Consider the following 57671-nt stretch of genomic DNA (forward strand, 5'->3'; position numbering starts at 1 on the left):
GCGCCTCGCACTCCGCCACCTCCGCCCAGGTCACGGGCGCGGACACCCAGGGCCGTGCACGGGCTCGCAGGGTGTAGGGGGCGGCCGTGGTCTTGCGGGCGGCGTTCTGGGACCAGTCCACGAAGACCTTCCCCGGCCGCAGGCTGCGCGTCATCCGGTGCAGGGCGAGCCGCGGCATGGCCTTCTCCGCCTCCACGGCGAGCTGCCGGGCGTAGTCCGACACCTGCTCGGACGACGAGCCGCGCACCCCCGCCAGCAGGTGCAGCCCTTTCGACCCGGACGTCTTCGCGTACGCCTCGATGCCGTCAGCCGCCAGCCGCTCCCGCAGCCACAGCGCGACCTCGCAGCACTCGACGACGGTCGCGGGCGCGCCGGGATCCAGATCGAGGACGAGCCGGTCGGCGACCCCTTGGGCCTGAACCACCCACTGGTGCGTGTGGAACTCGGTGACCAGGTTCGCCGCCCACATCAGGCTCGGCAGATCCTGCACGCACACCATCCGCCCCACCCCGGCCACCCGCGCCACCTCGGCGGTGGTGACCCACTCGGGTGTACCGGGCGGCACGTTCTTGGTGAAGAACACCTGACCCTCCGGCCCGTCCGGATAGCGCAGGAAGGACACCGGCCGGTCCCGCAGATGGGGCAGCAGCACCTCGGCCGCCGTGGCGTAGTAGTGCAGCACTTCGCCCTTGGTGAAGCCGGTCGCCGGGTACAGCACCTTCTCCAGGTTGCTGAGCGCGATCCGGCGCCCCTCCACCTCCGTGATCGGCGTCATACGATGAGAATCCCATGTGAATCACCTGAAACCAGAACAAAAAGATCGAAAGGGTGCTGCTCGTGCGATCCATATGGAACGGAGCCATATCGTTCGGCCTGGTCAGCATCCCGATCAAGCTGGTGAACGCGACGGAGAGCCACTCCGTCTCCTTCCGCCAGATCCACACCGAGGACGGCGGGCGCATCCGCTACCGCAAGGTCTGCGAGCTGGAGGACCGCGAGGTCACCCAGGGGGAGATCGGCAAGGGATTCGAGGACGCCGACGGCACGATCATCCCGATCACCGACGAGGACCTGTCCCGCCTGCCGATCCCCACCGCGAAGACGATCGAGATCGTCGCCTTCGTCCCGGCCGACCGGATCGACCCGCTCCAGATGGACGCCGCGTACTACCTCGCCGCGAGCGGCGCCCCCGCGGCAAAGCCGTACACCCTGCTGCGTGAGGCGCTCAAGCGCAGCAACAAGGTGGCGATCGCCAAGTTCGCGCTGCGCGGCCGGGAGCGTCTGGGCATGCTGCGTGTGGTCGGAGACGCGATCGCCATGCACGGGCTGCTGTGGCCGGACGAGGTGCGCTCCCCGGAGGGCGTCGCCCCGGACACGGGCGTCACCGTCCGTGACAAGGAGCTGGACCTCGCGGACGCGCTGATGGACACCCTCGGAGAGGTCGACCTGGAGGACCTGCACGACGAGTACCGCGAGGCGGTGGAGGAGGTCGTCGCGGCGAAGGTCTCGGGCGAGGCGCCTCCCGAGGCACCCGAGCCGGCCAGGGGTGGCAAGGTGCTGGACCTGATGGCCGCGCTGGAGAGCAGTGTCCGCGCGGCGCGGGAGTCCCGTGGGGAGGACGCCGACGTCAGATCCCTGCCGCAGGACCGGGAGGCCGCGCCCGAGGGGAAGGCCGGAAGGAAGGAGACCGCGGCCACGTCGAAGAGGTCCGCGTCGAAGAGGTCCGCGTCGAAGCGGTCCACGGCGGAGTCGGCCGGGTCCGGCGGGACGGCGAAGAAGGCGGCGCCGAAGAAGAGGGTGGCCAAGAGCACGCCCTCGAAGGGTGGGGAGGCCCGGGGTGCGGCGAAGAAGACGGCGACGGCCGGGACGGCGGCAGGGAAGAAGACTGCGAAGAAGGCCGCGAAGAAGGCCGCGAAGAAGACGGCCTCCCGCAGACGCACGGCGTGAGCGGGGCAGGTGGCGCGCCGTCCGGAGTGCTGCTCGGGGGCGGCGGTGGGTGTCTGGCGGGGCGCTGACCGGGACGCTGCCCGGGGTCCTCGGGCGTGGGCCCGGCGGGCGGCGGGGCGCCACGCGGCGTGGTCCGGGCCCGCGGCGGCCGGCCTCCGGCTGCGGCGCCGGTGGGCCGCTCGCCCGGCCCGCGGTGGCGCCGCCCGTACGTCGCCGTGCCCGGCGGCCCCGCTCCGGCAGGCACGTTCCCGGGCGGGCCCCGGCGGAGTGCGGCGGTCCGAACCCCGCGGGCACGCCCACCGGGACTCGGGCCGGTCAGGTGGTCCGGCGCAGGGCCGGCACCGCGTTGTGGCCGCCGGATCCGAACGAGTTGCTGAGTATCAGGTCCCCGCCGGCCGGCAGCTCCAGCGGTGCCCCGGTCACCACGTCCACGCCGAGCCCCTCTGTGTCGTCGTCGACCCGGGCGCACCCGACGGTCGGCGGCACGATCCCGTGCCGCAGGGTGAGCACGGCGGCCACGGCCTCCGCCCCGCCGGCGGCACCCTGCAGATGGCCCAGGTGCCCCTTCAGGGCGGTCACCGGGACGGACCGGTCCCCGAACACGCTGTGCAGGGCCGTGGCCTCGGCCAGGTCGCCCTCCAGGGGCGCGGTGGCGTGCGCGTTGAGTGGACGACGTCGACGAGGTGGCCTCCGGCGTCCTGCACGGCCCGTCGCAGCGCCAGCGCCACGCCGCTCCCGGTCGGATCCGGTGCCGCCATGTGGTGGGCGTCGGCGGACAGCCCCCATCCGGCGGCCTCGCAGTAGATCCGCGCCCCGCGGGCGAGGGCGTGCTCCTCGGCCTCCAGGACGAGCGCCCCCGCGCCTTCCCCGTTGACGAACCCGTCGCGGTCCCCGGCGAACGGCCGGGACGGCGACGTCCCGTCGTCCAGGCCGTGCTGCGAGAGCCCCCGCAGGGCTGCGAACGACGCCATGACGGCGGGCGTGACGACGGCCTCGGCACCCCCGGCGACGGCGACGTCGACCCGGCCGTACCGAATACGGTCGACGGCTTCCCCGATGGCCTCGGTGCCGCAGGCGCAGGCGCTGGTCACGGTCCGCGCCTCACCGGTGGTGTGCAGGTCGAGGGAGACCTGGGAGGCGGCCTGGGACGGCACGGTCATGGGCGTGGTGAGGGGCGACACACCTCGCGGCCCTTCGTCCCGCAGTCTGCGGTCCCCGCCGACGAGCACGGAGGCGTCCCCGAGGACGGCCCCGAGGCTCACGCCGACCTGCGCGGGGTCGAGGCCGCCGGACTCCGTTCCGCCCGCGCCGAACCCGGCGTCGCCCCAGGCCTCCCGGGCGGCCAGCACGGCGAACTGCGCGGCCCGGTTCATCCGCCGCGCGGCGGCGCGGTCCAGCAGTGACACCGGGTCCACGGGCACGGTCCCGGCCACCCGGACGGGCAGCTCCTCGAACCCGGGCCCGTCCAACTCCCTGATGCCGTGCCGCCCTTCGAGCAGGCCCTGCCACAACTCGCCGACGCCGACGCCCAGGGGCGTCACGGCGCCGAGCCCGGTGACGACGACGCGCCGGGGCCGCGGGACCGCGGGCTGCGTCCCGTCGGGCCGCGGCAGATGCCGCACGACGTTCCCGTCCTCCTCGGCGCTCGCGGACCAGGCCCGCACCTCGTCGTCGGAGAAGACGACGTCGCCGCAGCCGTCCAGCTCCCGGTGCCAGACGCCCCACCGGCGCGCGTAGGTCACTTCCTCGGCCGCGGGGTCGACGACGCGCAGGACGCGCACCCGGTCCCCGTCCCGGAGGTCGACGGCGGTCAACTCGTCGCTCCCCAGCAGCGGGACGCTCCTCGGATCGATCCGCCGGCTCCCGACGGTGACCCGCCGCTCCCTGCTCAGCATGCGCTCGCGGTCGCTTCCGCCGAGCACCGGCCGGAAGACCAGCCGGATCGACTCCGGCGACTCGGGAACGGTGTGCAGGACGACGTACCAGCGGGAGGCGGCGGCATCCTCGGGCGAGAGCGCGAGCAGGTCGCCGGGAACGACTTCGGCGACGCTGACGGTGTGGGGCTCGATCGGCACTTCCGAGGCACGGAACGACGAGGAACGGGACGAAGGCGCACGGAACGAAGAAGGCATACCCGTACAGGCTCCCTGTAGGCCGAATCGGTTGCAGAGCGGACTGAAATGAGTGAACCGGGCAAAGGGTGAGAACGCCACGACTGAAGGGCGAACCTGTCTGTTTTGCTACCTTATGTAAGGTCTCTCTCGATGTGATACTGCGTCAGTCCGTCACTCTGCGAGATGACTTGCCGGTGCTCGCGTCCCGCTGTGCGACCGGTCACGCTCGCGCCGTCCGCACTCCCGGTGGTGAGTTGTCCACACCGTCCGGTATGTGGCGGCCCTCACGGTCGCCACGGGGGCCGGGCGGAAACCCGCTGGGCCCGTCGCCCCGCTTTCCCTACCCTGACGCGGTGACGACTCAGATGATCATCCTCAACGGTGGCTCCAGCTCCGGAAAGTCCGACATCGCGCGCTGCCTCCAGGCCGTCCTGCCGCAGCCCTGGCTGACCCTCGGTACGGACACGCTGGTCGACGCCATGCCCGCCTCCCTGCAGGCGTCGGACGGGGGCATCGAGTTCGCCCCGGACGGTGAGGTGTCCGTCGGACCGGAGTTCCGCGCGCTGGAGGCGGCCTGGATCGACGGCGTCGCCGCGATGGCCCGCGCCGGTGCCCGGATCGTCGTCGACGAGGTCTTCCTCGGCGGGCCCCTCTCCCAGCAGCGGTGGCAGAGGGCGCTGGGCTCCCTGCCGGTGCTGTGGGTGGGCGTCAGGTGCGACGCCGAGGTGGCCGCGGGGCGCGAGATCGCCCGAGGCGACCGCATCCGCGGGATGGCCGCCGCGCAGGCGGACCTGGTGCATCGGGGCGTGGTGTACGACATGGAGGTCGACACCACGCGCACGGAGTCGCTGGACTGCGCCCGCGCCATCGCCGCACGGCTCGACGCACCGACGCCCGCCGCCGGGGCGCCGTCCGCGTGAGGCCGAACCCGGCGCGCACGAGGAGGTGCCCGCCGCCTGCGGCGGAGGGCGCGTCCTCGCCCGGACCGCGCGCGCCGAAGGCGGCACGCGCCCGGCCGACGGGCGCCGACCGGGCCCCGAGCGGGGCCGCGGGTGACGTGTGCCCGGGGCGGCGGGCGCGGGCCGGGGCGACCCGCGGCTGTCCGCGGGCGACCCGACCGGGTGTCGCCGGGCCGGGCCGTCACCGGACCGGGCGCCCGGCTCACATCGCCAGCACCATGGCGAGCATGCCCATGGCCAACGACAGGCGGCACGCCAGACCCACCGCCGGCTCCTGCCACGCACGTGGTGACGTGCCGTCCGTTCCACCCGGCCCTGGCCCGGGCCCCGGCCTCGGCACCGCGGTGGCGCAGGCGGCGGCCGGCGTGGGCACGAGCCGTGCGCCGACCCGCAGCACGTACAGGGTGTAGTAGGCCAGCAGCACCAGATCCACCAGGGGCGTGCCCATCGAGGCGTGCCCCCCGTGCTGCATGCCGTCCGTGCCCGTCATGCCCGCCATGCCCCCCGGGCCCGCGCCGCCGATCGGGGCCGCCATCAGGGCCGCCATGTAGGTCATGGTCGCCGCGTCCACGGTGTGGTGGAGGCGGTGTGCCTCGCCGCGGGCGAACAGCAGCGCCCGCACGGCCAGGCCGGTGAACAGCGCGCCCAGCGCCGACGGCCCCCATGCGCCCGTCGCGGGCGCGAGGCCGGGCGCCGCCATCAGGGCCATCCCGATCCCCATCGCCGCCTCCGCGCGCGCCGTGCGCCGGGCGGGCCGGTCGGCCGGCGCCCGCCGGCGCGACCTCACCGCACACAGCACCCCCGTGGCCGTACCGAGAGCTGTCAACAGCCATCCCACCAACGGTGGCTCACCCATGCGATCACCCCGCCCATCCACCTTCCTCCTCGCGGCGGGGCGTACCCGGGCGCGTGAGGGCAGACCCCGCGCACAGGAGGCGCGAAACCGTGCGGTGCGCCCCGCCGTGCCCACCCGCCCCGTCCCGCACTGCGACCGGCAGGCGCGCGGAGCAGGGGGCGCCGTGAGCGGGCGGGCGGGCGCGGATACCACATTCGATTGGGCGATATGGGCGATGTCGGGGCTCTCGGCCCGTCATATGGCGTTCTGGGGGCTTAGCGTGGTCGCGGAAGAGAAGCGCGCCGGGCCCAGTCCCGTGCCACCATCCCGGAATCGAGGTGTCGCCGCGTGCGCGGGTGCGGAATCCAGCGGGCTCCGGGCAAGAAGGTGCGTTCCGCGCAGCAGCGGTGGCTGAGGGCTCTTGCCGTACTGCCGCTGCTGGCGTCCCCGCTCGCCGCGTGCGGCGGCGGTGGGGGATCCGGCCCGGTCACCATCAACTGGTACAACTTCCCCGACGACTCCGGCGCCCTGCAGAAGGCGGCCGACCGGTGCGGTCAGCAGTCCGGCGGACGCTACCGGATCGTCTACCACAAGCTTCCGCGCGCCGCCGACGGCCAGCGCCAGCAGCTCGTCCGCCGGCTCGCCGCCGAGGACGACTCGATGGACGTCCTCGGTCTCGACGTCACCTGGCCCGCCGAGTTCGCCGAGGCGCGCTGGATCCGCGAGTGGACGGGCCGTGCCAAGCAGCTGGCCACCGAGGGCACCCTGCGCGTCCCCCTCCAGACGGCGACCTGGAAGGACAAGCTCTACGCCGTCCCGTACAACACCAACACCCAGCTGCTGTGGTACCGCAAGGACCTGGTGCCCACACCGCCCAGGACCTGGTCGGAGATGCTGGACATGGCGCGCCGCCTGGCCCAGCAGGGCAAGCCCCACTACGTGGAGATCCAGGGCGCCCAGTACGAGGGGCTCACCGTCTGGTTCAACACGATGGTCAGCAGCGCGGGCGGATCCATCCTCAACCCGAGCGCCACCGAGGCCTCCCTCGGCCCGCCCGCGGTGCGGGCCGCCGGCGTCATGCGCGACATGGCGAACTCCCCGGCCGCCGACCCCTCCCTGTCCAACCAGATGGAGGACCAGAACCGCCTGGCCATGGAGTCGGGCGTGGCGGCGTTCGAGCTCAACTACCCGTTCGTCTATCCGTCGATGAAGGCGAACAACCCGCAGCTGTTCAAGAACTTCGCCTGGGCCCCCTACCCCCGCGTCGACGCCGACCGGCCGTCACGGCCCACCATCGGCGGCATCGACCTGGCGGTGAGCGCCTACTCGCGCCACCCCGACCTGTCCTTCGAAGCGGCCCTGTGCCTGCGCGACCGGCAGAACCAGCTCACCGCGGCGCTGGAGGGCGGCCTGCCGCCGACCCTGCGAGCCCTGTACGACGACGCGTCGTTCGTCGAGCAGTACCCGTTCGCCGGAGAAGTGCTCGACGCCCTCCAGTCGGCGAGTGTCCGCCCGATCACCCCGGCCTACCAGAACGTGTCGATCGTGATCTCCCACGCGCTCTCCCCACCCTCCGCGATCAAACCGGAGAGCACGGTCGCCACCATCAGCAGCCAGATCGACGATGCCCTGCAATCCAAGGGTGTGATCCCGTGAACCGCCACCGCCCCCAACCCACCGCCGGCCGGCACCGTCGTGCGCGATACCCGCACCGGGGTGGTCCGAGATGAGCGCGCAAGCCCCGTCGGCCGCGGGCCCGCCGCCCGCCGAGCAGCAGCAGGGGCAGGACCGCAAGGCCCTGTCGGAGGGCGCCCGTCAGGAGCGGCGGCTCGGCTGGCTGCTCTGCGCCCCGGCCGTGATCGTCATGCTCGCGGTGACCGCCTACCCCATCGGATACGCCGTCTACCTCTCCCTCCAGCGCTACGACCTGCGCTTCCCGGGGCAGGCCAAGTTCATCGGGCTGAGCAACTACGGCGTCGTGCTGTCCTCCTCGTACTGGTGGGACGCCTTCTGGGTGACGGTGTTCATCACGGGTGTCTCCGTCGCCATCGAACTGGTCCTCGGCATGGGGCTCGCCCTGGTCATGCACCGGACGATCTTCTGGCGCGGCACCGTCCGCACCTCGGTGCTCATCCCGTACGGAATCGTCACGGTGGTCGCCGCCTACTCCTGGCAGTACGCCTGGACCCCCCAACTCGGCTACCTCGCCGGGCTGCTGCCCAGCGGCAGCGCCCCGCTGACCGAGCAGTGGCCCGCCCTGTGGCTGATCGTCCTCGCCGAGGTGTGGAAGACCACGCCGTTCATGGCCCTGCTGCTCCTCGCGGGCCTCGCCCTGGTGCCCGAGGAGACCCTGCGGGCGGCCATGGTGGACGGCGCCTCCCCCTGGCAGCGCTTCACCAAGGTGATGCTGCCCCTGATGAAACCGGCGATCCTGGTGGCACTGCTCTTCCGTACGCTCGACGCGTTCCGGATCTTCGACAACATCTACATCCTCACCTCGGGCGCGCACGGCACCGGGTCCGTGTCGATCCTCGGCTACGACAACCTGTTCACCGCCCTGAACCTGGGCATCGGATCGACGATCTCGGTGCTGATCTTCATCTGCGTCGCGATCATCGCGTTCGCGTTCGTCAAACTGTTCGGTGCGGCGGCACCCGGCGCGGAGGTGAAGCGCTGATGGCCGCCGTGGGAAGGTCGCACGCCGTCCGCTGGGGCGTCCTGAACGTGGCGGTGGTGCTGTACGCCCTGTTCCCGGTGTGGTGGATCATCGCCCTGTCCTTCAAGGACCCCAGCACCCTCACCGACGGCGACTACATCCCCAGGCAGTGGACCTGGGAGAACTACCGGGGCATCTTCCAGACCAGCGAGTTCACCCGCGCGCTGATCAACTCGATCGGCATCGCCCTGATCTCCACGACGATCGCCGTCGTGCTGGGCACCATGGCCGCCTACGCGGTGGCCAGGCTCAGGTTCCCCGGCAAGGGGCTCCTCATCGGCATGTCCCTGCTGATCGCGATGTTCCCGCCGATCTCCCTGGTCTCGCCGCTGTTCAACATCGAGCGCATCCTGGGGATCTTCGACACCTGGATCGGCCTGATCATCCCGTACATGACCTTCTCGCTGCCGCTGGCCATCTACACCCTGTCGGCGTTCTTCCGGGAGATCCCCTGGGACCTGGAGAAGGCCGCCAAGGTCGACGGGGCCACTCCGGCGCAGGCGTTCCGCCTGGTCATCGCCCCGCTGGCGGCGCCGGGCGTGTTCACCACGGCCATCTTGGTGTTCATCTTCTGCTGGAACGACTTCCTCTTCGCGATCTCGCTGACCTCCACCAACCGCGCGCGGACCGTGCCGGCCGCGATCGCGTTCTTCACCGGCAGCTCGCAGTTCGAGCAGCCCACGGGGTCGATCGCCGCCGCCGCCGTGGTGATCACCGTCCCGATCATCATCTTCGTCCTGTTCTTCCAGCGGCGGATCGTCGCCGGACTGACCTCCGGCGCGGTCAAGGGGTGACCGGCACCCGGGCGGCGGGCCCGCCGTGGACCCGCCGCCCCGATTGCGCACCCCTGACCCGGAAGCTGTGAAGACAAGGAGGCACCACCGATGGCCGAGATCGTCCTCTCGGGAGTCACCAAGCGTTTTCCCGACGGATCCCTCGCCGTGCAAGGCGTGGACCTCGACATCGCCGACGGCGAGTTCGTGATCCTGGTCGGTCCGTCCGGATGCGGCAAGTCCACCACCCTGAACATGATCGCCGGCCTGGAGGACATCACCGAGGGCACCCTGAGCATCGGCGACCGGGTCGTGAACGATCTTCCGCCCAAGGACCGCGACATCGCGATGGTGTTCCAGAGCTACGCCCTGTACCCGCATCTGAGCGTCCGCGAGAACATGGGCTTCCCGCTGCGCCTGGCCAAGGTGGACAAGGCGACCGTCAACCAGAAGGTCGAGGAGGCCGCGCGGGTCCTGGACCTGAGCGAGTTCCTCGACCGCCGGCCGGCCGCCCTGTCCGGCGGCCAGCGGCAGCGCGTGGCCATGGGGCGGGCGATCGTCCGCGACCCGAAGGCGTTCCTGATGGACGAGCCGCTGTCCAACCTGGACGCCAAGCTCCGCGTCCAGATGCGCACCCAGATCGCCCGACTGCAGCGGCGCCTGGGCACCACCACCGTGTACGTCACCCACGACCAGACCGAGGCGATGACCCTCGGCGACCGTGTCGTCGTCATGAGGCTCGGAGTCGTCCAGCAGGTCGGAACGCCCGCACAGCTCTACGACCTCCCACGCAACCTCTTCGTCGCCGGCTTCATCGGCTCCCCGGCGATGAACTTCCTCAACGCCACCGTCGAGGGAAGCATCCTGCACTCCGCCCTCGGGGACCTCCCCCTGGACGACCGGACGAGGCAGGCACTGGAGCGGCAGAACGCACCCCGCGAGGTCATCGTCGGCCTGCGGCCCGAGGCCTTCGAGGACGCGGCCCTGGCGCACGACGCCCACGGACCGGTCATCACCGCCACCATCGACGTGCTGGAGTCCCTGGGCTCCGACGTGTACGTCTACTTCACCCAGGAGGGCGGCCCCGCGCAGAGCGCCGAACTGGAGGAACTCGCCACCGACTCGGGCCTGAAGGACACCGGCGCCGGTGGCGTCCAGCAGGTTGTCGCCCGCCTGGACGCCGCCACGCGCGCCCGGGAGGGCCAGCCGCTGGACATGCGGGTCGACATGAGCAAGGCCCACGTGTTCGACCCGAGGACCGGCACCAACCTCTCCCACCCGGAGAACGCCGGCTGACGCACCGAACCGGGGCGGGCCGTTCCCGCCCGTCCTGCTTCCGTGATGGGCCGTGACCCGGCCCGTCCTGCTTCCGTGATGGGCCGTCACCCGGCCCGTCCTGCTTCCGGGGTGGCTCCGCGTCCGTTCGGCCGCGCAGCCACCCCGCTTCCGTGCCCGCCGCGTCCCCGGATCGGCCCCGGGGCGACCTCGCCCTCGGAGCGGTGGAACCGTGGGGCGGCGCCCGGAGCATGACGGCAGACGCAGCGGGCAGGGTTCGGGCGACAGGCGGGTGAACGCGGGGGACCGGCCGTCCGTAAGGGACAGGAAGCCCCACGGCCAGCGAGGAGTCGTCCCATGTCGTGCCGGACGCGTCACCGCGCCCGCCGAGCGAGCCGGGGAGGCCGGACACCCGGCGTCCCCGCGCACGCCGCAGGCGCCGTGCGCCCGGTACGGGCCGTGCTCTTCGCGGCCCTGTGCGTGGTGACGACCGCTCTCGGACACACCCTCATGTCGGGCGAGTTCCTGCCCTGGTGGGCGGTCGGCCTCGCGTTCGCGGCCGTCGTGCCGGGCGGGTGGTGGCTGACCGGCCGCGAGCGTGCGGCGCTCACGGTCGTCGGATCCACCGTCGCCGCGCAGGCGCTCCTGCACCTGCTGTTCGTCGCCGCGTCCCGGCCGGTTCCCGTCGGGGACGGCGCGGAGGCCACGAGCGGGGCCTGCTGCTCGGGCATGCCGGGGACGATGTCGCTGTCCCCCATGGGCATGACGATGCGTCACGGCATGCCGACGGGCGGCTCCGGACCGCTGCCGGGGCCCTCCGGCTCGGGCTTCGTGTCCGCGGTGACACACGGGGGATCCGTCGGGATGCTTCTGGCCCATGTGCTGGCCGCGGCCCTGTGCGGACTCTGGTTGTGGCGGGGGGAGGCGGCGGTCCACCGGACCGGCCGGACCCTGGCGGCCTTCCTCGTCGCCCCGTTGCGGCGGATCCTCCGGGCGTCCTCCGGCACACGCGGTCTCACCGGCACCCGGTCGTGCCGGGCCGTCCGCCACGGCGCGGAGCACTGGCGGCCCACCGAGTCCGTGCTGAGACACGTCGTCGTGCGCAGAGGACCACCACGGCGCCGGCCCCGAACCGGTTGCCCGTCCCCCCGTCTCCCGCGCCCCGCCCGGTCCTGAACCCGGACCCGACGGCGGCGGCCCGCGCGCGGGCGGGGACAGCGGCACGGCCGACGAGCGCACCCGCGCGTCGGCCCGTTCACCTCGCTCTCCAGGGCCCGCACCCTGCGTGACGTTCCGGCGCCTCGGTGACCACCGAGCAGCGCCCGACGGCCGTGTGCCGCGACACCGTCCGCAGGACCGGTCCCGCCATCGATCAGGAGTTCCCCTTCATGGACCAGTACACGGCCGGCCGCGCATCCGGGCAGGACGGCGTGCCCGCGACGCGGCAGACGACACAGCCGGTGGCGCCGTCGGCGATGCGGCCGGTGACGCGGCCGGCGACGTCCGAGCGGCACGAAGACCCGCGGGCCCGCCGCATGCGGACCCGCCTCGCCGTCTGCGCCACCGCCACGACGGCCACCGCGCTGCTGCTGTCCGGCTGCGGCGGCGATTCCTCCGCCGACACGTCGGACAAGGCCGCCGCAGCCTCGGCGGCCCCCTCCAAGGGCATGGACGGAATGTCCGACATGGCGATGGGTGACCCCCAGGCCACCCCTGCCGACAAGATCCCCGGCGCCGAGGTGGTGAAGGGCACCTTCGCGTTGCTCGACACCCGTCCGCCCGGCATGGACGACGTCAAGGGCACGGCCTGGCTGGCCCAGGGACCGAAGGGCACCACGGTGACGGTGTCCCTGACCGGTCTGGAGCCCGGCCACCACTACATGGCCCACCTGCACGCCCAGCACTGCGACGCCGACAACGGCGGCCCGCACTTCCGGTTCACCGAGGGCGGCCCGACAGCGCCGCCCAACGAGGTCCACCTGATGTTCGACGCGGACGCGTCGGGCAAGGCCATGACGACCGTCGACAACGGCAAGAAGACCGGCACCGGCGCGGTCGCCGTCGTCGTCCACCCCATGGAAGCAATGGACAACCGGATCGCATGCGCGGACTTCGACTTCTGAGGGCGCCGGCCGTCCTGACGGCCTGCCTGGGCGTGCTGCTGCTGACCGGCGCGACCCCGGCATCCGCCCACACCGCACTGAAGGACGCCACACCGGCACCCGGCTCCACGGTCGGCACCGGAACCGGCGTCGTCGCGCTGACCTTCGTCAAGCTCAAGCCCGGCACCACACCGGAGATCAGCCTCACCGGACCCGACGGCACCGCGGTGCCCGTCGGCCGACCCACGGTGACCGACGGCGCCGTCACCTGCGCCACGGTCAGCCCACTGAAGGCGGGCGTCACCACGCTGACCTACACGGTCACCGCCTCCGACGGCGACACCCAGACCAGCGCCTTCCAGTTCCAGGTCGCCGACGGCGCGCAGGCCGTGCGGACCCCGGACGCCTGCCGGGGGCTGAACCTCGCGGCACCGGGCGCGGACCGGGACACGGGGGGCACGCTCCTGGGCCTGGACCGCACCACCGCCCTGGTCGCCGTCGCGGCGGCCGTCGCGGCCGCCGGTGGGGCAGCCCTGGTGGTGCGCAGGACGCGCCGCCCGCGATCGAGGGGAAGGAGGAGAGCTGTGGCGTGACCGCGGCCCGGCGCCCGCGGGTCCGGCCGTGGTCCGCGCGCGCCCGCTCCCGCCGGGCCCGACGGCACCTCAGGTGCGGTCGGGCCCGGCCCGCACGGCGCAGGCACCGCACCACGACGAACCCGGCTGCGTCTCCCGCCTCGGGGCGCGGCGCCGCACGTCAGCCACGGGGGCGTGCGGCACGCACATCAGGTGTCGGAGGCCTGGGTGCGCCACAGCAGGACGAGTGCCGCGGCCTGGACGCACGCCACCACCGTGATCAGCGCGGGAACCGACACCTCGTACAGGACACCGGTCAGGGCCCCGCCCGCCAGCGCGGCGCCGCCCATGACCCCGGCGAAGACGCCGTACGCGGTGGCCCGGCGGCCGGGCGCCACCAGGTCGGCGACGGTGGCGCGCAGCGTGGACTCCTGCACGCCGACCGCCGCGCCCCACACCAGGGCACCCAGGACGACGACCGCCGTGCTGCCGGCGAACGCCAGCACGGGCACGACCGCGGACAGAAGCGGCAGCACGACGAGGACGCGGGGGCCGTGACGGTCGTAGAGCCAGCCGGTGGCGAGCGCGGAGACCGCGTCGGCGACCATCGCGGCGGCGTAGAGCACGGGGACCGCGGCGGTGGGCAGCAGATGCCGGGTGACCAGGTGGAAGGAGAGCACACCGAAGGTGGCGAAGCCCAGCAGGGTGACCGCGGTGAAGGCCGCGTACACCCAGAACGCGCGTGGCAGCCGCGGACGCTCCGCCGCCCCGCCCGGCGGATCCGGAGCCCGGGCGGCGGACCGGCGGGACGCCCTCTCGTACGCCGCGGGGTCGGTGACCCGGGCGCGCAGCCACACCAGCAGAGCGAGCGCGACCACCCCGGGAACGGCCAGCACACCGAACGCCGGCGCGTAGTCGCCGCCGGTCACGGCGAGGACACCGGCCACGGTGAGCGGGCCGATCAGCGCACCGACCTGGTCCATCGCCTCGTGCACCGCGAAGCCGCGGCCACGCCCGGTGGCGGCGGTGGCGTGGGACAGGAGGGTGTCCTTGGCGGGGGAGCGGACCGCCTTGCCGACCCGTTCGGCCACCACCAGCGCACACGCGGCCCACAGCACCCCGGTCAGTCCGAGCAGCGGGACACTGGCCGCGGTCAGGGCGTACCCGGCGATCGTCCACCCCCAGAAACGTCCGGTGCGGTCGGCCAGTGGGCCCGACACCAGCCGCAGTCCCAGCGCGGCGGCCTCCCCGGCGCCCGTGACCACGCCCACCACGGCCGCGGAGGCGCCCAGGTGGGCGAGGAACGGGCCGGTGACGGACCGGGCGCCCTCGTAGACGAAGTCCATCAGCAGGCTGACCGTGCCGAAGACCACCACGAAGCGCCACGCCGTCAGCCCCGGCGGCGACGGCGGCGGCGACGGCCATGGTGCGTCCGGGCCCGGATCCCGCTCCGGCGCGGGCTGTGTGCCGCCGGGTGTGCCGGGTGTGCCGGGCCCTCCGATGTCGTCGGGTTCGCCGGGGCCGCTGGGACTCATGTCCTCCCCCTCCTCACCGGCACGCCGCGCTGCCGGGTCCCGCACGGTCCGCCGTGTGCTCGGCGGTGCGCACGCCGCCTATGACACGCCCACCGTTTCCAGCAGGAGGTGCAGGTCGCGGGTGGCCTCCGCGGTGGCGAGGGTGGCCGCGACGAGGACGGCCGCGGTGGTGGTGGCCAGGATCCGGTGACGGTCCAGGGGCGGCGCGAGCAGGGCGGCGACGCGGCGGGGGACCGGGCCCGCCGAGGCCAGGGGCCCGCGGCGGCCGAGGAAGCCCAGGATGCCGAGGGCGGCGCCCGCCGGGCGGGGCGGGGCGGGCCGGCTGTGCTGCGCGAGGGCGGCCTTGCCCACGGTCCGGGCGACGCGGCCGCGGTCACCGGTCCGGGCGGCGGCGTCCTCGTCGGCCCAGCGCTCGATGGTGTACGTGACGGCGGCGGCCAGCGGACGCAGCAGCGGATTGGCGGAGGCGCCGAGCTGGGCGAGGGCGACGAAGGCGTAGTGGTGCCCGCTGAGATGGGCGCGCTCATGGGCGAGCAGGACGGCGCGCTCGCTCCGGTCGAGCCGGTCGAGCATGCCGGTGGAGACGACGACCCGGCCCGGCAGCCCCGGTACGGCGAACGCGTCGGGGACCTCGTCGTCGACGACGACCAGGCCGTCGCGCGTGGGCATGCAGGCCGCGTCGACGGCGGCGGAGGCCAGGGTGCGGGCCCGGCGCCAGAGCATGCGGGCGGCCGTGACGAGGGCGCCGCCGAGCAGGAGCCCGGCGATCAGGGCGACGGAGAGTTCCGCGGGGGCGTCGCGCTGGGCGGTGTGCGCCGACCAGTGGCCGAGCGCGGCGAGCTGCGGGACGCGCAGCAGGCCGGTGGCCGCCAGCAGACCCAGCGAGACGGTGCTCGCCGCGCCCAGGACGAGCGCGGAGGCGGTGAGCAGCCAGGTCGCCAGGCGGGGCTCGCACCGCTCCGCCAGCGGGCGGGCGCCGAGCGGGGCCGGCAGACAGAGCAGCAGCGGGACGTACACGGCGACATGCATGCGGGCGCCTCCCTCACCGGCCGGGCTTCTGCTCGGGGTCGAGGAGGTGACGTAGCAGGTCGGCGTCGGTGTCCGACAGGGTGTCGGCGAAGCGGGCCAGCACGGCCTCCCGGTCGGGCCGCTCCTCCAGCACGGTGCGCATGCGACGGGCGGCGAACCCGGCGTCGTCGGTCACCGGGGCGTAGGCGTAGGCCCGGCCGCGCGGGGTGCGGGTGAGCAGGTCCTTGGCGTGCATCCGGGTCAGGATCGTCACCACGGTGCTGTAGGCGAGTCCGCCGCCGAGCCGTTCGGTGACCTCGCCCGGGGTCAGCGCGGCGTCCGCCCGGTGCAGCAGGGTGAGGATCTCGGCCTCGCGGGCGCCGTTGGGCCGCTTGGGGCCCCGGTCCTGGGTCTCGCCGCGCATGGGTTTGTCGTTCTCCCGCTCGTCTTCTACATTCGTGTAGAACTTCTACGGCGGTGTAAAACTCGCCGTCTCCTGAGTGTGCCACGCGTGTGTGTCCGGGGGCAGTCCGCACCCGGTGGCCGCGCCCGGCCGGAAAGGATCCAGGGTGATCCAGGCCCTCAACCCGCTGGACGCCACCTCGCTGCTGACGGCGTTCGGCACCGTGGGCGTGTTCCTGGCGCTGTTCGCCGAGACAGGCCTGCTGATCGGCTTCTTCCTGCCCGGCGACTCGCTGCTGTTCACAGCCGGGCTGCTGTGCACCACGCACGGCGGAAGCGGCGGCGTGCACCTGGCGCTGCCGGCCGTGCTGGCCGCCGCCGCGGCCGGGGCCCTGCTCGGTGCCCAGGTGGGGCACCTCCTCGGCCGCCGTGCGGGCCGGACGCTGCTGGCCCGCACCCGCAACCGGCACCTGGCGGACGGCGTCTCGCGGGCCGAGGACCTGCTCGCCCGGTACGGCCACGGCAAGGCCATCGTGCTCGCCCGCTTCGTCCCGGTGGTGCGCACCGTCCTCAACCCGCTGGCCGGCATCGTGGGCGTGCCCACCCGCACCTTCGCCCTCTGGCAGATCATCGGCGGACTGCTCTGGACGGCCGGCCTGGTCCTCGGCGGCTACGCCCTCGGGTCGAGCATCCCGAACGTCGACCGCTACCTGCTCCCGCTGGTCGGCCTGATCGTGGCCGTCTCCCTGCTGCCGTTGCTCCTGGAGGCGCTGCGGGCCCGCCGCCGTGCCCGCGCGGCGGCACACGCCCCGACCCGTGAGCACGCGGGGTGAGCCCCGCGCCCCCGCCCCGCGCCACCCGTGGTCCCGCTGCCGCCCGCCGCGTCACCTCCCCTGCCCTGGCGCCGGCCTCGGCCCGGGCCTCGGCCCCGGCTCCGATGTGGGTGCCGGTGCCGGGCCGAGCCGTCCGCGTCGGGGTGGTCCGAGCCGCAGTCACCGGCGCGGCCCGTACCGCCGGTGACTCCCGCGCCGCCGCTGCTGTCCGCGCCGGGGCGATCCGCGCCACCGGCGCCCTCGGTGCCGATGCGGTCCGTTCCGCCCCGGCCGTCCGCGCCGTCGGCGCACCCTCCGGCCGAAGGCCGGCCACCGTGGGGGCCTGGCTCCGCCTACCCCCGACATGCCTCAGATTGGGACCCCGATGAGTGCCATCAGCCTTGGTCAGTCCGTCGTCCTCGGCGTCGTCGAAGGATTGACCGAGTTCCTGCCCGTCTCCTCCACCGGCCACCTCAAGATCGCCGAAGGGCTCATGGGGATCCCGGTCGACGACGACTCCGTCGTCGGTTTCTCCGCCGTCATCCAGGTCGGCGCCATCGCCGCCCTGCTCGTCTACTTCTTCCAGGACATCCGCCGCTTCGTCACCGCATGGGGCCGCGGCCTGCGGAACAAGGAGGAGCGGTACCACCACGACTACAAGTTCGCCTGGTGGGTCATCTACGCGACCGTCCCGATCGTGATCGTGGGCCTGGCCGCCAAGCCGCTCATCGAGGGCCCGCTCGCCTCGCTGTGGGTGGTGGCGGGCTCGCTCATCGTCGGATCCGGCGTGATGTGGGTCGCCGACCAGATGGGACGCCACAAGCGCGGAGAGGACGACACCTCGTTCAAGGACGCGATGCTGGTCGGCACCTCGCAGATCCTCGCGCTGCTCTTCCCCGGCTTCTCCCGGTCCGGCGCCACCATGTCCACCGCCCTCATGCTGGACCTGGACCGCGTCGCCGCCACCCGCCTGTCCTTCTTCCTCGGCATCCCGGCGCTGACCGGCGCGGGACTGTACGAGCTGAAGGACGCCCTGGGCGCCGGCGTGGGCGTCGTCCCGCTGGCCGTCGGCACGGCCGTCTCCTTCGTGGTCGCCTACGCCACCATCGCCTGGCTGCTGAAGTTCGTCGCCACGCACTCCTTCAACGCCTTCGTCGTGTACCGGGTCCTCATCGGCACAGCACTCCTCGGCCTGCTGGCCACCGGCGTGCTCACGGCCTGACCGCCATCGCCCGGCACCCGTACCACCACGGACGCACGGCACGGCTGCCCGGCCGGCACCGCCGACGGCAGTTCGCCTCGGCCGTCTCCGCGTGAGGGCCGGTCCCGCTCCGCCGCCGGAGCGGGACCGGCCCTCGTCCGTGGCGGGTACACCCTCGCCCGTTCCGCCCCCGCCCGGCCACCTCTCCCGCGCCGAGGCGCCCGGCCCTGGGCCGGGCCGAGAGGCCGATCCCGGGGCAAGGCGCTCCGCGCGCCCCGCCCGCGCCCCCTACGCTGGCGGAGCGGCAACCGCACCACCACAGCAGGACGGGAAACGGACCCATGCGCGTCATCACCGAGGCGAACCTCAAGAAGCTGGCCGGTGCCCGTTCCTTCGAACGGGGCCGCGGCTACCTGGACGCGGTGTCCGGGGTCGAGATCGGTGACGGCTGGGTCAGCGCCAGCGTCCACGGCACCGAGCGGTACGAGGTGGAGTTGGTCCTGGACGGGCCCGGCGGGCCGACCGGCACCTGTGACTGCCCGTACGGCCTGGACGGCAACTTCTGCAAGCACCTGGTCGCCCTCGGCCTGACGGTGCTCGCCCGGCGGGCGAGCCTGCCGCGGCAACGGAAGGCCGCCCAGGACCGCGCACAGCACCTCGACGCATGGCTGTCCGCCCTGCCCAAGGCCGAGTTGCTCGCCCTGCTGCGGGAACAGATCGACGAGGACCGGCAGTTGCGGCGCCGCCTGGAACTGAAGGCCGCGAGCGCCCGCGGGGACCTCGACGCGGTCCGGTCCCGCATCCGTGAACTGCTCGACATCGGCCCCTTCGCCCAGTACGGCCACGTCGAGTACGCCGATGCCCGCGCCTACGCCGACCAGGCCGGGCAGGCGGTGTCCGCGATCAGGGAGCTGACCGGTTCGGGCCGGGCCACCGACGCGATCACCCTGGCGCGGGAGGCGATGCGGCAGCTGGCCGAGGCGCAGGAGAGCGTCGACGACTCCGACGGCCGGCTCGGGCAGATCGGCGCGGACCTGGCCGAGGCCCACCTCGACGCGTGCCGGACGGCACGCCCCGACCCCGGGGAACTCGCGCGCTGGCTGGTCGGTCATGTGCTCGGCGACATCGACGACGGTCTGACGGACATCGATCCGCTCGACTACGAGGACGTCCTCGGCGCCCCGGGAACGGCCGTCCTGCGGAGGACGACGGTCGAGGCGTGGCAGCGCAACCGGCGCGGCTGGGCGGAGAAGTACCTGATGGAGCGTCTGGCCTCGGCGGACGGCGACGTCGACGCGGTGATCGCCGTGCACGCCGCCGGCCCCTCACCCGACGGCCGTACCCATCTGCTCATCGCCGCCGAGCTGGACGCCGCCCGGCGCTCCGACGAGGCCCTGCACTGGGCCGAACGCGGCATCCGGGAAACCCGTGACCTCGCAGCCGTCGACACCGGCCTCGTCGACTACCTCTGCGACCGCTACACGCAGGCGGGCCGTCCGGCGGACGCCGTCTCCGTGCGCCGTGACCACTTCGGCGCCCGCCGCACCCTGGCCGCGTACCGGCAGTTGCGCGCCGCCGCGCGGGCCGCGGACCGCTGGACGGCCGAGCGTGAGAACGCCCTCGCCCGACTACGTGCCGACGCCGAACAGCGGCAGCACGGCCGGTGGGCCGGCCCGGTCCTGGTCGACGCCCTGCTCGACGACGAGGACGTCGACGCCGCCTGGCAGGCGGCCGTCGAGACCGGCGCCGACGACCGGCAGTGGCTCACCCTCGCCGACCAGGCACGGGCCCGCCGTCCCGCCGACGCCCTCGGCGTCTACCTGCGGCTGGCCGAACCACTGACCGGGCAGACCGGCAACCCGGTCTACGAACGGCTCGTGGCCCTCCTGCTGAGCATCCGCGACTGCCACCGCCGCCTGGCCACGGAGGACGCGTTCACCGCGTACGTCACCACCCTGCGCGCCGCCCACGAGCGCAAGCGCAACCTCATGCGGCTGATGGACGAACACGGCCTCTGAGCCGGACGCGGCGACTTCGCGGACGTCCCCCCGGGCGGGCGACGTCCACCTTCTCTCCCGCGTCCTGCACGACTGGGACGACGACCGTTGCCTGACCATCCTACGCTGCTCCGCCGACGCCATGCCGGCGCACGCCGACCTCCTCGTCGTCGAACGCCTCCTGACGCCCGACGACACCCCGTCCCTGGCCACCGCGCGGGAACTCCACACGATGTGCAACACCGGGGGCCGCGAGCGCACCGCGGACCACTACGCGCGACTCCTGAACGCCGCCGGACTCGACCTCGTCGCCCACACCCCCCTCCCTCTCGGCGCCCGCACCCTGCACGTCCGGAGGGCCTGACGCGCCGGTATCAAGTGGCAGAAGACGCCACCGTGGCCGTCGAGTGCACCATGGTCCGGCTCGCCGGACATCCTCGCCCCAACCGCTGTCACGAGCGCAAGGCCACTTGCTTCCCGGAGTTCCCCAGCAGTGCCTGCACCGTCATCTCCACCGCAGGCTCACCACATGTGATGACCTCTCAGAAGAGGAGTTCACCGCTCGGATAGCCGGTGCCGATCCGGGTGCGCGGACTGTAGTACGAGGCGCCGTTGCCCCGGTAGAACCACAGTCCGCCGTCGGCGTCCCGGCCGACGAGATCGGCCCTTCCGTCCCCATCGAGATCGCCGGGTGCGGCGAGGGCGGCGTAGATCTGCCATCCGGTGCCGATCTGGGTGCGTCGGCCGTACGACGAAGCGCCGTTGCCTTCGTAGAGCCACAGCGCGCCTGCCGAGTCCCGGGCGATCAGGTCGGGTTTGCCGTCGCCGGAGAAGTCGCCCGGAGCCAGTAGCGCGTCGTAGATCTGCCACCCTGTGCCGATCTGTACCGACGCCCCGTAGCCGCCCGTCGCGGTTCCCGGGTACAGCCACAGGCCGCCGGCGGCGTCCCGGCCGATGAGGTCGGGTTTGCCGTCGCCGGAGAAGTCGCCCGGTGTGAGGAGGCTGTCGCCAGACGCCCACCCGGTGCCCACCTGGACGCGCGTGCTGCCGGAGTAGGTGCCCGTGGCGGGGGCGACCGGATAGCGCCACAGGGTTCCGTCGCCGTCGACGGCCAGGACGGCGGCGCCCTCCCGGGCGAGCAGCCTCATGCCGCTCCACCCCGTTCCCACCTTGCAGGCACCGGCTACACCACCGCCGGCTCGACCGGCGTACCGGAACAAGCCGCCGGCCGCGTCCCTGCGGAGGACGGCGCCGGCGTCGGGGTCCTCCGCAGGGCAGTCCGCCCAGTAGGCGGCGCCGCGCAGCAACCGGTGGTCGGAGACCGCGGTGTCCTGAGACAGCACATCGGCCTTGGCGCCGGTGAAGTGACGCGCGGAGAAGAACAGATAGTCGATCTTCGAGGTGCCGAAGGTCGGTTCGCCGCTGCGGCAGCGGGTGCGGCCGGCGGAGCACGGATCGCTCAGGAAGTAGTCCTGGTCCGTCTCGTCGGCCTCCCTGAAGGTGCCCATGCCGCCGTCGTCGATGCCGGGTTCGTAGAACTCGGAGGCGACCTTGCTGCGCGGGGTGCTGTTGAAGTCGCCGCCGAGGACCACCGGGAGGCCCTCGTCCTCCCACTGTCGGGCCTGGGCCGCGAGCTTGACGGCCTCCTGGTCGCGGAGGGTGGCGTCGTTCCAGTAGAGGTGGACGGAGCAGCCCCAGCCGGCGCGGTACTGGGTCCAGGTCTTCACGCAGGGCACTTTGACGGGTTCACTCTCGCCGCCGACGGTCAGATCGAGGACCGCGGCGTCCGTGACGACGCCCTTGGTGAGTACGGCGACCCCGTAGTCGCTGCCGCCGCAGACGTCCGTGCGGCCGGTGAGGGTGGCGGTGAACAGGCCCTGGAACCCTCGTGACTGGAGCTTCGAGCGGATCGCGTCGTACTGCGGGCGACACACCTCCTGGAGGTAGAGCTGGTCGGCGTTCCAGGTGGCGCCCGTGGCCTCGCCGACGACGGTGTCGATGCGACGCTGGTTGTCGTAGCCCCGGGCGTCGGAGCACATGTTGCCGCACAGGTTGTAGCTGACGAAGCGCAGCGGAGGGTTGTCCGCCCCGGCCACGCTGTCGGCCTGCGCCGTGGGGGCGGGCCCCAGGGCGCCGGCCAGGCCCACTGCGGCGGCGACGAGGAGGGCGCCGAGGCGCCTGCGGTGGGGTGCGGAGGTCTTCGTGGTGAGCCGGCGGTCCGCGACTCCTGGAAGGTCGGCTGCGAGGTTCACCAGTTGGTACCGATCTTGACGGCTGTGCCGCCTGCGAAGGTCGGGCCGGCGTACCGGTACAGGTACTGGGTGGAGACGTTCACGGCGAGGAGGTCGGGTACGCCGTCCCCGGTGACGTCGCCGACCCCGGTGAGGCTGGTCATGGTGTCCCAGTTGGTGCCGATCCTGGTGCGGGTGCTGCCGCCGTAGCCGGGGCCGGAGTAGCGGTACAGGTCGCCGGTGGACTTCTCCACCGCGAGGATGTCCGCCACCCCGTCGCCGGTGAGGTCCCCGACGCCGACGAGAGTGCTCATGCCGTTCCAGCCGTAGCCGATGCGCACGCGGGTGCTGCCGCTGTAGCCGGGGCCGGAGTAGCGGTACAGGTCGCCGGTGGACTTCTCGACCGCGATCAGGTCCGGCGTGCCGTCCCCGGTGAGGTCGCCGACGGCGACGATGTTCGTCATCGAGTCCCAGTTGGTGCCGATCTGCACGCGGCTGCCACCGTTGTAGTTCGGGCCGGAGTAGCGGTAGAGGTTCCCGTTCGCGGCGTCGACGGTGAGGATGTCGGCCACCCCGTCGCCGGTGAGATCCCCGATGCCGACGATGTCGCTCACGCTGTTCCAGCCGTAGCCGATGCGCGCGCGGGTGCTGCCGCCGTAGCCGGGGCCGGAGTAGCGGTACAGGTCGCCACTCGACTTCTCCACCGCGATGAGATCGTTCACCCCGTCGCCCGTGAGGTCTCCCACCTGCGTGAGGTCGGCCATGGCCGACTGCGGAGCGGGAGGTTCGGCAGGGTACGGGTCGGTGTGGTCGTCGCCGAGGCCGGCGGCCGGGCCGCAGGTGGGCCAGGCCCCCTCGCCCTGAGTGGCCAGGACCTTCTCCCCGATGCGGATCTGCTGTTCCTTGGTCGCCTGGTGGGGGTAGGCGGCGTACTGTTGCCCGCCGAATGCGTTCCAGGTGGACTTGCTGAACTGCAGGCCGCCGTAGTAGCCGTTGCCGGTGTTGATCTGCCAGTTGCCGCCGGACTCACACTGGGCGACCTTGTCCCAGGTGGAGACGGACGCCGCCGCGGCGGGGCTCGAGGTCGTGAACGGCAGGGCCACGGCGGCGACCAGCGCCGGCAGGGTGGCTCTCCTCCAGAAAGACATGGGCATGACAGATACTCCTCGACGAAGGGGTGAAGGACGTGAAGGCGCAGGGGCCGGAGCGGGGAGGCGGGGCCGGTGATCCGCACCGGCCCCGTACAAGTCACCGCCAGCTGCTACCAGTTGGTGCCGATCTTCACAGCGCTGCTGCCGGTGAAGCCGGGCCCCGAATAGCGGTACAGGTACTGGGTCGAGGCGTTGACGGCGAGGAGGTCCGGCACGCCGTCGCCGGTGAGGTCGCCGACCCCGGTCAAGTTGATCATGGTGTCCCAGTTGGTGCCGATCTGCACGCGGCTGCCACCGTTGTAGTTCGGGCCCGAGTAGCGGTACAGGTTCCCGGTCTCGGCGTCGACGGCGACGATGTCCGCGACGCCGTCGCCGGTGAGGTCGCCGACCCCCGTCAGGGACGTGTAGGCGTTCCAGCCGTAGCCGATCTTCACGCGGGTGCTGCCGCTGTAGCCGGGGCCGGAGTAGCGGTACAGGTCGCCGGTGGACTTCTCGACCGCGATCAGGTCCGGCGTGCCGTCCCCGGTGAGGTCGCCGACGGCGACGATGTTCGTCATCGAGTCCCAGTTGGTGCCGATCTGCACGCGGCTGCCACCGTTGTAGTTCGGGCCGGAGTAGCGGTAGAGGTTCCCGTTCGCGGCGTCGACGGCGAGGATGTCGGCCACCCCGTCCCCGGTGAGATCCCCGATGCCGATGATGGTGCTGACGGTGTTCCAGCCGTAGCCGATCTTCACGCGGGCGGTGCCGCCGGTGTAGTTCGGGCCGCTGTAGCGGTAGAGATCACCGGTCGCCGTCTCCACCGCGACGACGTCGGTCACCCCGTCCCCGGTCAGGTCGCCGACCGCGGTGACGTTGGTCATGCCCTTGTCCGGCACGGTCACCGGGGACTCCACCACCTTGTTGTACCGGTACGGCTTGAAGCCGTTGGATGTGATGTACGTACGGCTGTAGGTGGTCTTGTGGGCGGTCGTTCCCGGTCTGGCCTCCTCCATGATGGTGGCCGTGGAGTGACTGGAGTCGGTCCAGCCGACGAAGAGGACCACATGCGCGTTGATGTTGTTCAGCGCGTCACCCGGCTGCAGGTCGTCCAGGCTGCCCAGCTTGGTGGAGTAGTTCGGCAGCGTCCAGGTGGTGGCACTGGTGGTCAGATGCCAGGCCATGGACACCATGCCCGAGCAGTCGGTGCGGTAGGTGGTCCCCTCGGGGTCCCGGTAGTAGGCGGACTGGCTGTACGGGACCGCCTGATCGACCCAGTACTGGGCGCGATCGATGATCTCGCTGCGGTTGATGGAGCCGCCGATGGTCGAGGTGGTGGACGCGGCCAGTGCGGTGGCGGGCACCTGGGCGGACGTGGCGTGCGTGGGCCCGAGGGCGGTGAGGGCGACTGCGGCCAGGGCGGTGGCGACCATGGTGGAGCGGAGGACGGAACGACGCATGGACATGCGGAATCTCCAGACTCGGGAAGCGAAGGAGGGGGTAGAAGCGGAGGAAAGGGGCGTGCGGGGATGCCCGGGGTGCAGGTGAACGGAGGCCGGAGCGGGGGAGGGGCGACGGAACCCGCGTGACGGGGAAGACGCGGCGCCTTGCGCGGCGATCGGGGGCCGGCGCCGCAGCGCTATGCGGGCGGGACCGGGAGGACCGCGGTGTAACCGTGAGCGGCGAGAGGGGTCCGCGCCCGTTCGAGCAGGGGCCGTACGGCCGTGAGGGCGTCGGCGTCGGACCTGCAGAGGAGGAAGAACACCGCTTCCAGGCCTGCCGGACCCACCGGGCGGACTCTGACGTGTTCCAGTCGGGTGTCGGGTGTCGCGTGTGCCCACAGCAGATCGTGGAGCAGGGCGCAGACCCCCGGAGGTGGCGTGAGAGGCCGGGGCGGACCGGCGAGTCCTGCGCCGGTACTGCCGCGCAGTGCCACGCCGATGATCCGCATCGGGTCAATCCCAGCCGATGACGTCGCCGGCGACGGCGAGCGACACGTTCGCCGGCTCGCTGTCCCAGCCGATGACACCGGCGCCGGCGAGGGCGGCGGTGGACAGGGCGACGGCGACGACGGGGGCGGCGACAAGGCGACGGACGGTGCGGAACATGCGGGATCCCCCCAGGGACACAACTGGCGTCGGACGATTGACTGTCGGGAGGAGGCCCGGCGGCCGTGGTGCCGTCGTCCCTCCCGGTGATCACCATCCTGCCGGGGGCGTCACCGCCCCGGAAGCGTCTGCGACTGGCACCAAGGTGGCGGGCACCAAGGTGCCACGGGGCGTCCCCGGGAGGTGCAGGTTGCGTGAAGCCCTCACCCCGAGCATGATCAAGTCGTGATTGTCCTGTGCATGTACAGGGCCATGCGCTCTTCCTGGGGGGATGGACGTGTTGGAAGCGCTGGGGTTGGGGCCGGGACTGGAGTCGGTGTACCGGGGGCTGCTGGCGCACCCTGACGACGGGGTGGCGGAGCTGAGTGCCCGCCTGTCGCTGTCCGAGACCGACGTGCGCGAGTTCCTCGACCAGTTGGTGGATCTGGAACTGCTCCGGCCGTCACGGGACAGCCCGGGCATGTTGCGCGCGGTCAGCCCCGACCTGGGCCTGGAAGTGATCCTGCGCCGCCAGGAGGCCGATCTCCTGCGCCGCCAGGAGGAACTGACACGCAGTCGGGAAGCGGTGGCCCGCACGGTCGCCGAGTTCGCCATCCTCCATCCCAACACCGACCAGGGCGGAGCCGAGCGACTGGTCGGCCTCGACGCCATCCAGCGGCGCCTGGAGAGTCTGGCCCGTGACCTCAAGGAGGAGTGCCTGGCCATCGAACCGGGGGGCGCGCAGTCACAGGCCAGCCTGGACGCCTCCCGCCCCCTGGACGAACAGGCACTGGCCCGCGACGTACAGCTGCTGACGATCTATCAGGACAGCGCCCGCAACGACCCGGCCACCTTCGCCTACGCGCGCTGGATCAGCGAACAGGGCGGACAGGTGCGCACCAGCCCGCTGCTGCCGCCGCGCATGCTCATCTTCGACCGCTCCACCGCCGTCGTGCCCATCGACCCGACCCGCACCCGCCTCGGCGCGCTGTGCACCGAGGTCCCCGGCATCGTGGCGTCGCTCGTCGCACTCTTCGAGCAGACCTGGGAGACGGCGGTCCCGCTCGGAGCGGACCATCGAAGCCCCTCGGACGGCATCGGTCTGTCCCCGTCGGAACGGGAGCTGCTCAAACTGCTGGCGGCCGGCATGACCGACGAGGCGGCGGGCAAGCGCCTCGGCGTCTCTCTGCGCACCGTCCGCCGGCAGATGGCCGGCCTGATGGAACGCCTCAACGCCACCAGCCGCTTCGAGGCCGGCCTGAAGGCAGCCCAGCAGGGCTGGCTCTGACGCCCGCCGCGAACGTGCGCAAGCCCCGCCCTGAGCCCTTCCCGCGCGGCGCTGTTCCGCCCCCGGCTGCGAACCACCGTGCGAGATCAGCCCGGGCGGAACACGCTCAGGCCGGGCCGCCGTCGTACGACGCGGACCACGTCGCCGTAGGGCCGGCTCCTTCACGAGCGGGTAGATCCTTTTCCCGCCCGGCGCACCAACTCGATGAACACCTTCGGCGAGCCGTAGGTGCCCCCGGACCGATGGAAGATCTCCTCGATCTCCTCCGCCAGGTGCTGCCGGCGCACCTCCCGCTCGGTCGGCGGCCGGTCACGCCACTTGTAGTACCACGACTCCCACACCCCCAGAGCCCGGCAGGCGACGCGATGCGGTATGCCCTCCTCGGCCTTGCAGCTGCTGATCACCCCGACCGCGACGGCCGGGTCCGCCTCAGCTACTTCACCCACAAGGCCACGAATCGCTTGCACACATCACGCTCCGTCTCCAGCTCGCGGATGCGCTTGTCCTTCTCCCGTGCCTCGGCCCGCAGCCGCTCCAGCTCCGCCCGCTCGCTCTCCCGCAGACGACCGCCGGGAGACGGCTCGGCCGCCGGCCGGTCCGACGACGGCGACCCATTGCGCCGCGCCCGCGACACCCAACTGTGCAGCGTCCCGGGAGGGATGCCCAGATCCTCGGCCACCTCCGGAATCGGCTTCCCGGTCTCCGTCACGATCCGTACCGCCCCCTCACGGAACTCGGCGTCGTAGATGCGTTTCCTGGATGCCATGACCCCAGCTATCCCTCCGGTCACGGTCTCCACAGTAGGAGGGGAGATGCACTTGTCGACGTCCTGCTGGACGACAAGGACATCAACGCCGCCTGGCAGGTAGCTCACGAGCGCGGTGCCCAAGACGGCCAGGGGCCTACCCTCGCCGACCAGTCCCGCCCGACCCGCCCCGAGGATGCCCCTTCCATCCACCTCCGACTCGCAGCCCGCCTCACCCGCGAGACCGGGAACCTCGCCTACGAACAGCTCGGCAGCCCGCTCCTGAGCATCCGCGACTGCCACCGCCGCCTCGGCACGCCGGACGGCTTCATCACGTACGCCACCGGCCTGCGCGCCGCCCACAAGCGCAAGCGGAACCTGACGCGGCTGATGGACGAGCACGGGCTGCCGGGCACGTGACGGAGACGGTCGTGCCGCTGGGCACCTCTGGGCAAGGCGGTACAGGACGGTCGAGGACCTGCATAGACTGCCTCCCGGTCCACGTACGTCCACCGCGCGGACGTACGGGGTGCGGACCGCGAGGGGGGCGTGACGCCATGGAACCGCTGAGGGACGACGACCCGAAAGAGATCGGGGGCTTCGCCCTCGTGTGCCGGATCGGCTCCGGCGGTATGGGCCAGGTGTTCCTGGGCGAGTCCGCGGCCGGCCACCAGGCCGCGGTGAAGGTCATCAAGCCCTCCGTGCTCGACGAGGACACCCGGGCGCGCTTCCTGTCCGAGGTGGAGAGTCTGCGTACGGTCTACGGGCCGTTCGTCGCGGCCTTCGTCGGTGCGGACGCGGATGCGGATCGACCGTGGCTCGCGGTGGAGTACGTCCCCGGACCCGATCTGCGCACCCTGGTCTCCGGCCGGGGGCCACTGCCGCTCGCCGAGACAGCCAGCCTCGGGGCGCTGCTCGCCGAGGGCCTCGGCACGGTCCACGACGCGGGACTGCTCCACCGAGACCTGAAGCCGCAGAACATCCTGCTCTCCCCCTACGGCCCCAAAGTGATCGACTTCGGTCTCGCCGTGCTCGCGGAACGCCGTACCACGCTGACCGCCACCGGCTTCGTCGTCGGCAGCGTTTTGTGCATGCCCCCGGAGCAGGCCCGGGGCGAGCACCAACTGGACCGGTCCGCCGACGTGTACGCGCTGGGTGCGGTGCTGCTCTTCGCCGCGACCGGCCACTACCCCTACGAGGGGCCGACCTGGCAGTCCGTCGCTCTGATGATCGACGATCCGGCCATCGCACCCGATCTGACGGGCGCCCCACCGGAGCTCGTGCCGCTGATCACGGACATGCTGGCGCCGGATCCGGCCGCTCGGCCGACCCTGCCCGAGGTCACCGAGCGGCTGGTGCGAGTCATCCGTGAACAGGGTCTGACCGCGCTCCAGGCCAAGCGCCGTCTCACCGACCTGACGCCAGAGATCAGCGTGCCCCCGCTTCCCGCACCGGCCGCCCCGCCCGCGCAGGAAGTCCACGCACCCCCCTACACGCCCGCCGTCATCGACGAGGCGGCGGTCGAGAACGACGAGCAGGAGGCTCCGACCACGTCCCCCGGCGCCGGGCGGCGCACCGCGGAGCGCGAACCCGACGGGGACGACCCGGACGCGGGCGCCTCCGACCGCCGGGAGACCACGCCCTCACAGCCGGACACCCGCCCGCGCCCACGCGGCGGGGTGACCGCCGTCCGGCCCACCGCGCCCTTGAGGATCGCCGAGCGGATCCGTGCCGGGTACGCCCGCGAGGCCCGCTTCTGAGCAGGCGCGGCCCACGCGCCCGATCCCGTACGTCCCCCTTCCTCCCCGTGACAGACTTGCGGGGGCGAGAGCGACGACACACGGAAGACGCAAGACGGAGGGGCGGCGAGTGACCGACCAGGGGGCGACGCAGGACGGGACCCGGTTCCCGCCGGGGGCACAGATCCTCGTACGGGACGAGGAGTGGCTGGTCCGCAACACCACCACGACCGATCACGACGGGGAGCGGATCGAGGCGGTCGGCGTCTCGGAGTTCGTCCGGGACGAGGAGGCCGTCTTCTTCAGCGGGATCGACACGGTGGAACTCCTGGACCCGGAGAAGACCCGCCTCGTACCCGACACCTCCTCGTACTTCCGGCGCAGCCGCCTGTTCCTCGAAGCCGCCCTGCGCAAGACGCCGCTGCCCCAGACGGAGCGGGGCCTCGCCCTCGCAGACCGCTTCCTCCTGGACCCGCTCGTCTACCAGCAGCGCCCCGCAGAGCTCGCCCTGTCCCTGCGCAACCTCCGCCCCCGGGTCCTGATCGCCGACGTCGTCGGCCTCGGCAAGACCCTGGAGATCGGCCTGACCCTCGCGGAACTCATCCGCCGCGGCCGGGGCGAGCGCATCCTGGTCGTGACCCCGCAGAGCATCCTGGAGCAGTTCCAGCACGAGCTGTGGACCCGCTTCTCCATCCCGCTCGTACGGCTCGACTCGCTCGGCATCCAGCGCGTCCAGCGTGAACTTCCGGCGGGGCGGAACCCGTTCACGCACTACAAACGGGTGATCATCTCTGTGGACACCCTCAAGAACATCGGGCAGTACCGGCACCACCTGGAGCGGATCCGCTGGGACGCCGTCGTCATCGACGAGTCCCACAACCTGATCAACCCGGGCAGCCAGCGCCGCGCCCTCGCCGAGACCCTCGCCCCCCGCACGGACGCCCTGCTGCTCGCCAGCGCCACCCCGCACAACGGGGACAAGCGGTCCTTCGCCGACCTGATCTCCCTGCTCGACCCGGCAGCCATCGCCGACCGCGACCACTACGACCCGGCCCAGGACCTCGGGCACCTCTACATCCGCCGCACCAAGATCAGCCCCGAGGTCCGGGACGAGATGGGCACCGAGTGGCCGGACCGGGGCCCCACCGTCTCCCTCCACTGCGCGGCCACCGAGGCGGAGGAGAGGGTCTTCGCCGAACTGGCCGGGCACTGGATCCCCGCCCCGCCCACGAGCACGGAGTTCGGCACCGCGGGCCAGGACCCCGTCTCGGTCGCCGTCGAACCGGTCTTCGCCTACAACCTGCTCAAGACGTTCCTCTCCTCGCACGTCGCCCTCGGCGAGACGGTCACCCACCGCATCGCCTCCCTCACCGACCGGGTCCGCAGGGCCGAGGAGAAGGGGCTGCGCCCCGACCCGGCCATCGCTGTCGAGCAGGCCGCCCTCGCCCGCCTGAGGGAGATCGTCTCCGGTATGGGCGACGGCACCGCGCCCGGTGACTCCGCGAAGCTCGACGCCCTCGTCGCACAGCTCAAGGAGATCGGTGTCGGCCCCCGCTCCGCCACGCGGGCCGTGGTCTTCTCCGAACGCGTCCGCACGCTCACCTGGCTCGCCGAGGTCGTCCCCGCCCGCCTGGGCTTCCCGGTCGGCGCCGACGGCACGTCGAAGGCCGTGGCCGTGATGCACGGCGGCCTCAGCGACGACGAGCAGGCCACGGTCCTCGAAGCGTTCGGCCTCGCCGACACGCCCGTCCGCCTGCTGTTCACCGGCGACGTCGCCTCCGAGGGCGTCAACCTGCACCGCCAGTGCCACCACCTCGTCCACTACGACATCCCGTGGTCCCTGATCCGCATCGAGCAGCGCAACGGCCGCATCGACCGCTACGGGCAGAAGCACGAGCCCCGCTTCCACGCGCTGATCCTCACCACGGCCGTCCCCGGCGCCAAGGACGACCGCACGGTCGCCGAGAAGCTGCTCCGCCGGGAGGAGGAGGCCCACAAACTGGACGGCACGGCCGAGGCCGTCTCCGGCCTCTACCGGGCCGAGGAGGAGGAGCGCCGGCTCATCAAGGAACTGGTCCGGGGCGGCACGGTCGAGGAGTTCCTGGAGTCCGCCCCCGCCGACGACACGGCGCTGGCCGACCTGTTCGGCCAGGTGGACACGATCACCGAGCAGGAACTGCCCGCCCGCGCCGAGCTGATCTCGCTCTTCGACGGCGACACGGCCGACTTCGTCGCCACCGCCCTCGACGAGGTGTACGAGGAGCGCGCCGAGGACCTGATCGGCCTGGCCTCGGGCACCGACGCCGAGGGAGGCGCCTACTTCTCCCTCTCCCCGGCCCTGGCACCCGACCTGCTCCACCGCCTCAAGGCCCTGCCGCCCTCCTACCTCAAGGAGCAGCGTGTCGCCGAACGGATGCTGGTCACCTCCGACCGCGCCCTCGCGCAGCGCAAGCTCACCGAGGCCAGGGACAGCAGCACCACCATGTGGCCGGACGTCTCCTTCCTCACCGACATCCACCCGGTGGTGGAGTGGCTGACGGACAAGGTCCTGGTCGAGTTCGGCCGGCAGGAGGCCCCGGTCATCACCACCCCGCACGTGGACGGCCCGGTCTTCCTCGTCCAGGGGATCCACTCCAACGCCCTCGGCCGCCCGACCGTGGTCCGCTGGATGGCCGTGACCGGCATCCGGCCCGACGGCACCGGAACGCCCGACGTGTGCCCCATGGCCGACGCGCTGCGCGACGCGAAGGTCGGCCCGCGACTCGCCCGCACCGGAGACCCGCGGGACCTGGACCGGCTCCAGGACCTCGTCCCGGCCGCCGTCGCCGCCGCCCGGCACCACCTGGAGGCGGGCAGGGCCCAGTGGGAGGAGCGGATCAGCGAGCCCCTCGCCGCCTACCGCGAGCATGTCGCCCAGTGGCGTGCCGAATCCCTGCTGCCCGGTGTCACCGGCCGCCGCGAGCGCCTCGTCGAGGAGACCGCCGACGAACTGGCCCGACTCCTCGACCAGTTGCACACCAGCGGCCGCCCGCTGCTGCGGGTCCTCGCCGTCCTCGACCGCCCCGGCGTCCCCGACGCTTCCGGAGCCGGGCCGGGCGCCCCCGCGGCCGGCTCCCCGGACCCGGCCCCCGCATCCGACGCCGCCCACCCGTCCGACGCCCAGGCGGAGAACTGACGTGACGTACGACTCGCTGGTCAACCACGGCGACTACCTCTCGCCGCACTACCTCGCCGAGGTCCTCCCCAAGGACCTCAAGGCGAAGGACGGCCTCCTCACCCGCTGGGCGGCCTTCGAGGAGACCGAACGCCGACGCCACGCCGACGCCGTCGCCGACGCCGCCCGCCAGGGCCTCGGCCCCGACTCCGTACTGCCGCGCGTGCGTACCCCGCGTGAGGGCCTGCGGGCCCTGCACGGCCCCTACTTCGCCGGCCGCGCCGCACTCGCCCAGGACGCGGCGGCGCTCGCCGAACCCGGCGCGCCCGAACCCGAAGGGTGGCGCAAGCGGTGCACCGAGAGCCACCTGGACACCCTGCGCGCCCTCGGCTACACCGACGCCCACGAGCAGACCGTGACCGTCCACCGCGCCGACCGCGAGTACACGGTCCAGGTCGTCCACGCCGAACCCGGCCTCTACGCGGTCGCCTGCGGCTGGACCACCGAACCCGACGCCGCGCTCGACCCGGACGGCCCCGGCCGCCTGCTCCACCCGATGGAGACGGAGACCTCGGCGCCCGACCTCACGGACGCCAAGGCCCTCACCGACTTCCTCTTCACCTGCGACACGCCCCCGCGCCACGTCCTCCTGCTCGTCGGCGGCGTCATCGTCCTCGCCGACCGCCTCGCCTGGCCCGAAGGCCGCTACCTGTCCGCCGACCTCGACGCCGCCCTGCACCGCCGCGACGACCGCCACGGCGGCGAACTCGACACCCTGGCAGCCCTCTTCGGCGCCGACTCGCTGCGCGTCCCCGCCGAGGGCGGCACCGCGCCGCTCGCCGCCTTCCTCGACCGGTCCGGCAAACACGCCGTCGGCGTCTCCACCGAACTGCGCGAGGGCCTGCGCCTGAGTGTGGAGTGGATCGCCAACGAGGTCCTCGACCGCCTGCGCGAGCCCGGGAACGGCGTCACCCCCGCCGACCTGGACGACCCGGCCCGCCTCGCCAAGGAACTCAGCCGCGAGTCGCTGCGCTACCTGTACCGCATCCTGTTCCTCCTGTACGCGGAGGCCAGCCCCGCCCTCGGCATCCTGCCCTCCGACTACCCCGAGTACGAGCAGGGCTACGGCCTCCAGCGCCTCGGCGACCTCGTCCTGCGCGACCTCGTCGGCGACCGCTCCCGGCGCGGCTTCCACCTGTACGAGTCACTCGACCTGCTCTTCGAGAAGGTCGAGAACGGCCACCGCCGCTACGGCACCGAGCCCGAGGACCTCGCGGCACAGGCCGCGGCCCGCGAGGCGGCACAGGCCGAGCACGAGGCGGCACGGCTGCTCGCCGCCGGCACGATCACCCAGGCCGAGTACACCGAACGCCTCCGCGAGGCCGACCGCGCCCGCCGCGCCGCCGCCCGCAGCACGAGCGCGGGCCTGCGCTTCGAGGCCCTGCGCTCCGAACTGTTCACCAAGGAGGCCGTCCGGCTCATCTCGGACGACCAGATCGAGAACCCGGCCTACGAGGGCGGCGAGGGCGAGAAACGCCGCCCCTTCCTGGACACCCGGCTGCGCAACGAGACCCTGCACAAGGTGCTGCGCCGCCTGATGCTCACCAAGGGCAGGGGGCGGGAGCGCGGCGGCTTCATCTCGTACGCCCAGCTCGGCATCAACCAGCTCGGCGCCGTGTACGAGGGCCTGATGTCCTACACCGGCTTCATCGCGGACGAGGAGCTGTACGAGGTCGCCAAGGGCGGCGACCCCTCCGGCGGCAGCTGGATGGTCCCCGCCTCCCGCGCCGGGGACTACGAGGACGCCGTCTTCGTCAAGCGGACGAACGAGGAGACGGGCCACCCCGAGCGGGTGTCCCACCCGAAGGACTCCTTCGTCTACCGTCTCGCCGGCCGCGACCGCCAGACCTCCGCCTCCTACTACACCCCGAAGTCCCTCACCGAGGTCACCGTCGAACTCGCCCTCAGGCACCGCCTCGACCAGGACGGCACCACCACCCCGGCGAAGGAACTCCTGGAGTGGAAGATCTGCGAACCGGCCCTCGGCTCGGGCGCCTTCCTCAACGAGGCCATCGACCAGGTCGCCGCCGAGTACCTGCGGCGCCGCGAACGCGAACTCGGCCGCCGGGTGGACCCCGAGCTGCGGCAGATCGAGCTCCAGAAGACCAAGGCGTACATCGCCCTGCACAACGCCTACGGCGTGGACCTCAACGCCACGGCGGTGGAACTCGCCGAGGTCTCCCTCTGGCTCAACTCCATGCACCCCGGCATGCGGGCCCCCTGGTTCGGCCTCCACCTGCGGCGCGGCAACTCCCTCATCGGCGCCGGCCGCAAGGTCTACCAGGCGGACGTCCTGCCGGGTGGCGGATGGCTGGCCAAGAAGAACACCCTGCCGCCGACCGACCTGCCGTTCCGGGACGGCCCGCTGCCCCAGGGCGCGGTGCACCAGTTCCTGCTGCCCGCGATCGGCTGGGGCGCGGTCGCCGGGGAATCGGAGGCCAAGAAGCTCGCCGAGGACGAGGCCAAGGCGCTGGGGCGCTGGCGCAAGGGCGTCCAGAAGGCCCCGAAGGCACCCAAGCCCTTCCAGGAGCGCGGCGACGAGACCGCCGAGGCCCGCCGCAAGCGCTACGAGCGGTGGCGCAAGGCCGCCGACAGGACCGAGCTGCACCGCCTCCAGGGCGTGGCCCGGCGCGCCGAGTTCCTGTGGTCGCTCGTCGCGACCCGCCTCGAACTCTCCGAACGGGCGGTGTCCCGCCGCGTCGACGTGTGGGGCGCGGACTGGCTGGAGCAGTCGGCGGAGGCGGAGGACAAGCAGAAGGTCCTCGACGACCTGACCCGCCACGGCACGCCGTACTGGCGCCTGAAGACCGTCATGGACGCCTGGTGCGCTCTGTGGTTCTGGCCGCTGGACAAGGTCGGTGAACTCGACGGCACGGACGCGGTGTACGGCACGGGCGGGGCGCTGGTCGACGAGTCGTCGGTGCCGGGGCTGCTGGGGGGCGGCGTGGCGGTGGAGCCCGCCGCTCCGGTGGAGCAGGTGACGCCGGTAGCGCAGGTGGCGCCGGTGGAGCCGCCGTCAGGCCCCGCGCCCGGGGACCAGTTGTGGCGGACGGCCGGTCTGTTCGACGACCCGGACGGGGAGCAGGAGGAACTGGACGAGGGGCTGGCCTCCGGCGCGGCCAAGCGGAACACACCGGTAGCCGCCCGTAAGCCGCGTGGCGGTGGCGGTGGCCGGTCACCGGAGCGGAACACCGTCCCGCTCCAGAACCTCGGCGACTGGCTGGACTTCCTGGAGAGCCTCCTCGGTACCGCAGACATGCCCGAGCAGTCGCTGCTCTCGGGCATCGAGAAGCTGGGCCCCGACGAGGCGCTGGAGCTCCTGGCCGACGTGGAGGACCGCCTGGAGGGCTTCCTCGGCATGCGCCCGGCGACGCAGATGCCGTTCCGCTACCCGTGGCTGAACACGGTCGAGGACATCGCCGGGACGACGGAGAAGGACATAAAGGCGGAGGACGGCCACGGCTTCTTCCACTGGGAGCTGCACTTCGCCCACGTGTTCCGGGGGCCGGGGGGCGGATTCGACCTCCAGGTGGGGAATCCGCCTTGGGTGCGGCCGAGGTGGGAGGAGAACCCCGTTCTGGCCGAGCATGAACCGTGGTTCATGCTCACCGAGAAGCCGACCAAGGCGGAACGCACCCGGCGACGTGACGAACTGCTGAAGTCGCCGCGCGCCCGCGCCTACCTGCTCACCGAACTGGCATCGACGAGTGGTACGAGCGAGATGCTCGGCTCAGGGCCGGTGTATCCCCTGCTCGCCGGGACCCAGCCCGACCTGTACCGGGCATTCATGTGCCAGACGTGGCAGCACATGGCGCACGACGGCTCCGTGGGTCTGGTCCACCCGGACTCGCACTTCAGCGGCGACAAGGAAGGGCGGTTGCGCGAGGCCGCGTACACCCGCCTGCGGGTACACGGAGACTTCGTGAACGCCGGCAACCGCTTCTTCCCGCCACCGGTGGGCAGATCCAGCCACTTCGGCGTGCACGTCTATGGGCAGGCGGGTGAGATCGGCTTCGACCATCTGTCGTGGCTCTTCTCCGTGGATGCTTTGCGACTGTCGGCGCAGGACGACGGCACGGCTCCCGATCCCGGGGTCCGCTACGGCGAGAGCTGGGACGAACGCCCGCACCGCAAGCGGATCGTCCGTGTGGACGAGGCGATGCTGGCCCGGTGGCAGAAGCTCACGGGCGACGAGACACAGCCCGTGCGCCAGGCCCGGTTGCTGTCACCGGTGAGCACGGCGGAGGCCCAGGCGATCGAGGCGCTGGCGGACTACTCGTTGCGACTTGCGGAGTATGAGCCGCAGATCAGCAGCGGTTACCACGAGAGCGGGGCCAAGGCGGCCGACCTCATCGACTACAACACGCCGGACGACGCGGGCATGATCCGGCGGCCGGCTGACTGGTCCGAGGTGATCCTAAAGGGCCCGCAGATCGGCCTGGCCAATCCCATGTTCAAGCAGCCCAGCCAGGGCGGCGGAGAGGTCCTGGGGCTCAACCCGCTGACCCTCGCGGACGACGCGGTTCCCGAGTCCGAATACGTATATGTCGCGAAGCCCGAGGTCTACCGGGCCGCGCAGGACGTGTGGAGCGACGGCAGGACCTTGGAGCAGCTCAAGCAGTCCGAGCGTGAGGTGACACGGGCGCAGGAGGCGGCGGCCGGGCGCTTCGGGGTGGAGGTCTCGGACGTCACCGAGGAGCAGGTGGAGGCGGAGCTGCTGCGACGGTTGCGGCGGCCGTACACGGAGTTCTACAGGGTGGCGTGGCGCAAGATGATCGCGCCGGATACGGAGAGGGCCCTCTACACAGCCTTGTTGCCTATTGGCGCCGCGCACATTGATGCCTTGCGGAGCGCAGCACTACCTGACAACCGGAGCACCGCGATGCTGGGTGGTTTCTGGGCATCGCTTCCGGTTGACTATTTGCTACGCACGGTTCGAGTAAGAAACCTTGATGTTGCTCCGGCGAGACGGTTGCCTGCGCCAGCTGTTGACCACCCACTGGCCTCAGCGCTTTTGTTGCGTACCTTGCGCCTGAACTGCCTCACGGTTGCTTACGCGGAGTTGTGGAGGGAGCTCTATGAGCCGACCTGGCCCGGCTACGAACCGTGGGCAGCCGAGTGGGCGGATATGCAGCCTCTCCACGAAGTCGGTCCAACGTGGAAGCGGACAACCCCGCTCCGGACTGAGCGAGCGCGTAGGGCCGCACTCGTGGAAATCGACGCACTGGTCGCTGTCTGGCTCGGAGTGAACGCGGACGCACTCGCAGCCATGTACAAGGCCCGTTTCCCGATCATGCAGGACTTCGACGCCGTCACCTGGTTCGACGCCAACGAGCGCAAGATCGCCGGCGACCGCTACACGTACGGATTCGGCCAGACGAAGCAGCACTACGAGCACTTCCTCGCCTACCAGAAGAAGGAGCGGTCCGAGCCCCCCGAGGGCTACACCGCACCCTTCTACAAGGCGGAACGCGAGGCGGAGATGCGCGCGGCGCACGCGTACTTCTCCGCGCGGCTCCAAGAGGCCATCGACAAGGGGAAGTGGACGCCAGCCGCGACCTGAACGACGTCGTCCCGCACCGGACCCGACCGGCGCGGGGCCCCGCGTGCGGGATCAGTCCTGTGTGACGTACGTGACGAAGTCGGCCCACGCGGTGGGGGAGAGGGCGAGTTCGGGGCTGCGCTGGTCTTTGGAGTCCCGCACATGGATGACCTGTGCGCCCCTCGCCACCTCGACGCAGGCGTCACCGTCGGAACCGCTGTAGCTGCTCTTGAACCAAGCCCGTTCGTCGATGCTGCTCATAGCGCTCCTCGAAGTTGCTTCAGCAGGCTCCTGGAAGCCTCGGAGGTGAGAGCCTGTGAACGCAGTCTCGCATACCGTTGGAGCATGATGCTGACCTCCTTCGGGTCCGAGATCAGCATGCCGCCACGTTGGCCTTCCGCATAGCTGAACCACTTGTTGTCCGGAGACTCCAGGAGCATCAACGGCCCGTCGAACCCAGCGTGATCCGGCTGGTGTCGAGGCATGATCTGCAGCTCGACGTTGTACTGCAACGACCGCTCCAAGAGGCTGTCGAGTAGCTCCCGCGTCACGTCCGGGCCACCCGTGCCGCGCTCGACTAGTGCCTGCTCAATGACGAAGCTGAACGTGATCGGTGGCCTGCGCTCGAACAGTTGCTGGCGTTCCAACCGGGCCACCACCTGCTTGGCCACCTGCTCCTCATCCTTCACGGGCGGCACGCTCTCGGTCACGGCCCGCGCGTACCGTTCGGTCTGGAGCAGGCCGGGAATCACCCGGCACTCGTAGGTCCACAAGGTGACCGCGTGCGTCTCCAGCCGCGCCCACTGCCGGAACCAGCTTGCCAGCCCCGCCTGCCGCGACAGATGCGGCGCGGCCTTCCGCAGAGCACCCGTGCCGCCCAGCACCGGCTCCGCCCGCTCCACGAAGTCGCGGTCCGGCATCCGGCGGCCCTGTTCGACCGAGGCGACCGTGTGCTTCGAGTAGCCGACCCGCACGCCGAACTCCTCGCGGCTCAGGCCCGTGTGTTCGCGTAACGCCTGGACGACCGCGCCGAAGGTGCGCAGACTGTCCGACGCCCCCGGTTCCGCGCCGCCCGCCGCCCCCGTACCGCCGTCCGTGCTCTCGTAGGCCACCGCCGGACACCTCCCGTGCCACCCGCCCGCCGTACCGCTTCGACTTCGCCCATCGTCACGCACCGTGACGCGTACTGTCCACCGAACGTGCGCGTACGCTGACCCGGCGTACGCGCTCCGGCCCTGGTGAACCCGCCCCACCCCGCGGCATTTTGGGCGTATGACCGCACCGTCCACCCCCGCCGCGAACACAGTGCCCGTCACCGTACGTGTGTTCACCCAGCGTTTCAGCTCCACCCCGCGCGGCGCCCGCCTCGCCCGGCGGCTCGCGCTGCACCAGCTCGACACCTGGGGCCTGCCGCACGGCAGCCCGGCTTCCGAGACCGCCGCCGTGCTCGTCGCCGAACTCGCGGCCAACGCCGTCACGCACGGCCGGGTCCCCGGCCGGGACTTCGAGCTCGCCGTCAAGCTCCTCGGCCGGACCCTGCGAATCGAGGTCTCCGACGCCCGGGGCGAGTGCCGCCCTCCCGCCCCGGGTGTGCCCCGTCCCGCGCACCTCGCCGAGAGCGGCCGGGGCCTGTTCCTGGTCGAGGCACTCGCTGACCGGTGGGACGTGCTCGACCGCGTCCCCGTCGGCAAGACCGTCGTCGCCGAGTTGGACCTGACCCCCTGACCGCGCCTGCGGCCGGGCGTTCCGGTGGCAGCGGGTGCGGTCACCGGGTCGTCGCGCTGACAGTCCCCGGTGCCGTCTATAGGCTGAGTCGGGCACGGCATCGGGCGGTGGCAGGCGACGGAGGGCGACGGGCGGCATGGCGGAGGCCGAGGACGACGAGGGCGGCCGGGGCGCCGAAGGGAGCCGGCCGACCGCCTCCCGGAGCTACGCCGTGGCGGAGGACGTCGACCAGCCGGACTCGCTCCTCCTGCCGCTGGGATCACCGCTGGAAATCGGGTCCGACGGCCGGCCGACCGGTGTCGAGCTGGAGCTCCCCGCCGACGGCGAGGACGAGGAGCAGCACGGCGCGTACCGGGACGCGGACGGCATCTCCGCCCCGTTCCGGCCCGAGAGCATCAGCATCCGCACCGAGACCACCACCGTGGACCTGCTGCTGTCCCGGCTGCGGGAGGGCATGCTCGACCTCGCGCCGGACTTCCAGCGCCGCTCCGGCATCTGGAGCGATCGTGCGCAGAGCCGGCTGATCGAGTCGCTGCTGCTGCGCATCCCGATCTCCAACTTCCACATGGCGCAGGGCGACGAGGACAAGTGGGCCGTCGTGGACGGCGTCCAGCGGCTCACCGCCATCGCCCGGTTCATGGAGCCGAAGCTCACCGGTCTGGGGCCGTTGGCCCTCCGGGACATGGACTACCTCTGGCAGCTCGACGGCAGCACCTACCAGGACCTCACCGGACGGCTGAAGATCCGGCTGCGCGAGACCCAGCTCACCGTGCACATCATGCAGCAGGGCACCCCGGAGAAGGTCAAGTACAACGTCTTCTCCCGGATCAACACCGGTGGCATGCCCTTGAGTCCGCAGGAGCTGCGGCACGCACTGGTGAGCGGGACCGTACGGACCTTCCTCGCCGACCTGGCCGAAGACCCCGCGTTCGGTGAGGCAACCCGGTGGAGCGTGTCCGACGCGCGGATGGCCGACCGGGAGATGGTGCTGCGCTTCCTCGCCTTCCGGCTGACCAATCCGGTCGCGCACACCGAGAAGGACTTCGACAAGTTCCTCATCGACGCCATGTACCGGATCAACACGTTCACCGAGGAGCGGCGGGAGCAGCTGGCACGGGAGTTCCGGGTGGCCATGGGGTGCGCGCGGGACCTGTTCGGCGACCACGCCTTCCGTAAATGGCGTGGCGGGAAGCGCAGTTCCTCCGCCGTCAACAAGGCGCTGTTCGAGGCGGTCTCCGTCAATCTCGCACTTCTCGACGATCAAGAGCGGGGCAGACTGGTAGCGTCGCGGGCGAAGGTGCACGACCGCTTCTTCGAGCTCATGGACAACTGGGACTTCGACCGGTCGATCTCCGTGGGTACCGGGGACCCGGCGAGGATCCGCACCCGATTCCAGGAAGTGGCACGACTGTTCCGAGGGGTGGCCGAACAGTGATCGACCGACTGACGCTGCACAATTTCAAGGCCTTCCAGCACGCGGAACTCCCGCTCGGGCCCCTCACCCTCCTCACCGGGCTCAACTCGTCCGGCAAGAGCAGCGTCCTCCAGTCCCTCGCACTGCTCCGCCAGTCCCACGAGTCCGGCTACCTGGCGGTCGCCCCGCTGCTGCCCGAAGCCCGCCGGGCCGGACTCCGCACGAGCGTCGGCAACCAGGGCTTCCTGCTCAACGGCGAACTCGTCGGCCTCGGCACCGGAGAGGACGTCCTGCACGAGGACTTCACGGAGGACGAACCCCGGATCGGCCTCGCCGTGGACGAGGGGCCCTACCACTACGGTTGGACCGCCGCGTACGAGCCCGAGCAGAACCTCCTGCCCCTGTTGGACGCCGACCTTCCCGGCACCTCCGAGGGCGAACGAGAGCGGCCGACCGGGCCGGAGGCCGAGACCCCGGCGTTCCTCACCGCCCCCTTCCAGTACCTGCACGCCGACCGGATCTCGCCCGCCGAGTTCTACCCGCGTGACCACCAGGTCGCCATCGGCCGCGGCTTCCTCGGTGTGCGCGGCGAGCACACCGTCAACTTCCTGCGTTACCACGGCGAGGACACGGTTCCGGACGGCCCGCTGCGCCACCCGAAGGCCGTCTCCGACCGCCTGATCGACCAGACCGCCGCCTGGATGGGCGACCTGTGTCCCGGAGTCGACATCGAGACCGTCGCCATCAAGGGCACGGACGTCGTGAGCCTCTCGTACGGCTTCCAGGGGACGCTGGGTGCCACCCGGCGTCGCCGCCCCAGCAACGTCGGCTTCGGCCTCACCTACGTTCTGCCGATCGTGGTGGCCTGCCTGAGCGCCCGCCCCGGCTCTCTGATCCTCCTGGAGAACCCGGAGGCGCACCTGCACCCGCAGGGTCAGACCCAGATGGCCACGCTCGCCGCCTCGGCCGCGTCGCAGGGCGCCCAGGTGATCATGGAGACGCACAGCGATCACGTGATCAACGGGGTGCGGCTCGCCGTCAAGCAGAAGCGGCTCTCTCCCGGGCGGGCAGTGTTCCACTACTTCCGCGGTGACGGCACCGGCGTGGACTTCGTCAGTCCCCGGGTCGACGCGGACGGCATGCTCGACCAGTGGCCCTCGGGCTTCTTCGACGAGCTGGAGAACACGCTCGACCAGCTCATCGGCTGACACGCCCGGCTGGGGAGGCGGGGCAAGGCGCACACCGTCGCGGAGGGGGAGACGTGCCGCAGCTGTTCCTGAACGAGAAGTCCTGCGAGACGCCGGCGGATCCGGATCGGGTCAACCACGCCATGACGGAGTTGGTGAAGGCCATCGTCGCGGTCCTGCGGGTGGACCGCCCCGGCACGGTACTGGTTACCCGGGAGCCTCTGAAGGCGTTACAGCTCGCCCAGGGCCACCCCATCGCCAAGTGGATCGGCACTCCGGGCACCAAGGAGTTGTGGCAGCGCCTGCTGCTGATGCAGACCAAGTACCCGCACGACACCGCTTTCCCCACGGGCGAGACCTTCTCCGAGGTCGCCTACACCCACCACGGCGTGCCCGTGATCGGGTTGGGCGCCGCGCACCTGATGGGCGGCGTCGGCGTGTCCCTGCTGCTCGACCCCTGCTGGGACACGGACCAGGTCACCCTCGAACGGGAAGAACTACGCGACGACGAGGACGGAGCTTCGGTGTGCACCGAGGTCGAGGTCCCGCACGCGGCCACCCGCGAGCACGTCGCGTCGCTCGCGCCGTGGATGCGGGCGGAGGCCGAAACCGCCCTGCGCTACGACCTGGACGGCATCCTGACCGGTACCGAACTGTGGGAGCGGTGCGCCGAACTCTTCCCCTGCCTGCTCTTCCTGCCCCGCGTGGAGGCACAACTGCGAGAACTCGAGCGGTACTGGGTCCACCCGGTCCGCAGGCGGCTGGCGGAGATGGACCGGGCGGTCCTGCTCTGGGACGCCGTGACCCACCCCGACGGCCCGCAGTGGGGTTCCGTCGTGACGCCCGAGCACGCGAACCGCAAACGCGACTACTGCGAGTTCACCGACCTCGACGGCACGCTCCGGTACTTCGACACCCACCTGCGCTTCACGCCCCACGCGGGACGAGTCCACTTCCGGTTCGTGAAAGCCACCCGGAAGGTACATATTGCCCATATCGGCCGCAAGCTCGGCATCTGAGGCGTCGGGGCCACGGAGCGGCACCGACCGCCCGCTACCGTAGGGCCGCAACCGGGCCCCCTCGCCCCGCCCGCTCCCGCCAGCCCCACCAGCACCAAGGAGGACCCGCGCGTGCGCCCCACCCTCGCCGCCGACCAGGTACGGGCCAGTCTGAGCCAGTACCTCGCGACGACGTACGCGCTGGCCGACGAGTCCACCCGCCGCGCCCTGGAAGGCTTCCTCGGCGATCCCGATGACGGCATCTTCCGCGGACCCTACCTCCGCGTCCGCACGCCGTTCCGGACCGCCGAGGGCCAGGACTGGAAACGGCACCTGACCTGGCACCCCGACCTGACGCCGTACCGGCACCAGGAACGCGCCTGGGAGCGGCTGTCCACCCTGCACGGCCCGGCGCGGCCCACCCTGGTCACCACCGGAACCGGATCGGGCAAGACCGAGTCGTTCCTGGTCCCGATCCTCGACCACTGCCTCCGGGAGCGCGAGGCCGGCCGGGAGGGCGTCAAGGCGGTCCTGCTCTACCCCATGAACGCCCTCGCCACCGACCAGGCCCACCGGATCGGCAAGCGCCTCGACGACCGCAAGGACACCCGGCTGCGCGACGCGGGCGTGCGGGCCGCGCTCTACGTCGGTGACAAGCCGTCCCAGGAGTTCAAGCAGGCCAACCCCGCGATCACCGTCGACCGGGACGAGATCCGCCGCACCCGGCCGGACATCCTGATCACCAACTACAAGATGCTCGACCTGCTCCTCCAGCGGCCCGAGGACCAGCGGCTGTGGCAGGACTCCCCGCTCGCGTACGTCGTGCTCGACGAGTTCCACACCTACGACGGAGCCCAGGGCACCGACGTCGCCATGCTGCTGCGCCGCCTCGGATCGGTCACCGGGCTCGCCGAACCCGGGCGGCCCCTGGGGCCGGTCTGCCCCGTCGCCACCTCCGCCACCCTCGGCGAGAACGGCCCCGACGACAGCGGCTCGGGCAGAAGCCGGCGGGGCGAGGCCGCGCGGCCCGGCATGCTGGAGGTCGCCGAACAGGTCTTCGGCGTGCCGTTCCCGGCCGACGCGATCGTCGGCGAGGACCGGCGCTCGGTGAAGGACTTCACCGGGGAGAGCGACTTCACCCTGCCGTTCCCCTCGCCCCAGGAGGTCGACGCCCTCGGCGACCCCACCCGCGACCCGGGCGCCCTGGACGACCTCGTCGCCGCGTTCACCGGACTGAGCGGGCCCGCCCCCGAGGAGCTCGGGGCCGTCCTGCGACGGCACCGGCTCACCTCCGCCGTCCTGGAGATCCTCGACGGCACCCCCAGGACCCTCGCCGAGATCACCGAGGTGCTGCCCCGCTACGCCTACCACTGGGGCATGGCCGTACAGCAGCGGCCGGGCCTGGCCGCCCGCGCACTCGCCCGCTACCTCGCCCTCCTGTCGTACGCCCGCGACCCGCAGCACCCCGGACGGCCCCTGCTGGCCATCGAGATCCACCACTGGGTGCGCTCCGTCTCCCGCGTGCTGCGCGGCATCAGCGCCGCACGCGCCGAGTTCCGCTGGGACGACGAACGGGTGACCTCCGGCGGCGCACTGGCCCGTGCGGGCCGGGCCTCCGAGGCCAGGCCGTCCCCGTACGACGGAGAAGAACCCGCCGCACCGCGCGACGCCGCCGAACACGCCGCCGTCCCGGCCGACGACAGCGCACCGCCGCCCGCCCAGGTCTTCCTGCCCGCCGTGTTCTGCCGCGAATGCGGACGCTCCGGCTGGGCCGCGTACTCGCCGGAGGTCGACCCCGCCTACCTCGACCTGAACGCCACGAAGATCCGCCGGGCCTCCGTAGGGCGCGACAAGCGCCGGGTGCGCAACATGATCGCCGCGACGCCGCGGGAGGTGCACGAGGCCGCCTTCGGCGCCGGTCCGGACCGCCGTCGTGGCGGACCCGCCGTCATGGTCCTGGAAGGCGCCGGCGGACGGCTGCGCCCCCTGTCACCCGAAACCGACTTCCGCGCTCCCGCCGACGGCGAGGGAGCGCGCCGGCCCGTGCCGCTGCACAACGCCGCCTTCGTCCACGCCGACCTCGACGGCGACCGGGCGGCCGAGCGCGACCAGTGCCCGGCCTGCCGCACCTTCAACTCCATCCGCTACCTCGGCACCGGCCTCGCCGCGCTCGCCGCCGCCGCCGTCACCCAGCTCTTCACCGGCGGCGAACTGGACAAGAGCCTGGGGGAGGACAAGACCCTCCTCTTCAACGACTCCGTGCAGGACGCCGCCCACCGCGCCGGATACGTCGCCAGCCGCTCCTACACCTTCTCCCTGCGCGCTCTGCTCGCCAGCCGCATCGCCGAGGACGAACCGGTCGCCCTGAACGACCTCGCCGCCGACCTCATCGCGGACGTCGTCGACAGCAAGGCCGTGCAGGCCGCCGTCATCCCGCCGGACCTGCACCTCGTCCGCGGCGTGGACACACTGCTCTCCGGACGCAGCCGCGGTTCCCGTGCCACCTGGGAACTGATCGCGCAGCGCCTGGCGTTCGCCACCGTCATGGAGTTCGGCCTGCGCTCCCGGCAGGGCCGCACCCTGGAACTCACCCGCACCGTCGCCGCCGACGTCCCCCTGCCGGACCCCGACGCCGTGGCGGACCTCGTGCACGAGCTCCTCCTCACCACCCCGGGCGACATCGCGCTGCCCGACGGATCGGTCCCCGGACCCGACCGGTACACCGGCTTCGTCCGCGGCCTGCTGGAGCGGATGCGGATCCGGGGCGCCGTCCGGCACGCCTGGCTGGACCCCTGGCTGGACCAGGCCGGGGTGCGCCGGTGGGCCATCTGGGGCGGGCGCGAGACCGGGATGCCGGCCTTCCCCCGCGGGGTCTCCGCCCCCGCCTTCCTGCTCGGCACCCCCAAACAGGGCAGCGAGGACTTCGACGTCCTCACCGGCCGGCTCGGCTGGTACCAGGACTGGGCCGTACGCGCCCTCGGACTGCGCCCCGAGGCGGCCGGCGTCTTCCTGACCCGGCTGCTGCCCGCGCTCGCCGAGACGGGCGTCGTCTCCGCGCGCACCGCGCTCGACGGCGCCACCCGCGTCTACGGACTCCAGCCCGGCCACATCCAGGTCCGCGCCCTCGCCGACGACACCCTGCCCGACGCCACCGCGCACTGCCCCCGGTGCTTCTGGGAACAGACCATCCACCCCGACCTCGCCGACCGGTGGCACGGACAGCCCTGCCCCCGCTACCGGTGCGGCGGCACCCTCGGCACCGGCCGCGACCTCGACAGCGGACTGCGGCAGCGGGACTTCACGGACGACTTCTACCGCCGCATGTACCGCGAGGCCGGCGTCTTCACCGTCAACACCGCCGAGCACACCGGCACCCTCAGCCGCGCCAAACGGGAGGTGGTGGAGAAGGCGTTCCGCGAGGGCACCCGCGTCCACTACGCCAATCCGCAGGTGCTGTCCTGCACCCCCACCCTCGAACTCGGCATCGACATCGGCGACCTGTCGGCCGTCGTCCTCGCCTCGCTGCCGAAGGGACCGGCCAACTACATCCAGCGCGTCGGCCGCGCCGGGCGCTCCACCGGCAACGCCTACCTGCTCACCATGGTCGACCGCGGCCCGCGCGACCGCTACTACCTCGAAGAACCCCGGCTCATGATCGCCGGGGAGGTCCTGCCACCCGGCTGCTACCTGTCCGCCGCCGAGATCCTGCGCCGCCAGTACCTGGCCCACCTCCTCGACCTCGCGGGCGCCGGACGGCTGGACGCGCCCGACGGGACGCCCCTGCGGCCCCTGCCCGGACGCGCCACCGAACTCTTCGGCACCTCGGCCTGGCAGGCCGAGTTCACCGAAGCCGCGCTCGCCGCCGGTGAACGGCTCGTCCAGGGCTTCCTGGGCCTGTTCCCTCCCTACGACGAGGACCGCGGCACCGGTGTCAGCCCACAGGCCCGCGCCGCCCTCGTCACCTACGCGACGGACCCCGGCGAGGACGGACTGGCCGCCGCCCTCGACACGGCGCTCCGACGCTGGGAGGACCGGCGCGCCGAACTCCAGCGCCGCACCGAGGCCATCGACCGGGCCCACGGACTGCTCGTCGCCGGCGACCCCGACCACGAGCGGCAGGGACGCGAACTGCGCGCCGAGCGCCGGGACGTGGCACGCGTCTCCCGGGAGATCAGCCGCACCACCGCCCACGGAGCCCTGGTCGACCTCGGCCTGCTCCCGAACTACAGCCTGATCGACTCCACCACCGAGCTGGAGGCCACACTCACCTGGACGGAGAAGGCCGCCGACGAGTCCCGCACGCACCACAGCAAGACCCTGCGCCACAGCCGTCCCGCCCGCCTCGCCCTCTCCGAGTTCGCCCCCGGCAACCACTACTACGTCCAGGGCTACAAGCACCGCGTCACCGGCCTCGACATCGGCAGCCCCGGCCGCCCGGCCTGGCTCTGGTGGCGCGTCTGCCCGGACTGCGGCCACGTTCGCACCCACCGCGCCGAACAGGACGCCTCCCCCTGCCCACGCTGCCGGTCCGCGGCCATCGGCGACATCGGCTGCCTGCACAAAGTCCTGGTACCGCGCCGCGTCACCTCCCGCGACGAACGCGACGACGTCCGCGTACGCGACGACAGCGACGAGCGCGAGAGACGGCACTACACCGTCGTCCCGGCCGTGGACATCGACGCGCACGACGTCGAACAGGCGTGGAAGCACGAACACGCCACCTTCGGATGGGAGTTCACCCGCCAGGCGCGGATCCGGCACCTCAACGTCGGAGCCACCCGGGTGGACGGCGGCACCGACTCGGCCTTCGCCGGCCAGGAGGTCCGGCTCAACCCGTTCTGGGTCTGCGACGCATGCGGCTTCGCCGACCCGGACGGCGGCCCCGCCGCCCACGACGCCACCGACACGTCGGCCCACGCCAGGTACCACCGACCCTGGTGCCCACGACGGCGCGGCGGAGCCGACGCCGCACGGCGCGGAGAACGGGTGCTGCTCGCCCACGAGCTGCGCACCGAGGCCCTGCGCCTCCTCATCCCCGCCGTCACCGCGCACACCAAGGAACGGCTCGCGTCCTTCAAGGCGCTGCTGCTGGCCGGAATCGCACGCAGTTACGGCGGCGACCCCGACCACCTCGCGGTCGTCACCGACTCCATGCCCGAGGAAGGCGGCGAGAGCCCGCTGCGCCGCCACTTCCTCGTCCTGTACGACACGCTGCCCGGCGGCACCGGATACCTGCACCGCCTCGCCGGCCGCGACGGTCTGCGGGGCGTCCTGGACGACGCACGGCAGGTGATCGAGACCTGCGTGTGCGTGGGCCAGGGACGTCCCGCCTGCCACCGCTGCCTTCTCCGGCACGTCACCGACGGCGAGTACGAACTCGTCAGCCGCGAGCACGCCCTCGACATGCTCGGCGAGCTGTTCGGCCGCACGTCGGACCGCTGGAGCATCGACCCGGTGACCACCACCCGGGACATCACCCTCGTGCACCAGGTGGAGAGCGAACTGGAAGCCCTCTTCCGGCGCGGGCTGCTGGAATGGGCCGACCGGACGGACGACGTCAGCGTCCGCACCGCGCTCACCGCCGACGGCACCCGGGACACGAACCTGCGCTTCACCGCATCCGACGGGACCGTCCGCGGTTGGCAGATGGAAACCCAGACGCCGCTCGGCTTCACCCGGCCCGACGTGGTCTTCCGCAGCACCGACGACGACCGCAGGGTGGCCGTCTACCTCGACGGCTACCGCTACCACGCGAGCCCCGGCCACCTCACCGCCGAGGCCGACGCGGCGAAGCGCACCAGGCTGCGCGCCGAAGGCTGGCAGGTCTTCCAGCTCACCTGGGACGACGTACAGACCTGGACGGGACGCTCCGGGCCGCAGACCGACCCCGTGTGGAAGCCGTACCCGAACACCGCGCAGAAGACCGCCATGGACGTCCACCGGCGCATGCACGCGGGGGACACCCGTGACCTGACGCGACTGGTGTGGGCCAACCCGGTCGAGATGCTGATCGGATACCTCACCGACCCGCACCCGGACGCCTGGCGGCGCCGCGCCCAGAGCGCCCTCGCCGGCTTCGCCGCGGTGTCGGCGACCAGCAGGGCCCTGGCCGACGGCACGGAGACCGGACGCCGGATCAGTGAAGCGCTGCACGGGCGACGCCTTGCGGGAGGACAAGGCGCCGTCCAGGTCATGGCGACCCGGGACGCCTCGGGATGCCCGCTCACCATCGCGCTCGATCTGCGCAGGGGGCAGAGCGGAGCGGCCTGGACCGCGCTGACCGTCCTCGACGACAGCCCCGAAACGGTCACGGCCGACGAGACCGCCCATCGCAGGCGCTGGCAGGCGTGGCTCTACTGGAGCAACCTGCTCCAGTTCCTCGACGCGGGGGAGGGGGACGGGGTCCAGCTCACCACCGGCATGCTGCCCGGATTCGACCCGGCCGAACTGGCGGTCACCGGCGGAGCCGGATGGCTCACCTCCCAGCGACGTGCGCAGGAGACCGCAGCGGCCGCACCCGAGCCGCCGGCGGACCGGCAGCGGCAGGGGCCGGAAGCCGCCGCGTCCACCGTGCCCGTCCGTGATCCCGCCTGGGACGAGGTCCTCGAGTTCCTCGTCGACGATCCGGGGCTGGACACGCTCGCCGGGGCGCTCGCCGACCGGGGTGTTCCCGCCCCCCAGGCCGGCTACGAGCTGGGAGCCGCCGCCTGGCCGGCCGAACTCGCCTGGCCCGACCGGCGCGTGGGCGTCGTCCTCGCCCACCGTCCGGACCCCGGGAGCAACCGGGACATCGACGCCGAACGACGGGACGCGGCCTACCGCGACGCGGGCTGGCAGGTCCGTACCGCGACGGAATGGAACGCCGACGAACTCGCCACGCTGGTGCGCGGCGGCACGGACGGAACCACGAACGACCACGGGGAGAACGAGCGATGACGGTCACCAGCACGCCGCGGACGGGCGTGACCCTGCGCCTGCTCGACAAGGCGGACAAGGAGATCGTCAAGCTGGACCGCGCGGTCCTCGGGGCGTTCTACAAGTTCCAGCACGACTTCCGCCGCAACCCCGACGCCGGCGGCTTCGACCTCAAACCGCTGGAAGGCCACGACCGGCTCTGGTCGGCGCGCGTCAACCGGGAGTGGCGGGCGCTGATGATCCGCCTCGGCGGCGACGACTGGCTGCTCGTCTCGGTCAAGCACCGCAGCCACGTCCACAAGAACCTGGACCGGTTCAACTACGGCATCAACCACATCACCGGCGCCATCGAGTACGTGGACCTCCAGGTCGTCGAGGAGAGCGTGCTGCGCCGCGGCCTCACACCGCCCACCGCTCCCGCTCCCGCACCCGCGCCGGCGCCGCCCTCCGCCCCCGAACCGGTCGGGCCGCCGCCTCAGGAGCCGCTCTTCGGCGCCTACACCGACCAGCAACTCGCCGACCTCGGAGTCACCGAGCCCCTCATCCCGATCGTCCGGAAGCTCACCACGGACGACGAACTGCTCGGCCTCGCCGAGTACGCGCCCCGCCACACCGGGGAGGTCCTCCTCCGGTTGCGCGACGGCATCCCGTACGACGAAGTCATGGAACAGGTGACCGCGCCCGTCGCGGTGACCGAACCGGAGCGGAACCTCGACTCCGACGACTGGCAGGCGGCCGTCGACCGCTCCCAGACCGTGGTGATCACCGACGACGAATCCCTCCAGAGCATCCTGGAGGAGGGCGACTTCGGCCGCTGGAAGATCTTCCTCCACCCCACCCAGGAGAAGCTCGTCCACCGGCGCTACTCCGGCCCCGCCCGGGTCGGCGGCGGGCCGGGAACGGGCAAGACCATCGTCGCTCTCCACCGCGTCTGCCATCTGGTGAGCCAACTCCCCCCCGGCCACACCAAGCCCGTACTCCTCACCACGTTCAACCGGAACCTCGCCGCCGACCTTCGGGCCCGGCTGCTCTCCCTCGGAGGACCCGACGTCCTGGCCCGCGTCGACATCGCCCATGTCGACCAGCTCGCCACCCGCATCGTCAGCGAAGCCGACCCGGGCAACACGAAGCGGCGGATCGACGACACGACCGCCCTCCGCGAGTGGCGGGAACTGCTGGTGGAGACCGGGGAGTCGCGCTGGAACGCCGAGTTCCTCAGCGACGAGTGGAACCAGGTCGTCCTCGGCCAGGCCGTGGCCTCCCGGAGCGACTACTTCACCGCACGCCGAGCGGGTCGGGGCCGCAGCGTCACCCGCGCCGAACGCGCCGGCATCTGGCAGCTGGCCGAACGCTTCACCCAACGCCTGGAGACCAAGGGCCTGGAGACCCACCGCCAGGTCGCCGAGCGTGCCGCGCGACTGGAGATGGCCCGCAAGGCCCGCATCGACCGGCGCACGGAGGAACGCCAGGACCGGGGCGGCCTGCACAACCTCCACTTCGAGGCCGGCTCCGGCGCCTGGCTGCGCTACCGGTACCGGCACATCGTGGTCGACGAGGCGCAGGACCTCAGCGCCGCCCACTGGAAGATGCTGCGCGCCATGGTGCCGTCCGAGCCCGACGACATCTTCCTGGTCGGCGACACCCACCAGCGGATCTACGACAACCAGGTCACCCTCGGCAGTCTCGGCGTCCACATCCGCGGCAGGTCCTCCCGGCTGACCCTCAGCTACCGCACGACCCGGGAGATCCTCCGCGACGCCATCCGCGTCCTGGGCGACGCCGACTACGACGACCTCGACGGCGACACCGACACGCTCGCCGGCTACCGCTCGGTCCTCCACGGCACCGAACCGTCGCTGCGCGGGGCACGGAGCTGGGACGAGGAGATGGACCTCGTCGTGGAACAGCTGCGGGCCTGGCACGACGTGCCCCGGGAGGCCATGGCGATCTGCGTCCCCACCAACGACATGGTCACCCAGCTCGCCGACCGCCTCGCGCGAAGCGGCATCACGTCCTCGGAGATCACTCAGGACGGGCCGCGCGGCGACCACGGCGTCCACATCGGCACCATGTACCGCTTCAAGGGGCTGGAGTACCGCTGCCTGATCATCGCCGGAGCAGCCGACGGGCTCGTTCCCCGGGCCTCCGTCGACGCCTGGGAACACACCGACCCGAGCCGCCACCGGCGCGAACTGCACCGGGCACGCTCGCTGCTCTTCGTCGCGGCGACCCGCGCCCGCGACGCGCTCGCCATCACCTGGCACGGCGAACCGAGCCGCTTCCTCGCACCGCTCATCCCAGCGAGCTGAGAGAGGCCGCGCTCCCCGCGCCACGTGGCGGGGCAGGCGGACGCCACGGGGGCGACGCGGCAGGCACGGTTTGCGGCATGGAGCTGCCTGATCTCCGACGGCATTCCTGGTTTCCTCACGGAACCGGGTCCGCGCGGGCTTTGCGGCGTTCTCCGGGTGAGTGCCCTACTGCCACCCGCCTGACGAGGAGCGGACAGGAGGCCCCACAGTTCCCGTGGGGCCGCCCGGGCGACGTAGGCAAGGGCAATCAGACCGCCGGGTCGTGATCCACGAGCTTCAGGAGCTTGAGCAACCCACGTGTCGCGGCCAGCGCCGCGACATCCTCGGCGGGTGCGTCCACTGCCCAGTGGGCGAGGTCGTTGCGGTAGTCCCGCACGGTGGTCAACCGCCGGCTGATGTCCTGCTGCTCGAAGGGCCACCGCAGCTTGCTCCAGCAATGGCCGTCCTCCACCAGGAAGACGTACTGGCCGAGGCCGAGGTGCTGTCCGCGCTCCATGGTCCTGCGGATCTCCTTCGGCAGTTCCTCGGTGGAGAAGTGCCTGATGAGGCGGCGCAGCCGCCTCTCCAGCTCCTCCAGGAGGACGAAAGGCTCTATGCGCTGCTTCAGCTGCCCCGCGAGGTCGGTCGAGGTCAGAATGCCGATGACCGTGTTCTCGCCGTCCACGATGATCGTGAAGCCGCTCCGCTGGATCCGGTCCATCCGATCGAAAAGGGCATGTTCCACGCGGGCGGTTTCGGGGTGCGGGTCCAGGGCGTTGGCCACCGTGGCCGTCCTGCCACCCAGCTGGGCCCGTGCGATTCAATCCCAGGTGACGACTCCACGCAGCACGTCGTTGTGGTCCACCACGGGAAGCTGGGAGAAGCCGTGTTCGATCATCGGAGTGATCGCCTGGCTCAGCGCATCGCTCATCCGGACCGTGACGACCTCCCGGACGAAGGGAAGGTTGCCGATCCGCCAGGTCAGGTCACGGTCACGTGGGCCATCGGCATTCGGAGGTGCCTGCTGGTCGTCTCCTCGGTCCTGATCGCGGATGCCTTCGCCGAGCCCTGTGGAACCCTCCGCGGACACGGTGACGAGGCCGTCCAACTGGACGTCGGTGAAGTGGGGGTCGACCCGGAGCCCGAGCCCCGCAAGGTGTTGGTCCACCAGATCGGTGACGTCAGAGGTGCGCCGCTTCCACCCCCACAGGCCGATCAGGTCACGGGCGGTCAACTGCCGGGTACCGCTGTCCCGGACGTCGTTCACCAAGTCCTCCGGGCTGCCGGGCGGCTCGCCGTCACCCACGTATCCAGGATCTGTCCCCGTCTCGGCGAGGGCCTGCACGCGTGCCGCGGCGTCACGCCGACTCAGCTCGCTGACCGTGAGGAACGCCCCCATGCTGTCCCGCAGATCACCCCGAACGGCAGCTCGTTCAACCGCCGGCCGCACCCAGTCCGTCCTCCGCACGTGCCGGAAACCTGGCGGCGCCTCGGCCCGGTACTCGTACGGCCCGACCAGCAGGCGTGGATCGAGAAAGCTTCACTGCCGGTAGCGGAACTTCAGGAGATCACTCGCGCGCACGACCTCATCGACGCACTCACACAGAAGCTCGACGGCAAGCCTGCGGCCACGCAGACCTACCGGCGGCGCCGTGCGGTTGTCTTCAACGCCCTTGAGTACGCAGTGGAGTTGGAGATGCTGCCCTTGAACCCCTTGAGTCGGGTCCGGCACAAGCGGGGGAAGCGAGCCGTGCAGGAAGTCGACCGCCGGGTGGTGGTCAACCCTCGGCAGGCGCGGGAGCTGCTGGCGGCGGTCACGTACGTCGGTGGCTACGAGCGGGCGAGTGGTCGACGGCTGCGGGCGTTCTTCGGATGCCTCTACTACGCGGCCATGAGGCCCGGTGAGGCGCTCGGCCTGCGCCTCTCCGACTGCACGCTCCCGGAGAAAGGCTGGGGCCGGATCGACTTGGCCGAGACCCGGCCCACCGCCGGCAAGGCGTGGACCGACTCCGGCGAGGCACATGACCGGCGCGGCCTGAAGCAGCGAGCGGACGGCGAGGTACGCATCGTGCCGATACCGCCCCCGCTCGTGCGGATGCTCCAGGACCACGTCAAGGAGTTCGGTACGGCGGAGGACGGCCGGCTGTTCGCCAGCGAGCGGGGCAACGTCATCGCGGCGTCGTCGTACTCGCGCGCATGGAAACAAGCCCGGACCCTGGCCTTCCCACCTGAACAGGTCGCCTCCGTCCTGGCGGCTCGCCCGTACGACCTCCGTCACGCGGGCGTCTCCCAGTGGCTCAACTCCGGAGTCCCCGCCCCGGAGGTTGCGGCCCGCGCCGGTCACTCGGTGGACGTGCTGCTCAAGATCTACGCCAAGTGCATCGACGGCCAAGAGCAGGAGATGAACGACAGGATCCTGAAGGGTTGGGGGAGGAGGACACCGAAGACTGACTGACGCAGCCCACACGCCCCTCACGCGAGCCCCGGAGCGATCCGGGGCTTTCGCTGTGTCGGCGGTAAGGCCAGTCGAAATGCGCAGGAGAACTCGTAGGATACCCGCTTAAACGAATCCCTCCGCTCTGTCCTACGCACAGTTCAGATCAAAAGCCCGACGGTAAGGAAATAGCTCGCAACTTGCCACCCAAGTGGAACAGTAGATAACAGTAACCCCAGAACCGCAGTGCTGAGTTTGCTATCCATGGAGGCAGGGTAACGGTGCGAGGGGCATCGAAACGTAGGCCGAGATTACTGCAGCGGATGCATGGGATCCCTTCTTGTTGGGGCTTCGGGACTGGGGGTTTCAATGACTGGCCGGCTGAATTATCCGCGATGGATCTCCTGGGGTACAGGCTGCGTAGTTCTCGCCGTATTAACGGGACTGACTCCCTTCGTCCTCGGTTGGGGCGCCCCTGAAAACGTGGATTGGGCACGCCTGAGTGAGATTAGTCAGACTTACGCGGCCGTATCCATACCTCTCTCCGGCGCGGCGTTATTGGGAGTAGCGTGGTCGCTCGTCCTTCAGGCGCGGCAGCTGCGCATTGACAATGAGGACAGATCGCGGTCGTCGCACCGTGAGCTCCTCCTGCGCTCCGTTGAGGACGAGAGCCTGTTGGTTTGCTGGGAGCCACCTTGGTGTCCGATGACACGAGAGCAGTACCGTCGGGTCGCTTTTATCAATGCGATCTACAACGGATGGCGCATCGAATATTTCAGCGGCATTATCTCGGATGACGTCTTGCAGTTGACGGCTCTCCGTACTATGAGGGGCGAAGTCGGTCGTAATCACTGGAAGACCACAAGGCCAATTTGGGCAGCAGAGGCGGCAAGTATGGGCCGTAAGTACAGGAACTTCGTAAGAATCATGGACCTGGCGCTGGAACTCGCGGAGGCGGAAGGCCCTCCTCTGCGCCCTGGTGACTACTTCCTCCCTGACGCAAGCTGATGCGTCAGGCTCGACCATCTCCGGTCAGATTCTTCCCGGTGAGGGCGGGGGCAGCGCGGGGGAACCCAACCCCGGTTGTGGCTGGCCTCATGGTATGGATGAAGACCGATTGGTGCAGCCCACCCGAGCCCCGGAGCGATCCGGCTTTCGTCGTGTCGGAGGTGTGTCGGAAAGCTACGCCCAAGGGGACTATAAACGCCCGTTGACCTGCCGGAAGAACCGCCAAGATCATTACGTCGTCATTACGTGATCACTGACAAACGGCTGCTTTCGACAGCATCCGCCTGCACAAACGCGAAGACCCCGCACTCAGCGAAACCGCTGGTGACGGGGTCTTTTGGCACCTCATCAAGGGTGCCCCCGGCAGGATTCGAACCTGCGCACACGGCTCCGGAGGCCGTTGCTCTATCCCCTGAGCTACGGGGGCGTGTCGGGCGCGGTGCGTGTTGCTCGCGGCGACGGGTAGAACACTACCAGCTCTCTCGGGGTGGTCATCAACGGCTTTCCCGGCGGGTCACCGGGGGTGCCAGGGGGCTGGGGCGGGGTGAGTGAGGGGCGCGTGTCCCCCGCAGGGGGCGGAAGTGGGGAAAACCCGGACGCGGTGGCCGGTCCGGACCTACTCTCAAGTTGTGCCAGGCGCTTCGGGCCGGGTTCTTGTTGTGGACGACAACAAGGTGATCCGGCAGTTGATCAGGGTCAATCTCGAGCTGGAGGGGCTCGAGGTCGTGACCGCGGCCGATGGTGCCGAGTGCCTGGATGTCGTACATCAAGTGCGGCCGGATGTCGTGACCCTCGACGTGGTCATGCCGCGCCTGGACGGGCTGCGCACCGCCGCCCGGCTGCGTGCGGACCCGCGGACCCGTGATCTTCCGCTCGCCATCGTCAGTGCCTGTACGCAGTACGAGGTCGACGCAGGCCTGGACCTCGGGGTCGACGCCTTTCTCGGCAAGCCCTTCGAGCCGGCGGAACTGGTGCGCGTCGTCCGGCAGTTGATCGAAGGCGTGAAGGGGCAGGGGAGTGCGGGCAGGGGCCCCTCCAGCATCGAGGGTGGACCCGTCTCCGGGGGCGTCGGCCTCGACGGAGTCGGCGCGGGCGGAGTCGGTTCGGGCTGCATCGCCCCCGGCGGCGTCGGATCCCACGGCATCGGTGCCGACGTGCTCAGCTCCGGCCCCGTCGACGCCCATGGACTCAGTTCCGGCGAAGTCAGCCCCACGGGATTCAGCTCCGGTGGCCTCGGCCCCAGCGGTATCGGCCCCGGCGGCATCAGCGCGGGGGACACCGAGCGGGCCGGGCGCAGCGGAGGATGACACCCGTGACCCGGCGACACCGTAGCTCGGTGACGCCCGTACATCGGTGAGGCCCGTGATCCGGTGGCTCCCACCAGCCGCCGGCGGGCTCCGGGCGGCGGGCCGACAGCGCCCGCGGGGGTATGAGGCGCTTGCCGCGGCGCACCTCGTTGGTCGAAGTTACGCGCACCCGCG

General features: G+C 71.7%; 40 protein-coding genes, 1 tRNA gene and 2 pseudogenes (1 of these 43 only partly in view). 26 read left to right on the top strand and 17 right to left on the bottom strand.

Going from position 1 to position 57671, the window contains the following annotated elements; genetic code table 11:
• Window positions 1-775 carry the 5' portion of a non-homologous end-joining DNA ligase gene (gene ligD / locus JS756_RS25605; protein WP_205385555.1) on the bottom strand. 107 nt of this gene lie to the left of the window's left edge, so only the first 775 of its 882 coding nucleotides appear in the window; it begins with the start codon at window positions 773-775; the stop codon falls past the left edge of the window.
• Window positions 776-837: 62 nt separating this feature from the next.
• On the opposite strand from ligD, the gene ku reads away from it, so the two are divergent.
• Window positions 838-1947: a non-homologous end joining protein Ku gene (gene ku / locus JS756_RS25610; RefSeq protein WP_205385556.1), complete on the top strand. Its 1110-nt coding sequence runs from the start codon at window positions 838-840 to the stop codon at window positions 1945-1947.
• Between the two features lie 315 nt (window positions 1948-2262).
• On the opposite strand, the pseudogene JS756_RS25615 reads toward ku, so the two are convergent.
• A pseudogene (locus tag JS756_RS25615) lies at window positions 2263-4079 on the bottom strand (beta-ketoacyl-[acyl-carrier-protein] synthase family protein).
• Window positions 4080-4426: 347 nt separating this feature from the next.
• Here JS756_RS25615 and cpt point away from each other — a divergent pair.
• Window positions 4427-4981, top strand: a complete 555-nt coding sequence (gene cpt / locus JS756_RS25620) for a chloramphenicol phosphotransferase CPT (RefSeq protein WP_205385589.1) — start codon at window positions 4427-4429, stop codon at window positions 4979-4981.
• A gap of 241 nt (window positions 4982-5222) precedes the next feature.
• Here cpt and JS756_RS25625 read toward each other — a convergent pair whose 3' ends face one another.
• Complete coding sequence (locus tag JS756_RS25625; protein ID WP_205385557.1) at window positions 5223-5876, bottom strand: DUF5134 domain-containing protein; 654 nt, start codon at window positions 5874-5876, stop codon at window positions 5223-5225.
• A 327-nt stretch (window positions 5877-6203) separates the two neighbouring features.
• On the opposite strand from JS756_RS25625, the gene JS756_RS25630 reads away from it, so the two are divergent.
• The 7 genes from JS756_RS25630 (at window position 6204) to JS756_RS25660 (ending at window position 13314) form a co-directional block, all read left to right on the top strand.
• Window positions 6204-7511 (top strand): ABC transporter substrate-binding protein, encoded by a 1308-nt coding sequence (locus JS756_RS25630; protein WP_307791060.1) that lies wholly within the window; start codon window positions 6204-6206, stop codon window positions 7509-7511.
• A gap of 70 nt (window positions 7512-7581) precedes the next feature.
• The gene (locus tag JS756_RS25635) at window positions 7582-8532 is read left to right on the top strand and encodes a carbohydrate ABC transporter permease (RefSeq protein WP_205385558.1); all 951 of its coding nucleotides are present in this window, start codon (window positions 7582-7584) and stop codon (window positions 8530-8532) included.
• Window positions 8532-9365: a carbohydrate ABC transporter permease gene (locus JS756_RS25640; RefSeq protein ID WP_205385559.1), complete on the top strand. Its 834-nt coding sequence runs from the start codon at window positions 8532-8534 to the stop codon at window positions 9363-9365. The genes JS756_RS25635 and JS756_RS25640 overlap by 1 nt, the downstream gene beginning before the upstream one ends.
• Window positions 9366-9455: 90 nt before the next feature.
• Window positions 9456-10640 carry an ABC transporter ATP-binding protein gene (locus tag JS756_RS25645; RefSeq protein WP_205385560.1) on the top strand — a complete coding sequence of 395 codons (1185 nt, stop codon included), beginning with the start codon at window positions 9456-9458 and terminating at the stop codon, window positions 10638-10640.
• 336 nt (window positions 10641-10976) lie between these two features.
• Window positions 10977-11795 carry a hypothetical protein gene (locus JS756_RS25650; RefSeq protein ID WP_240204350.1) on the top strand — a complete coding sequence of 273 codons (819 nt, stop codon included), beginning with the start codon at window positions 10977-10979 and terminating at the stop codon, window positions 11793-11795.
• Window positions 11796-11923: 128 nt separating this feature from the next.
• A complete protein-coding gene (locus JS756_RS25655; RefSeq protein ID WP_307791063.1) occupies window positions 11924-12742 on the top strand; it encodes a superoxide dismutase family protein in 819 nt (272 codons plus the stop codon).
• Entirely contained in the window at window positions 12721-13314 is a 594-nt protein-coding gene (locus JS756_RS25660; RefSeq protein ID WP_205385561.1) for a copper resistance CopC family protein, read from the top strand. The genes JS756_RS25655 and JS756_RS25660 overlap by 22 nt, the downstream gene beginning before the upstream one ends.
• Window positions 13315-13502: 188 nt before the next feature.
• Here JS756_RS25660 and JS756_RS25665 read toward each other — a convergent pair whose 3' ends face one another.
• From JS756_RS25665 to JS756_RS25675, 3 genes are all read right to left on the bottom strand, one after another.
• Window positions 13503-14828 carry an MFS transporter gene (locus JS756_RS25665; RefSeq protein ID WP_205385562.1) on the bottom strand — a complete coding sequence of 442 codons (1326 nt, stop codon included), beginning with the start codon at window positions 14826-14828 and terminating at the stop codon, window positions 13503-13505.
• Between the two features lie 78 nt (window positions 14829-14906).
• Entirely contained in the window at window positions 14907-15857 is a 951-nt protein-coding gene (locus tag JS756_RS25670; protein ID WP_205385563.1) for a M56 family metallopeptidase, read from the bottom strand.
• A gap of 13 nt (window positions 15858-15870) precedes the next feature.
• A complete protein-coding gene (locus JS756_RS25675; RefSeq protein ID WP_205385564.1) occupies window positions 15871-16260 on the bottom strand; it encodes a BlaI/MecI/CopY family transcriptional regulator in 390 nt (129 codons plus the stop codon).
• Window positions 16261-16405: 145 nt separating this feature from the next.
• Between JS756_RS25675 and JS756_RS25680 the strand changes: the two genes are divergently transcribed.
• From JS756_RS25680 to JS756_RS25695, 4 genes are all read left to right on the top strand, one after another.
• Window positions 16406-17071: a DedA family protein gene (locus JS756_RS25680; protein ID WP_307791065.1), complete on the top strand. Its 666-nt coding sequence runs from the start codon at window positions 16406-16408 to the stop codon at window positions 17069-17071.
• Between the two features lie 364 nt (window positions 17072-17435).
• Window positions 17436-18272 (top strand): undecaprenyl-diphosphate phosphatase, encoded by an 837-nt coding sequence (locus tag JS756_RS25685; protein ID WP_205385565.1) that lies wholly within the window; start codon window positions 17436-17438, stop codon window positions 18270-18272.
• 320 nt (window positions 18273-18592) lie between these two features.
• Window positions 18593-20269, top strand: a complete 1677-nt coding sequence (locus JS756_RS25690; RefSeq protein ID WP_205385566.1) for an SWIM zinc finger family protein — start codon at window positions 18593-18595, stop codon at window positions 20267-20269.
• Window positions 20270-20333: 64 nt separating this feature from the next.
• On the top strand, window positions 20334-20612 hold the full coding sequence (locus JS756_RS25695; protein WP_205385594.1) for a methyltransferase: 279 nt from the start codon (window positions 20334-20336) through the stop codon (window positions 20610-20612).
• A gap of 178 nt (window positions 20613-20790) precedes the next feature.
• Here the strand turns inward: JS756_RS25695 and JS756_RS25700 are convergent, their stop codons facing one another.
• The 4 genes from JS756_RS25700 to JS756_RS25715 form a co-directional block, all read right to left on the bottom strand.
• Window positions 20791-22500 (bottom strand): FG-GAP-like repeat-containing protein, encoded by a 1710-nt coding sequence (locus JS756_RS25700; protein ID WP_205385567.1) that lies wholly within the window; start codon window positions 22498-22500, stop codon window positions 20791-20793.
• Window positions 22497-23633 (bottom strand): transglycosylase family protein, encoded by a 1137-nt coding sequence (locus JS756_RS25705; protein ID WP_205385568.1) that lies wholly within the window; start codon window positions 23631-23633, stop codon window positions 22497-22499. The genes JS756_RS25700 and JS756_RS25705 overlap by 4 nt, the downstream gene beginning before the upstream one ends.
• Before the next feature lie 107 nt (window positions 23634-23740).
• Window positions 23741-25072, bottom strand: a complete 1332-nt coding sequence (locus JS756_RS25710; RefSeq protein WP_205385569.1) for an FG-GAP repeat domain-containing protein — start codon at window positions 25070-25072, stop codon at window positions 23741-23743.
• Between the two features lie 489 nt (window positions 25073-25561).
• Window positions 25562-25714, bottom strand: coding sequence for a hypothetical protein (locus JS756_RS25715; RefSeq protein WP_205385570.1), 153 nt, complete (start codon window positions 25712-25714; stop codon window positions 25562-25564).
• Between the two features lie 277 nt (window positions 25715-25991).
• Between JS756_RS25715 and JS756_RS25720 the strand changes: the two genes are divergently transcribed.
• Window positions 25992-26981: a helix-turn-helix transcriptional regulator gene (locus JS756_RS25720; protein ID WP_205385595.1), complete on the top strand. Its 990-nt coding sequence runs from the start codon at window positions 25992-25994 to the stop codon at window positions 26979-26981.
• Window positions 26982-27142: 161 nt separating this feature from the next.
• Here the strand turns inward: JS756_RS25720 and JS756_RS25725 are convergent, their stop codons facing one another.
• Together JS756_RS25725 and JS756_RS38585 are read right to left on the bottom strand one after the other, a co-directional pair.
• The gene (locus JS756_RS25725) at window positions 27143-27427 is read right to left on the bottom strand and encodes a transposase (protein ID WP_205385571.1); all 285 of its coding nucleotides are present in this window, start codon (window positions 27425-27427) and stop codon (window positions 27143-27145) included.
• Window positions 27415-28089, bottom strand: a complete 675-nt coding sequence (locus JS756_RS38585) for a transposase (protein WP_438817345.1) — start codon at window positions 28087-28089, stop codon at window positions 27415-27417. Before JS756_RS38585 ends, JS756_RS25725 begins: the two co-directional genes overlap by 13 nt.
• Window positions 28090-28283: 194 nt before the next feature.
• Between JS756_RS38585 and JS756_RS25735 the strand changes: the two genes are divergently transcribed.
• From JS756_RS25735 to JS756_RS25745, 3 genes are all read left to right on the top strand, one after another.
• Complete coding sequence (locus JS756_RS25735; RefSeq protein WP_205385572.1) at window positions 28284-29486, top strand: serine/threonine-protein kinase; 1203 nt, start codon at window positions 28284-28286, stop codon at window positions 29484-29486.
• Between the two features lie 109 nt (window positions 29487-29595).
• Window positions 29596-32640: an SNF2-related protein gene (locus tag JS756_RS25740; RefSeq protein ID WP_205385573.1), complete on the top strand. Its 3045-nt coding sequence runs from the start codon at window positions 29596-29598 to the stop codon at window positions 32638-32640.
• A 1-nt stretch (window position 32641) separates the two neighbouring features.
• A complete protein-coding gene (locus tag JS756_RS25745; protein ID WP_205385574.1) occupies window positions 32642-38242 on the top strand; it encodes a DNA methyltransferase family protein in 5601 nt (1866 codons plus the stop codon).
• Window positions 38243-38293: 51 nt separating this feature from the next.
• On the opposite strand, the gene JS756_RS25750 is transcribed toward JS756_RS25745, so the two are convergent.
• Together JS756_RS25750 and JS756_RS25755 are read right to left on the bottom strand one after the other, a co-directional pair.
• The gene (locus JS756_RS25750; protein WP_205385575.1) at window positions 38294-38482 is read right to left on the bottom strand and encodes a DUF397 domain-containing protein; all 189 of its coding nucleotides are present in this window, start codon (window positions 38480-38482) and stop codon (window positions 38294-38296) included.
• On the bottom strand, window positions 38479-39333 hold the full coding sequence (locus JS756_RS25755; protein ID WP_205385576.1) for a helix-turn-helix domain-containing protein: 855 nt from the start codon (window positions 39331-39333) through the stop codon (window positions 38479-38481). Before JS756_RS25755 ends, JS756_RS25750 begins: the two co-directional genes overlap by 4 nt.
• Before the next feature lie 160 nt (window positions 39334-39493).
• Here JS756_RS25755 and JS756_RS25760 point away from each other — a divergent pair, with 160 nt between their 5' ends.
• The 6 genes from JS756_RS25760 (at window position 39494) to JS756_RS25785 (ending at window position 52769) form a co-directional block, all read left to right on the top strand.
• Window positions 39494-39946: an ATP-binding protein gene (locus JS756_RS25760; protein ID WP_205385577.1), complete on the top strand. Its 453-nt coding sequence runs from the start codon at window positions 39494-39496 to the stop codon at window positions 39944-39946.
• 136 nt (window positions 39947-40082) lie between these two features.
• Window positions 40083-41381, top strand: a complete 1299-nt coding sequence (locus tag JS756_RS25765; RefSeq protein WP_205385578.1) for a DUF262 domain-containing protein — start codon at window positions 40083-40085, stop codon at window positions 41379-41381.
• Window positions 41378-42568, top strand: a complete 1191-nt coding sequence (locus JS756_RS25770) for an AAA family ATPase (protein ID WP_205385579.1) — start codon at window positions 41378-41380, stop codon at window positions 42566-42568. The genes JS756_RS25765 and JS756_RS25770 overlap by 4 nt, the downstream gene beginning before the upstream one ends.
• Before the next feature lie 53 nt (window positions 42569-42621).
• Window positions 42622-43566 carry a hypothetical protein gene (locus tag JS756_RS25775; protein ID WP_205385580.1) on the top strand — a complete coding sequence of 315 codons (945 nt, stop codon included), beginning with the start codon at window positions 42622-42624 and terminating at the stop codon, window positions 43564-43566.
• Window positions 43567-43677: 111 nt separating this feature from the next.
• Window positions 43678-50481 carry a DEAD/DEAH box helicase gene (locus JS756_RS37605; protein ID WP_205385581.1) on the top strand — a complete coding sequence of 2268 codons (6804 nt, stop codon included), beginning with the start codon at window positions 43678-43680 and terminating at the stop codon, window positions 50479-50481.
• Window positions 50478-52769, top strand: a complete 2292-nt coding sequence (locus JS756_RS25785) for a UvrD-helicase domain-containing protein (RefSeq protein ID WP_205385582.1) — start codon at window positions 50478-50480, stop codon at window positions 52767-52769. The genes JS756_RS37605 and JS756_RS25785 overlap by 4 nt, the downstream gene beginning before the upstream one ends.
• A 247-nt stretch (window positions 52770-53016) precedes the next feature.
• Here the strand turns inward: JS756_RS25785 and JS756_RS25790 are convergent, their stop codons facing one another.
• Both JS756_RS25790 and JS756_RS25795 read right to left on the bottom strand, forming a co-directional pair.
• Window positions 53017-53532 carry a hypothetical protein gene (locus JS756_RS25790; RefSeq protein ID WP_205385583.1) on the bottom strand — a complete coding sequence of 172 codons (516 nt, stop codon included), beginning with the start codon at window positions 53530-53532 and terminating at the stop codon, window positions 53017-53019.
• Between the two features lie 36 nt (window positions 53533-53568).
• Window positions 53569-54147: a CBS domain-containing protein gene (locus tag JS756_RS25795; protein ID WP_205385584.1), complete on the bottom strand. Its 579-nt coding sequence runs from the start codon at window positions 54145-54147 to the stop codon at window positions 53569-53571.
• A gap of 69 nt (window positions 54148-54216) precedes the next feature.
• Here JS756_RS25795 and JS756_RS25800 point away from each other — a divergent pair, with 69 nt between their 5' ends.
• Complete coding sequence (locus JS756_RS25800) at window positions 54217-55203, top strand: tyrosine-type recombinase/integrase (RefSeq protein WP_205385585.1); 987 nt, start codon at window positions 54217-54219, stop codon at window positions 55201-55203.
• Window positions 55204-55551: 348 nt separating this feature from the next.
• Window positions 55552-56190, top strand: a complete 639-nt coding sequence (locus JS756_RS38100; RefSeq protein ID WP_368861116.1) for a DUF6082 family protein — start codon at window positions 55552-55554, stop codon at window positions 56188-56190.
• A 355-nt stretch (window positions 56191-56545) separates the two neighbouring features.
• On the opposite strand, the gene JS756_RS25805 is transcribed toward JS756_RS38100, so the two are convergent.
• A tRNA-Arg gene (locus tag JS756_RS25805) sits at window positions 56546-56617 on the bottom strand.
• Window positions 56618-56771: 154 nt separating this feature from the next.
• Here JS756_RS25805 and JS756_RS25810 point away from each other — a divergent pair.
• Window positions 56772-57284, top strand: a pseudogene (locus JS756_RS25810) (response regulator); the annotation flags it as partial.
• Window positions 57285-57671 lie beyond the last annotated feature (387 nt).

Source organism: Streptomyces actuosus (assembly GCF_016921115.1).
GTDB lineage: Bacteria > Actinomycetota > Actinomycetes > Streptomycetales > Streptomycetaceae > Streptomyces > Streptomyces actuosus_A.

Excerpts from the sequence above, each read along its gene's own strand:
- JS756_RS25650 (WP_240204350.1), top strand. The coding sequence starts at position 10,977 with ATGTCGTGCCGGACGCGTCACCGCGCCCGCCGAGCGAGCCGGGGAGGC.
- JS756_RS25645 (WP_205385560.1), top strand. The coding sequence starts at position 9,456 with ATGGCCGAGATCGTCCTCTCGGGAGTCACCAAGCGTTTTCCCGACGGA.
- JS756_RS25735 (WP_205385572.1), top strand. The coding sequence starts at position 28,284 with ATGGAACCGCTGAGGGACGACGACCCGAAAGAGATCGGGGGCTTCGCC.
- JS756_RS25670 (WP_205385563.1), bottom strand. The coding sequence starts at position 15,857 with ATGCATGTCGCCGTGTACGTCCCGCTGCTGCTCTGTCTGCCGGCCCCG.
- JS756_RS38100 (WP_368861116.1), top strand. The coding sequence starts at position 55,552 with ATGACTGGCCGGCTGAATTATCCGCGATGGATCTCCTGGGGTACAGGC.
- JS756_RS25705 (WP_205385568.1), bottom strand. The coding sequence starts at position 23,633 with ATGCCCATGTCTTTCTGGAGGAGAGCCACCCTGCCGGCGCTGGTCGCC.
- JS756_RS25660 (WP_205385561.1), top strand. The coding sequence starts at position 12,721 with ATGCGCGGACTTCGACTTCTGAGGGCGCCGGCCGTCCTGACGGCCTGC.
- JS756_RS25710 (WP_205385569.1), bottom strand. The coding sequence starts at position 25,072 with ATGTCCATGCGTCGTTCCGTCCTCCGCTCCACCATGGTCGCCACCGCC.
- JS756_RS25675 (WP_205385564.1), bottom strand. The coding sequence starts at position 16,260 with ATGCGCGGCGAGACCCAGGACCGGGGCCCCAAGCGGCCCAACGGCGCC.
- JS756_RS25765 (WP_205385578.1), top strand. The coding sequence starts at position 40,083 with ATGGCGGAGGCCGAGGACGACGAGGGCGGCCGGGGCGCCGAAGGGAGC.
- JS756_RS25635 (WP_205385558.1), top strand. The coding sequence starts at position 7,582 with ATGAGCGCGCAAGCCCCGTCGGCCGCGGGCCCGCCGCCCGCCGAGCAG.
- JS756_RS25750 (WP_205385575.1), bottom strand. The coding sequence starts at position 38,482 with ATGAGCAGCATCGACGAACGGGCTTGGTTCAAGAGCAGCTACAGCGGT.
- cpt (WP_205385589.1), top strand. The coding sequence starts at position 4,427 with ATGATCATCCTCAACGGTGGCTCCAGCTCCGGAAAGTCCGACATCGCG.
- JS756_RS25715 (WP_205385570.1), bottom strand. The coding sequence starts at position 25,714 with ATGTTCCGCACCGTCCGTCGCCTTGTCGCCGCCCCCGTCGTCGCCGTC.
- JS756_RS25690 (WP_205385566.1), top strand. The coding sequence starts at position 18,593 with ATGCGCGTCATCACCGAGGCGAACCTCAAGAAGCTGGCCGGTGCCCGT.
- JS756_RS25785 (WP_205385582.1), top strand. The coding sequence starts at position 50,478 with ATGACGGTCACCAGCACGCCGCGGACGGGCGTGACCCTGCGCCTGCTC.
- JS756_RS25640 (WP_205385559.1), top strand. The coding sequence starts at position 8,532 with ATGGCCGCCGTGGGAAGGTCGCACGCCGTCCGCTGGGGCGTCCTGAAC.
- JS756_RS25665 (WP_205385562.1), bottom strand. The coding sequence starts at position 14,828 with ATGAGTCCCAGCGGCCCCGGCGAACCCGACGACATCGGAGGGCCCGGC.
- JS756_RS25795 (WP_205385584.1), bottom strand. The coding sequence starts at position 54,147 with ATGGGGGCGTTCCTCACGGTCAGCGAGCTGAGTCGGCGTGACGCCGCG.
- JS756_RS25760 (WP_205385577.1), top strand. The coding sequence starts at position 39,494 with ATGACCGCACCGTCCACCCCCGCCGCGAACACAGTGCCCGTCACCGTA.
- JS756_RS25685 (WP_205385565.1), top strand. The coding sequence starts at position 17,436 with ATGAGTGCCATCAGCCTTGGTCAGTCCGTCGTCCTCGGCGTCGTCGAA.
- JS756_RS25625 (WP_205385557.1), bottom strand. The coding sequence starts at position 5,876 with ATGGGTGAGCCACCGTTGGTGGGATGGCTGTTGACAGCTCTCGGTACG.